General features: G+C 42.0%; 54 protein-coding genes (1 of these 54 running past the window's edge). 31 read left to right on the forward strand and 23 right to left on the reverse strand.

All coding sequences use genetic code 11. The features are described from left to right. The 3 genes from CLV94_RS14570 to CLV94_RS14585 all read left to right on the forward strand — a co-directional run. Positions 1 to 459, forward strand: a 459-nt coding sequence (locus tag CLV94_RS14570) for a T9SS sorting signal type C domain-containing protein (RefSeq protein ID WP_211331201.1), incomplete at its 5' end; no start/stop codon positions are given. 717 nt (positions 460 to 1176) lie between these two features. Continuing rightward, positions 1177 to 2775 (forward strand): ice-binding family protein, encoded by a 1599-nt coding sequence (locus tag CLV94_RS14580; RefSeq protein WP_121377246.1) that lies wholly within the window; start codon positions 1177 to 1179, stop codon positions 2773 to 2775. A gap of 395 nt (positions 2776 to 3170) precedes the next feature. Beyond that, the gene (locus CLV94_RS14585) at positions 3171 to 3998 is read left to right on the forward strand and encodes a toxin-antitoxin system YwqK family antitoxin (protein ID WP_121377247.1); all 828 of its coding nucleotides are present in this window, start codon (positions 3171 to 3173) and stop codon (positions 3996 to 3998) included. A gap of 453 nt (positions 3999 to 4451) precedes the next feature. On the opposite strand, the gene CLV94_RS14590 is transcribed toward CLV94_RS14585, so the two are convergent. Together CLV94_RS14590 and CLV94_RS14595 are read right to left on the reverse strand one after the other, a co-directional pair. Beyond that, the gene (locus CLV94_RS14590; RefSeq protein WP_121377248.1) at positions 4452 to 5054 is read right to left on the reverse strand and encodes a DNA alkylation repair protein; all 603 of its coding nucleotides are present in this window, start codon (positions 5052 to 5054) and stop codon (positions 4452 to 4454) included. A 100-nt stretch (positions 5055 to 5154) separates the two neighbouring features. Further along, positions 5155 to 5505 carry a winged helix-turn-helix transcriptional regulator gene (locus CLV94_RS14595; RefSeq protein ID WP_121377249.1) on the reverse strand — a complete coding sequence of 117 codons (351 nt, stop codon included), beginning with the start codon at positions 5503 to 5505 and terminating at the stop codon, positions 5155 to 5157. 88 nt (positions 5506 to 5593) lie between these two features. On the opposite strand from CLV94_RS14595, the gene CLV94_RS14600 reads away from it, so the two are divergent. Next, positions 5594 to 6352, forward strand: a complete 759-nt coding sequence (locus CLV94_RS14600; RefSeq protein ID WP_121377250.1) for an SDR family oxidoreductase — start codon at positions 5594 to 5596, stop codon at positions 6350 to 6352. On the opposite strand, the gene CLV94_RS14605 is transcribed toward CLV94_RS14600, so the two are convergent. Further along, positions 6261 to 6626, reverse strand: coding sequence for a winged helix-turn-helix transcriptional regulator (locus CLV94_RS14605; protein WP_121377251.1), 366 nt, complete (start codon positions 6624 to 6626; stop codon positions 6261 to 6263). The genes CLV94_RS14600 and CLV94_RS14605 overlap by 92 nt on opposite strands. Positions 6627 to 6777: 151 nt before the next feature. Here CLV94_RS14605 and CLV94_RS14610 point away from each other — a divergent pair, with 151 nt between their 5' ends. From CLV94_RS14610 to CLV94_RS14630, 5 genes are all read left to right on the forward strand, one after another. Further along, complete coding sequence (locus tag CLV94_RS14610; protein ID WP_121377252.1) at positions 6778 to 7569, forward strand: SDR family oxidoreductase; 792 nt, start codon at positions 6778 to 6780, stop codon at positions 7567 to 7569. A gap of 23 nt (positions 7570 to 7592) precedes the next feature. Next, a complete protein-coding gene (locus CLV94_RS14615; protein ID WP_170148811.1) occupies positions 7593 to 8006 on the forward strand; it encodes a DUF2147 domain-containing protein in 414 nt (137 codons plus the stop codon). Between the two features lie 5 nt (positions 8007 to 8011). Beyond that, on the forward strand, positions 8012 to 8212 hold the full coding sequence (locus tag CLV94_RS14620; RefSeq protein ID WP_121377254.1) for a hypothetical protein: 201 nt from the start codon (positions 8012 to 8014) through the stop codon (positions 8210 to 8212). 6 nt (positions 8213 to 8218) lie between these two features. Continuing rightward, positions 8219 to 8572 carry a hypothetical protein gene (locus tag CLV94_RS14625; RefSeq protein ID WP_121377255.1) on the forward strand — a complete coding sequence of 118 codons (354 nt, stop codon included), beginning with the start codon at positions 8219 to 8221 and terminating at the stop codon, positions 8570 to 8572. Between the two features lie 175 nt (positions 8573 to 8747). Beyond that, positions 8748 to 9494, forward strand: a complete 747-nt coding sequence (locus CLV94_RS14630) for a helix-turn-helix domain-containing protein (RefSeq protein WP_317125124.1) — start codon at positions 8748 to 8750, stop codon at positions 9492 to 9494. 50 nt (positions 9495 to 9544) lie between these two features. Here CLV94_RS14630 and CLV94_RS14635 read toward each other — a convergent pair whose 3' ends face one another. Both CLV94_RS14635 and CLV94_RS14640 read right to left on the reverse strand, forming a co-directional pair. Beyond that, positions 9545 to 11491, reverse strand: a complete 1947-nt coding sequence (locus tag CLV94_RS14635) for a sensor histidine kinase (RefSeq protein WP_170148812.1) — start codon at positions 11489 to 11491, stop codon at positions 9545 to 9547. A 411-nt stretch (positions 11492 to 11902) separates the two neighbouring features. Then, entirely contained in the window at positions 11903 to 12811 is a 909-nt protein-coding gene (locus tag CLV94_RS14640; RefSeq protein ID WP_121377258.1) for a helix-turn-helix transcriptional regulator, read from the reverse strand. Positions 12812 to 13076: 265 nt separating this feature from the next. Between CLV94_RS14640 and CLV94_RS14645 the strand changes: the two genes are divergently transcribed. Further along, positions 13077 to 14702: a helix-turn-helix transcriptional regulator gene (locus CLV94_RS14645; protein ID WP_170148813.1), complete on the forward strand. Its 1626-nt coding sequence runs from the start codon at positions 13077 to 13079 to the stop codon at positions 14700 to 14702. A 29-nt stretch (positions 14703 to 14731) separates the two neighbouring features. Here the strand turns inward: CLV94_RS14645 and CLV94_RS14650 are convergent, their stop codons facing one another. Beyond that, on the reverse strand, positions 14732 to 15826 hold the full coding sequence (locus CLV94_RS14650) for a sensor histidine kinase (protein WP_147406640.1): 1095 nt from the start codon (positions 15824 to 15826) through the stop codon (positions 14732 to 14734). Between the two features lie 202 nt (positions 15827 to 16028). After that, on the reverse strand, positions 16029 to 16451 hold the full coding sequence (locus tag CLV94_RS14655) for a hypothetical protein (RefSeq protein WP_121377261.1): 423 nt from the start codon (positions 16449 to 16451) through the stop codon (positions 16029 to 16031). A gap of 655 nt (positions 16452 to 17106) precedes the next feature. Between CLV94_RS14655 and CLV94_RS14660 the strand changes: the two genes are divergently transcribed. The 3 genes from CLV94_RS14660 to CLV94_RS14670 all read left to right on the forward strand — a co-directional run bounded on the left by CLV94_RS14660 (position 17107) and on the right by CLV94_RS14670 (position 20446). Next, on the forward strand, positions 17107 to 17292 hold the full coding sequence (locus tag CLV94_RS14660) for a hypothetical protein (RefSeq protein ID WP_121377262.1): 186 nt from the start codon (positions 17107 to 17109) through the stop codon (positions 17290 to 17292). A gap of 368 nt (positions 17293 to 17660) precedes the next feature. Continuing rightward, positions 17661 to 20027, forward strand: a complete 2367-nt coding sequence (locus CLV94_RS14665) for a PAS domain S-box protein (protein ID WP_121377263.1) — start codon at positions 17661 to 17663, stop codon at positions 20025 to 20027. Then, complete coding sequence (locus CLV94_RS14670; RefSeq protein ID WP_121377264.1) at positions 20024 to 20446, forward strand: response regulator; 423 nt, start codon at positions 20024 to 20026, stop codon at positions 20444 to 20446. Before CLV94_RS14665 ends, CLV94_RS14670 begins: the two co-directional genes overlap by 4 nt. A 54-nt stretch (positions 20447 to 20500) precedes the next feature. On the opposite strand, the gene CLV94_RS14675 is transcribed toward CLV94_RS14670, so the two are convergent. Further along, positions 20501 to 21916 carry an MFS transporter gene (locus tag CLV94_RS14675; RefSeq protein ID WP_121377265.1) on the reverse strand — a complete coding sequence of 472 codons (1416 nt, stop codon included), beginning with the start codon at positions 21914 to 21916 and terminating at the stop codon, positions 20501 to 20503. 285 nt (positions 21917 to 22201) lie between these two features. Between CLV94_RS14675 and CLV94_RS14680 the strand changes: the two genes are divergently transcribed. The 4 genes from CLV94_RS14680 (at position 22202) to CLV94_RS14695 (ending at position 25382) form a co-directional block, all read left to right on the forward strand. After that, positions 22202 to 22426 carry a hypothetical protein gene (locus CLV94_RS14680; protein ID WP_121377266.1) on the forward strand — a complete coding sequence of 75 codons (225 nt, stop codon included), beginning with the start codon at positions 22202 to 22204 and terminating at the stop codon, positions 22424 to 22426. A 199-nt stretch (positions 22427 to 22625) separates the two neighbouring features. Further along, positions 22626 to 23198, forward strand: a complete 573-nt coding sequence (locus CLV94_RS14685) for a hypothetical protein (protein ID WP_121377267.1) — start codon at positions 22626 to 22628, stop codon at positions 23196 to 23198. Positions 23199 to 23343: 145 nt separating this feature from the next. Further along, entirely contained in the window at positions 23344 to 23913 is a 570-nt protein-coding gene (locus tag CLV94_RS14690) for a dihydrofolate reductase family protein (RefSeq protein WP_121377268.1), read from the forward strand. 860 nt (positions 23914 to 24773) lie between these two features. Further along, positions 24774 to 25382 carry a fibronectin type III domain-containing protein gene (locus tag CLV94_RS14695; RefSeq protein WP_121377269.1) on the forward strand — a complete coding sequence of 203 codons (609 nt, stop codon included), beginning with the start codon at positions 24774 to 24776 and terminating at the stop codon, positions 25380 to 25382. Between the two features lie 369 nt (positions 25383 to 25751). Here CLV94_RS14695 and CLV94_RS14700 read toward each other — a convergent pair whose 3' ends face one another. From CLV94_RS14700 to CLV94_RS14710, 3 genes are all read right to left on the reverse strand, one after another. Beyond that, on the reverse strand, positions 25752 to 27917 hold the full coding sequence (locus tag CLV94_RS14700) for a catalase (protein ID WP_121377270.1): 2166 nt from the start codon (positions 27915 to 27917) through the stop codon (positions 25752 to 25754). Between the two features lie 102 nt (positions 27918 to 28019). Beyond that, a complete protein-coding gene (locus CLV94_RS14705) occupies positions 28020 to 28742 on the reverse strand; it encodes a DUF72 domain-containing protein (protein ID WP_121377271.1) in 723 nt (240 codons plus the stop codon). Next, positions 28739 to 29470 carry an endonuclease gene (locus CLV94_RS14710; protein ID WP_121377272.1) on the reverse strand — a complete coding sequence of 244 codons (732 nt, stop codon included), beginning with the start codon at positions 29468 to 29470 and terminating at the stop codon, positions 28739 to 28741. The genes CLV94_RS14705 and CLV94_RS14710 overlap by 4 nt, the downstream gene beginning before the upstream one ends. Before the next feature lie 199 nt (positions 29471 to 29669). Between CLV94_RS14710 and CLV94_RS14715 the strand changes: the two genes are divergently transcribed. Continuing rightward, a complete protein-coding gene (locus tag CLV94_RS14715; protein WP_121377273.1) occupies positions 29670 to 29969 on the forward strand; it encodes a SemiSWEET family sugar transporter in 300 nt (99 codons plus the stop codon). 2 nt (positions 29970 to 29971) lie between these two features. Here CLV94_RS14715 and CLV94_RS14720 read toward each other — a convergent pair whose 3' ends face one another. Both CLV94_RS14720 and CLV94_RS14725 read right to left on the reverse strand, forming a co-directional pair. Continuing rightward, entirely contained in the window at positions 29972 to 31183 is a 1212-nt protein-coding gene (locus CLV94_RS14720; protein ID WP_121377274.1) for an aspartyl protease family protein, read from the reverse strand. A gap of 285 nt (positions 31184 to 31468) precedes the next feature. Next, positions 31469 to 32689, reverse strand: coding sequence for a transglutaminase-like domain-containing protein (locus CLV94_RS14725; RefSeq protein WP_121377275.1), 1221 nt, complete (start codon positions 32687 to 32689; stop codon positions 31469 to 31471). A gap of 168 nt (positions 32690 to 32857) precedes the next feature. On the opposite strand from CLV94_RS14725, the gene CLV94_RS14730 reads away from it, so the two are divergent. From CLV94_RS14730 to CLV94_RS14770, 9 genes are all read left to right on the forward strand, one after another. Next, a complete protein-coding gene (locus tag CLV94_RS14730) occupies positions 32858 to 34690 on the forward strand; it encodes an ATP-binding protein (RefSeq protein ID WP_121377276.1) in 1833 nt (610 codons plus the stop codon). Positions 34691 to 34888: 198 nt separating this feature from the next. After that, positions 34889 to 35881 carry a PAS domain S-box protein gene (locus CLV94_RS14735; protein ID WP_121377277.1) on the forward strand — a complete coding sequence of 331 codons (993 nt, stop codon included), beginning with the start codon at positions 34889 to 34891 and terminating at the stop codon, positions 35879 to 35881. Positions 35882 to 35970: 89 nt separating this feature from the next. Next, entirely contained in the window at positions 35971 to 36741 is a 771-nt protein-coding gene (locus CLV94_RS14740; RefSeq protein ID WP_121377278.1) for a methyltransferase domain-containing protein, read from the forward strand. 71 nt (positions 36742 to 36812) lie between these two features. After that, positions 36813 to 37424 carry a TetR/AcrR family transcriptional regulator gene (locus CLV94_RS14745; RefSeq protein ID WP_121377279.1) on the forward strand — a complete coding sequence of 204 codons (612 nt, stop codon included), beginning with the start codon at positions 36813 to 36815 and terminating at the stop codon, positions 37422 to 37424. Between the two features lie 190 nt (positions 37425 to 37614). Then, on the forward strand, positions 37615 to 38964 hold the full coding sequence (locus CLV94_RS14750; RefSeq protein WP_121377280.1) for a TolC family protein: 1350 nt from the start codon (positions 37615 to 37617) through the stop codon (positions 38962 to 38964). 18 nt (positions 38965 to 38982) lie between these two features. Continuing rightward, on the forward strand, positions 38983 to 40026 hold the full coding sequence (locus CLV94_RS14755; RefSeq protein WP_121377281.1) for an efflux RND transporter periplasmic adaptor subunit: 1044 nt from the start codon (positions 38983 to 38985) through the stop codon (positions 40024 to 40026). Positions 40027 to 40050: 24 nt separating this feature from the next. Beyond that, positions 40051 to 43137 carry an efflux RND transporter permease subunit gene (locus CLV94_RS14760; protein WP_121377282.1) on the forward strand — a complete coding sequence of 1029 codons (3087 nt, stop codon included), beginning with the start codon at positions 40051 to 40053 and terminating at the stop codon, positions 43135 to 43137. 35 nt (positions 43138 to 43172) lie between these two features. Next, entirely contained in the window at positions 43173 to 44150 is a 978-nt protein-coding gene (locus tag CLV94_RS14765) for a DUF6268 family outer membrane beta-barrel protein (RefSeq protein ID WP_147406641.1), read from the forward strand. 244 nt (positions 44151 to 44394) lie between these two features. After that, positions 44395 to 45003 (forward strand): DNA-3-methyladenine glycosylase, encoded by a 609-nt coding sequence (locus CLV94_RS14770; RefSeq protein ID WP_121377480.1) that lies wholly within the window; start codon positions 44395 to 44397, stop codon positions 45001 to 45003. Positions 45004 to 45104: 101 nt separating this feature from the next. On the opposite strand, the gene CLV94_RS14775 is transcribed toward CLV94_RS14770, so the two are convergent. The 5 genes from CLV94_RS14775 to CLV94_RS14795 form a co-directional block, all read right to left on the reverse strand. Then, positions 45105 to 45557 (reverse strand): hypothetical protein, encoded by a 453-nt coding sequence (locus tag CLV94_RS14775; protein WP_121377284.1) that lies wholly within the window; start codon positions 45555 to 45557, stop codon positions 45105 to 45107. Between the two features lie 55 nt (positions 45558 to 45612). Beyond that, entirely contained in the window at positions 45613 to 46233 is a 621-nt protein-coding gene (locus tag CLV94_RS14780; RefSeq protein ID WP_121377285.1) for a hypothetical protein, read from the reverse strand. Between the two features lie 264 nt (positions 46234 to 46497). Further along, entirely contained in the window at positions 46498 to 47808 is a 1311-nt protein-coding gene (locus CLV94_RS14790; RefSeq protein WP_245982594.1) for a tetratricopeptide repeat-containing sensor histidine kinase, read from the reverse strand. 110 nt (positions 47809 to 47918) lie between these two features. Then, a complete protein-coding gene (locus tag CLV94_RS17205) occupies positions 47919 to 48233 on the reverse strand; it encodes a hypothetical protein (RefSeq protein ID WP_245982597.1) in 315 nt (104 codons plus the stop codon). A 25-nt stretch (positions 48234 to 48258) separates the two neighbouring features. Next, complete coding sequence (locus tag CLV94_RS14795; RefSeq protein WP_121377287.1) at positions 48259 to 48690, reverse strand: hypothetical protein; 432 nt, start codon at positions 48688 to 48690, stop codon at positions 48259 to 48261. A 544-nt stretch (positions 48691 to 49234) separates the two neighbouring features. Here CLV94_RS14795 and CLV94_RS14805 point away from each other — a divergent pair. Together CLV94_RS14805 and CLV94_RS14810 are read left to right on the forward strand one after the other, a co-directional pair. Continuing rightward, the gene (locus tag CLV94_RS14805; RefSeq protein WP_121377289.1) at positions 49235 to 50305 is read left to right on the forward strand and encodes a sensor histidine kinase; all 1071 of its coding nucleotides are present in this window, start codon (positions 49235 to 49237) and stop codon (positions 50303 to 50305) included. After that, the gene (locus CLV94_RS14810) at positions 50302 to 51018 is read left to right on the forward strand and encodes a LytR/AlgR family response regulator transcription factor (protein WP_121377290.1); all 717 of its coding nucleotides are present in this window, start codon (positions 50302 to 50304) and stop codon (positions 51016 to 51018) included. The genes CLV94_RS14805 and CLV94_RS14810 overlap by 4 nt, the downstream gene beginning before the upstream one ends. A 126-nt stretch (positions 51019 to 51144) precedes the next feature. On the opposite strand, the gene CLV94_RS14815 is transcribed toward CLV94_RS14810, so the two are convergent. The 4 genes from CLV94_RS14815 to CLV94_RS14830 form a co-directional block, all read right to left on the reverse strand. After that, a complete protein-coding gene (locus tag CLV94_RS14815) occupies positions 51145 to 51936 on the reverse strand; it encodes an alpha/beta hydrolase (protein WP_121377291.1) in 792 nt (263 codons plus the stop codon). Positions 51937 to 52112: 176 nt separating this feature from the next. Next, complete coding sequence (locus tag CLV94_RS14820) at positions 52113 to 53432, reverse strand: serine hydrolase domain-containing protein (RefSeq protein WP_121377292.1); 1320 nt, start codon at positions 53430 to 53432, stop codon at positions 52113 to 52115. A 6-nt stretch (positions 53433 to 53438) separates the two neighbouring features. Beyond that, positions 53439 to 54038: a hypothetical protein gene (locus CLV94_RS14825; protein ID WP_121377293.1), complete on the reverse strand. Its 600-nt coding sequence runs from the start codon at positions 54036 to 54038 to the stop codon at positions 53439 to 53441. Further along, positions 54035 to 54367: a PadR family transcriptional regulator gene (locus tag CLV94_RS14830; protein ID WP_121377294.1), complete on the reverse strand. Its 333-nt coding sequence runs from the start codon at positions 54365 to 54367 to the stop codon at positions 54035 to 54037. The genes CLV94_RS14825 and CLV94_RS14830 overlap by 4 nt, the downstream gene beginning before the upstream one ends. Before the next feature lie 237 nt (positions 54368 to 54604). On the opposite strand from CLV94_RS14830, the gene CLV94_RS14835 reads away from it, so the two are divergent. Beyond that, on the forward strand, positions 54605 to 55609 hold the full coding sequence (locus CLV94_RS14835) for an SDR family NAD(P)-dependent oxidoreductase (protein WP_121377295.1): 1005 nt from the start codon (positions 54605 to 54607) through the stop codon (positions 55607 to 55609). Between the two features lie 89 nt (positions 55610 to 55698). Next, positions 55699 to 56514, forward strand: a complete 816-nt coding sequence (locus CLV94_RS14840) for a helix-turn-helix domain-containing protein (protein WP_121377296.1) — start codon at positions 55699 to 55701, stop codon at positions 56512 to 56514. Positions 56515 to 56598: 84 nt separating this feature from the next. Here the strand turns inward: CLV94_RS14840 and bglX are convergent, their stop codons facing one another. Next, on the reverse strand, positions 56599 to 57671 hold the 3' end of the coding sequence (bglX, locus tag CLV94_RS14845) for a beta-glucosidase BglX (protein WP_121377297.1). It continues 1210 nt past the right edge of the window; only the last 1073 of its 2283 coding nucleotides appear in the window; its start codon lies off the right edge, out of view; the stop codon is at positions 56599 to 56601.

Genomic DNA, 57671 nt, shown 5'->3' on the forward strand with positions numbered 1-57671 from the left:
AACAACGCCTCGATAAAATTTTATGTGCCGGAAGTAACAAATTTTGATCCGACCCAAATGATCTATTTATACGATGGAGCCGACGATTCGTATCACGATATTAAAAACGGCAGCTATGAAGTGACACTTTCTACCGGAATCTACAACAGCAGATTTCAGATTACTTTTGTAAATACGGCTTTAGGCATCGGTGAAACGATTAAACATAATTTCGGAATCACGCAGGACAATGCATCGCAGACATTCACGGTACAAAATCCGAATCTAGCCAATCTTAAGTCGGTCCTATTGTTTGATATTACGGGCAAAAGCATTTTCAAAAAAGACAATCTGGGTACCAGTGAAAAGTATTCTTTTTCAACCAGCGGCTTGAGCAAAGGAGTCTATATAGTCGATCTTGTGGCTTCTGACAATCAGAAATTCAGCCAGAAAATAATCGTAAACAGTTCAGGGAATTAGTAAAAGTACCGGCAAGATTCACGTATTGCTGTAGCAGCTAACAGGAATGATGCTTAAATGCAGGGCCGTACTTGACAATTTCGACAATATGCACGAGCCTGGCTTACAGATGCAAGCCTAATAACACGCATCTTAAAATGGTTACATAAAGAGCAAATAAACATGAGTTATTCGATAAATCCTCCTGAGTATTTTATAGAGCCGAATGCGCTAGTACAAGGAGTACTTAAGACATATGGGGCATGGGAATTTAAACCCATGGCTCCCATATTACTTGCCATTCCCCACCTGGTGTGTATCGTAAGCCTCGTAATGCTTCCAAGACGATACTTCTACAGTTACATAGGGTATCACAAGAATATGATGGACTTCCTAAAGAGCGATATTGCGCAGAGGACAGCTTATTCATATATTTTTGTCGTCGCGCCCGGCGGCCCTAAGGAAGCAATGAAGATTATACGCGATATAAAGCGAAAACGCCCTAAGTTCCCTGAATCTCCAATAAAACACCCGTAGGACCTGACATTATTATTACGAACGCCATGTCAATAATACCGTTGCATAAGAAAGCCCCATAATTAACTGGGTTTTAAATATTTAAAATAAATCAAATTATTAATTATTAACAACACGAAAAGTTAAATAGGGTGAATACCAGTAATTTAAGCCTCACCTTTGATTAATGCGGTGATAAAACCGCGCCCTAAATCAAAAAAAATGAATATAACTCTACGGAAGGTAATTGCTATTGCCTTGATTTTTTTTCCGCTATTGGCAACTGCACAAGCACCGCCTTTAGGTACAACAGCTAATTTTGTGCTTTTTTCATCAAATGGAGCCGTGAGCAACACTGGCCTCTCCCATCTTACGGGACACGTAGGAACAAATAATGGATCGAGCACTAACTTTGGAAATGTCGATGGTGTGATGCATGATGCCGATGGAACGACAGCCATCGCCGCTGCCGACCTCACAATTGCCTACAATTTTCTAGATGCAGCAATTCCAGGGTTTTTTCCTGCTTCTCTATTGGGAAATGGACAGATCCTAAATGCGGGCACCTATTCTATTGGACAAAGTGCCACGCTAGACAATATCCTGACCCTAGATGGACAGGGAAACCCAAATGCTGTATTTATTATTCAGATAGAAGGAGCTTTCTCGTCTACTGCTGGATCGAAAGTGCTTTTGGCAAATGGCGCGCAGGCATGCAACGTATTTTGGAAGATCGAGGGACTTGTCAACTTGGCAACAAATACTTCTATAAAAGGGACCATAGTGGCAAATAATGCAGCTATTATTCTTAATACAGGTGTAGCTCTAGAAGGTCGCGTATTGTCAACAACTGGAGCTGTTACGGTTGCTGGGGTGACTGCAAGAAAACCGGTTGGCTGTGGTAGTCCTGAATTGACTGGTCCCGTGGCACCGCCTTTGGCAACTGTTGCCTGCTACACTATTTTCTCTGGCAACGGAGGAGTGGCAAACACAGGAATAACTTTTGTCACTGGAGATATAGGTACTAATGTAGGCCTTGTTACAGGTTTCCAAGCAGAGAACGTGACAGGAACGATTCATCCAAATCCTGACGTATCAACGGCCCAATGTGCTTTGGACTTAAATAATGCATATGCCTACCTGAATACCTTGCCTGTAGACATACAGTTGCTGTTTCCTGCCTCTTTTGGAAACGACCTTGTGTTGACTCCTCATACTTATTTTTTGGATGCAGCGACAATCTTGACAGGAAAAGTGACCTTCAATGCGCAGGGAAATCCAGATGCGGTATTCGTGCTCAAAATCAGTGGCGCATTTTCTACAAGCACTTATGCCGTCGTAGAACTTATCAACGGGGCAGAAGCAAAAAATATATTCTGGAAGATAGACGGAGCGACAAATCTGAATGACTACGCTGCCATTAAAGGAACGCTAATCGGAAACAATGGAGCGGTAATCTTGAATACTGGCGTAGAAATAGAAGGCAGAGTATTAAGCACTACAGGGGCTATAAGTACATTTGCAATCGATGCACAGATGACGCCTGGATGTGCAAGCTTGGGTACAGATGACTATGTGGTTCCTGTTGCTAAATTCTATCCAAATCCATTCAGTACAAACTTTACGGTTGCGATTGATTATGGTTTTCAGGATCACAGCAGCCAACTAATATTTTATAACGTATTGGGAGCCTTGGTGCTTGAAAAAACAGTGACAAAAACTGTAAGCGATATAAGCGTAAACCTTCCTTCTGGACTATACTTCTATAAGTTGCTTAGCGACACTGGAAAGATTCAGTCGGGAAAAATTATTTCAAAATAATAATTTTATGAAAGTCGCGGTGAAGGCGATATGTTAATCGACTTTTCACACTTACATTATTAAAAAAGGATGCTATACAGCATCCTTTTTTTATTGGTCGCTGGCAAGTAAGCATGCTGCTGGTGGAGTTGCTCCCTTTTTTTGCCAATTATTCTGGACGTATTCGAAGTAATTGTCCAAATGTTCATGAACAGATGAGGTATTCCTAAGTTGCACAGATTTGTTATGGCGCAGGGAGCTTTTGATTAAAATCAATACAAAACACAAAAATTTTGAACGTATGATTAACGCATTTATCATTAAATTCTTAATAGCTTCGTATTTTGTATTGTTGATTTGTATATATATCTTATTTAATTTTACATTCAGAAAAAGTTTAATAAGAATAAAGAACTATGAATAAAATATTTTTAGTCATTCTGACTGCAATAGTAGTTTTTACTACAAACGCACAAGACAATGTAAGAATAGTAATTAAAACGCCACAAAACGGACATAGTATTCATGGGTACAAAGGACCTAATGACAAAGTTTCGCTCGCTTATATTGACGATGAAAAGACTCCTTTTACGGGTAAATTTATAGAAAAGGGTTGGGATGATGAGTTATTGAGCGAACGAAATTATTTGAAGGGTCTTTTAAATGGTGATTTTATTGAATGGACCAAAAGAGGCGAAACGGAATACATTAAAACAAAAGGCACCTACAAAAACGACAAGCTATTTGGAGACTATACAGAATATTGGCGACCAAATCATAAAAAGAAAGAGTGTTTCTATGATGCAAAAGGAGAACTTCACGGAAAAATAGTTCACTATGAAGGTTTTTCAGTAGAAGAACCAACAACAATTCAATTTTACAATCATGGTGTTCGTGATAGCACATGGACTTGGTTTTATAACGGTGGAAAAATAAAAAGCGTTGAAAACTATAAAAATGGAAAAGAACATGGTGATAGACTTGAATACTATGAAAATGGCAAAAAGAAATATGAAGCAAAGTATGTAAATGATAAAAAAGTGGACTTGTTATCGGAATGGTACGAAGACGGACAATTAAGATATACTTGCGAATATGCTGATGATAAAAAAAATGGCAAGGAGATCTTCTATTATCAAAATGGAAAAATTGAAAAGGAAGGAGCTTTTGTAAACGGAAGTAAAAAAGGGCGTTTTGTTTGGTATAAAGAAGACGGAACAATATCTGAAGAAACAACTTTTTAATAAAATGGAGTTGCTACCATATTTGCTACAAAAAGTTAAGGTATTAGCTCCCCTCTCCATAAAGGCAAAAAGCTGCAGAATTGTCTGATTGGCATTACCTACATTTTTATTTCAAAATCTGATTTAAAACTTGTAAAAATTGGATTAAGAGTTCAAAGTAATTCTCGTTCTCACTAACTTGAGAAGTTTCTCTCTGGTAGTATTAAATCTTTTGCCAAAAGCTCTAAAATAGCCCTGAAAGCTTGAAAAAAAATTGTATTGAACACGGTACTTGTGTGGAATTATACACTTGAAAAAAGTAAAGCAATACGGTTTTTCTCATAAAATACCAATGAAGCTCTCCATTTATAAGAGAAAGAAAAAATCACTGTTGTAACAATATTTAAAGACACTGAAGTTGAGTTAAATAGTCGAATTGGTCAGGGTACTCAGGATCGTACACTCACTAATTATTCATTTTCCTTTTGCCAGCTTATGTGTGAATGCCGTCTTTTTATCCGCCAAGTCCCACCTTGAAATTTCGTCAAGCACTTCATCTTTATGCTTTTTGCCGATATCCCGTAGGGCGTTGCCCACCGATTTACGAAGGTATTCGCTCTCGTCTGATTTATTTTTACTTATAAGCTGAATGGCGGCTACTGGATTTTCCTTAAAATAAGGTCGGCTTGTCCAAATACGAAGCCCTTCCGTAACAGCTCTCCTTATATTTGGGTTTTCGTCTGCGATCCACCTCCTTATTGTGGCCAGACACTTTTCGTAGCCAATCGAATTGCAATAGTAGTCAAAAGCTTTGGCCAGCATTTCTTGCACGCGCCAGTTTTTGTCATCTGCAACTTTTGTTTCAAGAAGCGCGAGAGCTTGGGAATTGTCGGTTGAAAGCTTCCCCAAGAGATAAGTTGCCAGCATCCTTACCTGATAGCTCTCGTCAGATAGAAATTTTATCGCAAGATCAAAATGCTTTTCTGCCTTGTCGGCTAATATAATATCTCCGCATTTGACTATATGCTTGAATCCGTGTTCAATTTCTTTTATTTCTTCGATAAGTTCTTTCATCATTTATGTTGTTGAGCTTTTGGCCTTGGCGTTCTATGGAATCTACAGAATAATAGGTATCAGAAACTGCAGGACGTCGCAGTCTCATGTTTTTGCGGGATGGCTAGCAGCCCTTCTCTCGCAACTTTTTTCGATGATTCAGTCCCCAGTTACCCATAGCATTGGCTACCTCCTTCACGCTTAGCGCATATTCCGTGATTCTGTACTCTACAAGTATAGGAGACGAGTCATGGACCTTCCGCGTGATCAGTTTATTAGCCTCGAGCGTTTTTAATTCTGCAGAAAGCACCCTGTTTGTAATCTTTGGCACAAAATCTTTAATGTCCTTAAAGCGATGGTTTCCGTGCTTGATGGCGATGATTATCGGCAGCCTCCACTTCCCCCCTATTACATAGAGCGTATCCTGTACATGCAAGATGAGTTCCTTTATTTGTAATGCGACTTCTTCGGTCATATCGGTATCCTTTAGTATATCGGTTACAAATGTATACTAAAAACAGATAGCTTTGCAATAGTGATAATTATAATTAATAATAGAAAAAATGAAAACAGCGTTCATTACGGGAGCTAACAAAGGAATCGGCCTTGAGACTGCGAGACAATTTTTACAGAAAGGCTACAAGGTATTAATAGGCAGCCGGAATAAAGCAAAGGGTATAGAGGCAGTCGGCAAGCTGGTCTCCCTCGGATTTGCAAATGTAGAATTTATTCAGATCGATGTAACTGATTCCGAATCAGTAGAAGAGGCCCGCATAGCATTAGGTGAGAAAATAGATGCATTGGATGTGCTGATAAATAATTCGGGAATCAATGGTATCGAGTTCGATGGCGATACGCCTATCATGCATACTGCAACGAATACGGACATAAACAAATTCAAGGAAGTTTTTGAGGTAAATGTATTTGGTGCTATCAGGGTAACACAGGCATTACTGGATCTGCTCAAGAAATCGAAAGATCCCAGGATAGTAAACGTAAGCTCCAGCCAAGGTTCTCTTACCCTTCACAGCGACCCTGATTTCATACATTATAGGCATAAGGGAGCCGTCTATCAGTCGTCAAAAGCAGCACTGAACATGTATACGGTTGTGTTGGCATATGAGCTAAGGGATCTCCCGTTCAAGGTCAATGCGGTAAGTCCGGGTTCGACAAGGACAGATTTCAACCGTCAGCTCGGACAAGGTTCCGTAGAAGATGCTGCCAGAAGAATTATAAAATATGCGACGATAGGCAGTGATGGTCCGACAGGCAAGTTTTTTTCGGAAGACATGAATCCGGAAACTGGAGAAATTCCTTGGTAAAATAGGCAATATTTAACCGTTTCAAGATAAGGGCTCTTAAACGCTCCTCATGCTCATCTCCCCAATCTCCAATTGCTGCAATTAAGAAAATCAGCGCCTTTCCGAAATCCGTCAGGCTATATTCCGCTTTGGGAAGTACGACAGGAGAGATCACCTTTGAAACCAATTCATGGTCTTCCAGTTCTTTTAGCTGAATTGTCCATATCCTTCTTGAGGCATCAGGAATTTTACGCTGAAGCTCGCTGGGACGCTTATGTCTCTGTTGATAAACCACAGCAAACGCATTTTCTCGGTCAGTGGCAGCTAAGCCAGATCATGTCCCTATTATTTCACTGCCTAGCGAACTATGGCTACAACATTGCGACTTTCGGCTACAGCGCTCCATATGTAATGACAGAACTTTGTACCATCAAAATGTCATTACTATGGATTTAAAGAACAGTACTATCCTTATTACAGGAGGAACCAGCGGCATAGGCCTAGAACTTGTAAGGCAGCTGACTGAAAAGGGAGCTAAAATAATAGTCACGGGACGCAGGCTTGAGGCGCTGAATGAAACGAAGAAGCAATTTAGAGACATCCACACTTTTCAGAGCGATGCGGGCAGTCCGGAAGATACAAGACGGCTTTTTGAAGAAGTTACCCGACAATTTCCAGACCTTAACATCATTATCAATAATGCTGGTGAAATGCGGCTGATCGATATGCTGGACTCTTCCAAAAGCCTAGAAAACCTGATGCGTGAAATTGACATCAATCTTTCAGGGACAATCCGGATGGTACACCAGTTCCTGCCCCATCTGGCCAAAAAGCAATCTGCTGCCATTGTCAATGTCTCCTCTGCTATTGCATTTATGGCCTACTCTTCCGCGCCTGTCTACAGCGCATCAAAGGCCGGAGTCCACGCCTTCACAATGGCTTTGCGCCTGCAATTGAAGGAAACGAATGTAAAAGTGCTTGAATTTATCCCCCCGGGAGTCAATACCAATCTGCAAAATGAATGGATACTGCAGCCGAATCCACGCCAGATGATGGACGCGGACAAAGTAGTAAAGGTGGCGATCAAAGGACTGCAAAATGATACGCCTGAAATAATGCCTGCTCTGGTAAAGATCATCAAGTTTCTGGGGCACATCATCCCTAAAGCACTGATGAACTTCGGCCATAGGGAATTTCAAAGATTCAGACAGCTTAATAATCAACTAAAAAAAACATAAAAATGAAAAAAAATGCTTTTGCAGTGATACTACTACTTCTATCGATCGGGTCTTTTGCCCAGACATTGCCTGCTGATAAGATCGTAGGCGTCTGGCAGTGCGAAGATTATAAAATAGAAGTATTCAAATCGGGCAATACCTACTCGGCAAAGCTCTTGTGGTCCAAGGACATGTTCGAGACCGATGGCAAGACGCCCAAGAAAGACAGTAAAAACCCTGACGTAAAACTGAAAACCCGTCCGGTGCAGGGCCTCACCCATATTACGGGATTGGTATATGAAGATGGCGGATACGTAGACGGAAAGCTCTACAGCGTGCAGGATGGCAATACTTACAGCCTCAAAGGCAGGCTCAAGGCCGCCGACGAGCTTGAGACCCGGGGCTATAAGGGCGTGCCGATGCTTGGCAAAACTTTTAGATGGAAACGAATAAAATAAGCAAGATGGAAACAAAAGGTAACGACACGCTTTCAAGGTTCTGGCATATAGCTTCAAACGCAGTTCCCCCGATAGGCTTTTTTCTGTTTTTCAGGTACAGGAACCGCTATCCGAACAAGGCACGCAGGGCATTGACAAGCGCCGTAATCGGAGTGCCGATCGCAATCGCGATGGGCTACATAATGAATGCCTATATCCTTAAATAATACAATATGGCTAAAAATATTATCTCATTGCTGCTGCTGGTCATATCGGCAGCGCTTAATGCCAGGCATGCCTGGGATACGTTCAATTACAGGAGCAATCCTGAGTCTGCCAAAGCAATGGCCGATCTTGGGATCGGCGAATCTGCCATGCCTTTCCTTGGGTTACTTGCAATCCTGATTATGGCGCTCTTATTGATTCCACAGACATTTTTCCTGGGAAACCTGCTCAATGCTCTTGCAATTGTCCTTATAATGGCGTTGGCATTACGGACCGGCAACTACAAGATGGCAGTGTTTGAGATCCCGTTTCTGGCAATGCCATTAATTATGATCTGGCTGGGGTACCCTTTCAAGAAATAACTTAACTTGCGTTATGGTAAATTCCACACCCTACAGGATACAATCAGTATCGGAAATACACCGTTTGATGGGGCTTCCAAGCCCTCATCATCCGCTTATCAGTATTGTCGACCTTAAAGGCCTTAGAAATGATACCGGTATTGACGCCGTTGTATTCGATCTCTACGTAATCTCTATGAAAAGGGGCTGCGACGGCCTGCACTACGGGCAACAGAAGTATGATTTTGACGAAGGGCTTATGGCTTTTTTATCACCAGGACAGATTTTGCGGGGTGAGGACAGCGGCGTGCCCCCCAATCTTGAGGGCTGGATGCTTTTTGTACATCCTGATTTCCTATGGAATACCTCGCTCGCCAAAAAGATAAAGAAGTATGAATACTTCGGGTATTCGACCAGCGAAGCCCTGTTCCTCTCCGATAAAGAAGAGACGGTTATAAATGATATCATAAAGAATATCAGGGACGAATACCATTCCAACATCGACAAATTCAGCCAGGACATCATTATTTCCAACCTTGTAACGCTGCTGAATTATTCGGAGCGTTTTTACGAACGGCAGTTCATTACGCGTAAGGTCACAAACCATAAACTGCTGGAAGATGTTGAAAATCTTCTGGAAAATTATTTTGGCAGGAACGACCAAGTACTGCACGGCATTCCGTCTGTTGATTTCCTTGCCCGAAATCTTGCGATATCTCCAAAATACCTCAGCAGCATGCTCAAGCAGCTCACTGGGCTTACTGCCCAGCAGCACATACAGATGAAGATACTTGAACAGGCTAAAGAAAAGCTTTCAACATCTGGGCTTACCGTAAGCGAGATAGCGTTCGGCCTTGGGTTTGAGCATTCGCAGTCCTTCAGCAAGTTTTTTAAGAGCAAGACGAAGCTCTCCCCCTTGGAATTCAGAAAGTCATTCAATTAAACAGATATGAAACCAGGTGCCAAGAATAATGGTGAGCGACAAAATATACTTTAGTGTTTACTTGGCAGTAGAAAAGAAAACCTGACCTTGTTTTCTTTTCGATCGATGAGAAACGTACCGCCATTGTTTTTGATGTATTCTTTGCACAATAGAAGGCCAAGTCCCACGCCTTGTTCGTTTCTTGTGCCAGGGGTAGCAATCGCCATTTCATTCCCATTCATCCTTTCCATGTCTATATCAAGATGGCCCTCAGCCTCATTTTCCACGGAAAAGCGCACCCCTTCGGAGATAGCTTGCAGGGTAAACCAAATCCTTCCATCCGACGGGGTGAACTTGATGGCATTATCAATGAGATTTCGCAGCACAAGGCTTATCTGATTGCGATCGGCAGTAATTACGCCATTGTCCGTGACAAGCTGTTCAAGGTGAATGCCTTTCTGTTTAATCAGCGGAAGATAGAGCAGCAACAGTTCATCAAATACAGGCTTTAACTCAAAACTATCCTTTCTAGTTACCAGACCCTCCATCTGGCTTTGCGCCCAATACAGAAGGTTATCTAGGGTATTATTGACCGATTTGATCGTTTTTTTATTCTCTTCGAGCAGCTCCTGCAACTCCTGAGGAGTCAATAGCTGCATGTCGCTCAGCGACAATATACCTAGCAGACTGTTCAACGGGCTTCTGAGATCGTGTGCAATGATTGAAAATAGCCTGTTCTTGACGGCATTGGAACTCTCCATCTGCTTGATGGTGCTGTTCAGCTGCAATGTACGTTCGTCCACCTTTTCTTCCAACCGCTGGTTCTGCGTTCTTACCAAAAACAGGTTCTCGTCCCTCACCTTCTGTTCAGCCCTGATGATCGTCTTGTACCGATCGCCCAATGCGAAGGAGAGCAATAGCAGTTCAAGTGTAGAGCCGATGGGCACCAGTTGGATGGTGAATTCGCTCGACGGGATCACCCCACCCAAGCTTAATGTTACGATCGCTACGGTCACCCAGATAAAAAACCAAGCCAGGATATAATATTTTGCAGGACGGTGTCCGTTCTTATAGGCTATTACCCCTGCAATCCATGCCACTACTGCAACCGTGACGGTCAGCATCTGAGCAATTACCGTTGCTGTATGCTTGAATCCCAAGGCACTGACAAAGAAAAGAATTATTCCCGCACCGCCGATTACATAGAAGATTCCGAGCATCTTAGGTGCCCTCCGCTTCAGGTGGAGGAACCTGTTGCAGAACACCAAGGAGGCTATTACCGAAAAGCTCAAGAGTACATGTGGATACTGGTTTAAAAAGATCCTCAGTTCATCACCGAAGATAAATCCATAGCCTCTGATGTAGATCAGCAGGTAGCTCGATAGCGTCAGCACATATAATACGTAATAAAGATAGGTGATGTCCCTAACGCTGACAAACAGGAAAAGGTTGAATAGCAGGAGCCCTATCAGCAGGCCGATGTAGATATATTCGATGCCGTGCTTGAACTCCTGTCCGTTTATCACGCTTTCTGCGGTGGCAAGCTTTATCGGTGCCAGCAAGATATTGTTGGTCTTTAACCTTAAATAGATAGTTTTCTTCTCAATTTTTGAGTCGACCGGAAGATCTATCATAAAGTTGTTTCGGACAAACACATCGGGCTGCGTAGTCCTGAAGCATCCCGTTTTGAAAACGACCGCACGACCTTTATTGTCGGTTGCATATGCGTCAATATATTCGATATTGGGCGCATCAATAATGAGATATAGGGGCAGGTCCTGTTGGGCAGTGTAACTGAGCTTTATCCACCAAGCTGAAGCAGTGTTGCCGAAATTCAGGATATCATGGCTACCTCGTGTAAATGAGGCATCAGAAAGATTTTTCACATCGTCCAGCGACATCGTCGCAGTTTTATCCTCCAGATAATGAAGTTCTTTACCGATGTTTTGATAGCTGAAATCATTGGCCGACTGCCCTCTGCAGCATACGGCGAAAAATAGCAAGAATAAGGTTGTCACAATAGTAAAAAGGATGTTTGGCCTGAAGCTAATTCTATTCGGTAAACAGCTTATCAAAAAAATTCGTTGTAACATAATCGTGAAAAACTAAAATTAGCAAATAACAAAAATAGTACTAAAAACTCTATTTGAACTGCAGATTATTCTAAAACTAGCCACTAAAGGTAATTAGTATAGGCAAGGAACATTTTTTTACAAAAGGTAGTCAATCAGTGAAGTGGCCTTTGAATCGGGCTTTAAATATTCGCACTGCTTTACGAATCTACTTGCTTAGAATTTACATCATTTTTTTTAGCCGTTCAAAAAAGGACAAAGTGATATAAGGGGTTTATCTGAGCTCCCTTCGTCTCCACCGTACCCTGAAAAACTAATGTTTTTCAGGGTACTTGTATACTTAAAATATTCAGCGCTTTATAAATTAGCGGCCCATATATAGATATCAACCTTTTCGCTAATATTATACTTTCTTCTAATCCTATATTTTTTTCCTTCAATGCTTCTAACGCTAGAATTTGTGAACTTAGCTATTTCCTTTGTTGTAAAGCCTAATTTTATATAGGCACAAAACTCCTGTTCGCTTGCCACAACATTAGGTTGTATCTCAACCAACCTTTGGCAAAAGTAAGGGTACAGTTTTTTAAATTTCGGAAAAAAATGACTGTTGTTTTGTACGGCCATATCGATAACTTCCTTTAATTTATCCACATCAATCTCTGCTTCCCTTACCCACATTTCAGCCTTCTTTTTATAAAATTTAATCGATATCGCTTGCTTTCTTATTATAAAATAGACAAGCCAAAATGTAAGTGCAAGTGACCCTAATAATGATTCCAGAAAAATCATGTCCTTTTTCGGATGCTCAAAGAAATTTGTTTTAACATCTAAAAACACCACAAAAAAAAGAAAAAAGCCTATTAATGCTATTGTCTTTTTATTTGTACTGACCTTAAAAAAATAAGGCAAAGAAAAAATCAAGGGAATGTAATAGAAATGAATTCCTGAACCTAGCCCTGTATGAGAGGATATGTAGAAAAAAATAAAACTTAATAATAGATAGGCAAAAGTCTGTGCAAGGGCATTAAATTTTAAATCTGTGAATATGACATAAAAGAAAAGAATTGACAGAAGGAAGAAGCAATACGAGATTAAAGAGGATATCCAGATAAAATCACATACAGCAATAGCAAAAAATAAAAACGAAAGCGAAAGAAAGCTTTTATTCCATAGCTTAATATGCTCTGCTTCCATTTTATGTGTATACTTTTCAGTCCCGTCTTCAATTAATTTGCAATAAAAATCTGAAATATTTTTTAAAACCATAGTAATTTGTGATTAACAAAGAATGCATGAAATTCGATGCAATTTTAAGCCAAAAAACTACGCAAGTAAATGCATGTATGTAATCATTTCGGAATATATCACACTAAAAACAATAAATAAATCACTGATTTTAAAACAATTAAATCATAAAAATAAAATTAAGGGTTTTAAACATATGCCTTTTGAATAAATGATAAAAACAGCCATAACAGTAAGACGTATACTACAAATACTTAAATTTGTAATACCCTATTTAAAAAAAATTATGAAAAGAATATTTTCAGTTTTAATCCTTCTCTGTTCGTTTACTACCCTACTCAGTGCCCAATCAAATAAAAAAGATATAGACAAATTAGTACAGGATGGCAAGCACTATTTAAAATTTACGAGTGATACCGTAAAAGGTTTTAAGCTCTTGTCTGAGGCAAAAGAAGCTTCTAAACGTATCGGGTACAAAGAAGGAATTGTAGCGAGTGAAGTGGCATTAAGCTTTTTTCATGTAGGCAGAGGTAATTATGGTAAAGTAATTGAGATTGGCTACGAAATAGAGCCACTGGCATTAGAAGCTGAAAATTACACCTTCCTTTCTGATCTTTATAGGCTTAGAGCTTTTTCACATGCGCGATTGGGAATAAGCGAAAAAAGCTATAAAGAATTTCAAACTTCTTTAAAGTATGCAAAAAAAATACCGAAAAAAAACCTTCGCCATCACAGAACAGCTTTTGTTTATGAAAACATGACGCTCTATTTTCAGCGGACAAACAAATCCCAGGACAGTATTTTATATTACTATGAGAAAAGTTTGGAAGAGGCAAAAAAAATAGAGGACAATAACCCTGATATTACATTAGACGCTAAATATGATATCATTGCTAACACAAACGGAAGCCTTGGCCGGCTATATATGTTTTATCCGGACGGGCCAAGAATGGATCTTGCAGAAAAATATTTTCTGGATGCCCTAGAAATACACAAAAACGAAAAATACAAGATTCCCATCCAAAGCAAAATGCTGTTATTGGTTTATTTAAGCAACTTTTATAATCACAATGGCAATCAGGATAAAACAATAGAATATGCGACTAATGTCCTAGAATTAGAAAAAAAGGTGAATTCGCCTTATGATAGGGTGGATGCTTATGACCTATTGTCGGCAGCTTATGTAGAAAAAGGCGATAAGAAGCTTGCATCAAAATATTTACAACTATATGATCAACTGAATGATAGTATTCGCTTAGCAGAAATAACAAGCATTGATGCGCCTGTAAATCATATCATTACACAGGAGAAAAACAAACATACTAGCAGGATAGCAATAATTGCCGGAGGCATTCTCGTTGTTATAGCCTTTGCTGTAATACTATTCTGGAGAAGAAAGAACAGGATTTTACACAAAAACTATGAACACTTAATTGAAAAACTAAAGACGGAAAAAAAGTCCCTTACTGAAGAAGAAAGCTATAGTAAGCCTTCACTAGATAAGCCGTTGAATATTACAGAGGAAACAACTGATGCGCTGCTTTTGAAACTGGAGAAGTTTGAAAGATCTAAAAACATCACTAAAAAAGAAGTCAGCCTGACTTGGCTGGCAAATCACCTGAATACCAATACACGGTATCTTTCTGAAGTTATAAAAAAACATAAAGGAAAATCATTTACTAACTACATCAATGGCTTACGGATAAACTATATCGTAGAATTGCTTTATGAAGAACCCAAACACAGAGAATATAAAATAAGTTATCTTGCCGAGTTATGCGGTTTTTCCTCGAGAGAAGTATTTACAACCATATTTAAAAAAGAAACAGGCATATCCCCTTCCTATTTTATCGATCATTTAAAAAGCGACATCAACATACATCACGACCAGGAAGCAGATAAAGTTGTTTAGAATAATACGATGCTTGTCCTTTCTAATGATTAAGCTACAATCTTTGAAAGGGATCGGGATGGAACACCATAACTGAAAATGGTACCGCCTGTATTGCGGTTTTCAGCCCAAATCCGTCCGCCAAGTTGTACGATAAAATCTTTACTAAATGAAAGCGCGATACCTGCGCCTTGATGTGTTGGACCTCCTTTATTGCTTATAGAAAATAGTTTTTTTATTTGATTGTCCGATAATCCCGGTCCTTCATCTTTTACAGAAATGATAATCTCCTTCCCTGTCTTGAAGGCATCTATAGCAATAGTTTTGCCTTTTGGAGAAAATTTTAATGCATTCGACAACAGGTTTCTGTTGACGAATTGCAGCATTTCTCTGTCAGATGTCGCTACAATGCCATCAGGTATGTTATTAATAACCGTAATCCCTTTTTCATTGAGTTGCGTATTGTAGCCGCTAATAGCTTCGTCAAGCAGCGAACGGATGTTTACGGTTTCCAAATTGATTTTGAATTCTCCAAGCTGGCGTTTGATCCATTGCAGCGTAGCATCAAAATTTTCCAACGTTACTGAGATATCGTTGCTTATGTTTAGGTAAAACGATTCTCTTTCTGATTGCGTAAGCAGTTCCGTATTGCGTTCTAGCAATCGCATCATATAAAGCGTTGAAATAAGAGGCGAACGGAAATCATGTGCCAGTATAGAAACCAGGTTCGATTTAATTGCATCCGCTTTCGATAAGGAAATATTTTTAGTTTCGATGCTCTCATATAATGCCGCTTTCTTTTTATAATCACTTCTGATTTTTCTATACGCACGAAACAGAAGCACTAGCAGGACACAACAGATTACCGAAAATGAGATCAATATGATAATGACCTGTCCTGATGCTTTCTGCGATTGTTCGAGATTTCTATTGTTTTCCTGTAACTGGTTATAATGTGCGTAATAATCGGGTTCGGCATCCGAAATAGTCGCTATGTCAAATACCGATAGGCTGTTAGCTGTTATGGCTATTATACTGGCAAGAGGCACCTCCAGCTGAGTAAAGCCATCAAACATTCCTTTTGCAGTCGCAACCTGTCCATAAGCTCCTATAACAAATAATAAGATTAGAAATTTGCTGTTCATCTTTTTTAGGTTAAGTTGGTTCGATTTGATACCGAGGATTATTCTATTGAATCCTATATCCACGGAGTAGTACAACAGTCAAGGATGAGATTATCTAATTTCAAATTATAAAAAGAGCATCTCAAACAAAACATGATAAGGCTGATGGGGTAAGTATAAATTAAGAGGCGTACCAAAAAATAAAGACCTGGGGGAACAGGAATTAAATAGTAGTTGTCCAAAAAGCTCTAAGTTTCATTAGCGCATCCTCAATTTGTAACATTTCTGCAGTTGTGTGCCCAATTTTGCGGCAGGCAGCAACCGCTTTAAGTTCCAATATCGTTATAGGCGAAATATTGATATATATGGCACGTGAATTAGTCTCAAGGTAAGGTCTTTCTGCTCGTGCAGTCTGTTTAGGTTCCGCTACAGAAAGCGTATAACCATACTCTTCGAATATTTTGAATACATCCGTAACGCTAGCCTTAAAATCAAAACAAGTAGCGAATACGCTATTAAGCAATCTAGTCATGCAAGTAAGCTCAATGGCGTGATCTTGAATCAAACGGTCGTTTTTTTCGACTAGGAATTGTTTTATGAAGCTCTTCAATATCCTATGTTCATATGCTGTTAGATTATGTGCCATATACAAATTGATTCATTAATTTATTAGCTACATATACAGTTCTCATTAGGCAAACCTTGTCAACTTCCTGCTGATTTTCTACAAATTCTAAATAGATGTGCTTTGATGGCAGGCATACTAAGTCTTACCCCACAAAGAAAGAAAACAAGAAGAATAAAAAACAAAAACAACAAACGCAGATATACACGTGTATTGTCTTTTTTTCATAGAAAACTGACTATAAAGCTTTTAAATAAAACCATATAGGCAGAAAAACTATTCAAACCAACTGCTATTCAGAAGTAAAAAACCTTTTTTTAAGTAGGCACGTGTAGCTTAAAATCTACTTTTTAACTCTAGTTGGGCAAATGAGTAAAAAAGCAGACAGGATAATGCATCAGAAGTAGCAACGATACATTATCGGTAGTGCTTGTATTCAAGCGATAGCCAACTTTATCGTTTTTTTGCCGTGTGGGTCGAATTTTATCGCTACTTTAGTAAAGGAAACAAAAGGGAATACAATAATCGTGTATTATGATGTTTCCTTTTTGTTACAGGCTAGTGCGTGGTCGCACAAAATTTTAGCCTATTCCTTTCAATATCCCGTCATCTTTTATTCTTAAGATCGTATAAAATCCAGGACATTGCATTGCTATAATTTATAAAAATAAAGACTATGAATGTTAAACGTGTATTCGGCGCAGTACTTACCTTATTAGGTATCGGGAGTTTAATTTATACAGCATATCAGCTAATCAATAAAAGTACAGCCTATACGACTGTAATTGTCATAGGCGTTATCGGACTGATCTTTTTCTTCTCTGGCATAGGCTTGGTAAAAAACACGAAAGATGAGGCTTAAAGATTTAAGCAGCCTCTAGGTTCTTCTGCTAGTCGTAGCTATTTCGTTCCAAAAGCACTTCCCGTTTTTTTGTAATAAGAAACGGATATACTCCTTCTGGTAGTGAGGAGGCCCTATCTATAAAAAGTATTGCTAGACCGCGAGGGAAATGCCTATGAGCTTTTTCTCCGTAGATTAATCCTTGTTTCGCCGCATTCGACATTTCCTTCTCAAAGTGCGAATAAGTAACTATTAATCACTACCTTGCAGTGAATACTTTCCGTCAGCACATACTTTCTGTATTTATCTTTTCCCCGTTTTCCACTGACCCAAACATTCTTGCCAGCAACTACCCATCTGTAACTAGCTGGATAAAAATATTTTCATATATGGAACAATACACTAACAATATAAGCAGGCGCCAGATCCGTCACACTCTTGATTCGTTAATGGAAGGAATACAGGTTATAGATTTTAACTGGCGATACCTGTATGTGAATACTGTGATGGCACAGGCAATTGGCCCGGAGGATAATTTTAGGATATTGACCATGATGGATAAATATCCAGGCATAGAAAACACCGATATCTTCAAAGTTCTTCAAGACTGCATGATTAATCGAACGCCAGATCGGCTAGAAATCGAGTTTGTATATCTGGATCATTCCGTCCGTTGGTTTGACGTTAGCATTATAGCCGTTGAAGAAGGCATATGCATCATGTCACTAGATATCACCGCCCATAAACTGGCAGAAGAAAAAAGCGAAAAGGCCGCCCGCCTCTATGCTTTTATCAGCCAAGTAAATCAGCATATCGTCAGAGTAAAGGATGAGGCCGCACTCTTCCATAACTCGTGCCATATAGCCGTCGAATTCGGCAAATTTAAGATAGCATGGATAGGACTCTTCAACCATTCTGAGAAAAACATAAGCATCGTTGACCATAGCGGAATCCCTGACGAAAACCTCAGCATATTTACCAATCTACCGTACCTGTTAGACGATTCGCAACACATCGTACTGAGAACAGGCACCCATTATATCTGTAATGATATTGAAACAGCCCCTTGCCTGCCAGCATGGAAGTCCTTTGCCAAAGAAATGGCTATCGAGTCTTATGTGGTGCTGCCGGTAAAGAAATTAGGAATTATCATCGGCACATTCAACCTGTATTCGACAATACCGAACTTTTTTAACAGCGACGAGCTGCGGCTGCTGACCGAAATGATGGACGACATTTCATTCGCACTTGATGCATTTGAGAAAGCAAAAAGGCATGACATCGCAGAAGAACTGATTATCAAAAATGAAAAGCGGTTTCGGGCCTTAATTGAGAAAAGCACCGACATCAAAACTTTATCCACAATCGAAGGAAAGATCATTTACGCCAGCCCATCGATAAAAAAAATACTTGGATACACTTCTAAAGAATTTATAAGCTTGCCATTTCTGGCCATCTTCCATCCAGAAGATACCAAAGCTATTATAAATTTGAGAGAACGGCTGCTAAAGTCTCGAGGTAAATCGTTCAGCAAGCAGCTCAGGCTGTTGCACAAGAACGGACACTGGATCTGGTGCGACGGCACCATTACCAATATGCTCCATGAAGAAGGCATTGGAGCGCTGGTTTCAAATTTTTCGGATATATCCGAAAAAAAATCAGCAGCAGGACAGCGCGAATTTGATCGCAATAACTTGCATGCGTTGATAAATAACACAAACGACCTGATGTGGAGCGTAGATACGAATTATAACCTGATTACCTCCAATCAGCCTTTCGATAACTTAGTACGCCAAGCTTCTGGAAAACAGGCCGTAAAAGAAACCAGTACGCTTCATCTGGAAGGCTTTCCAGAAGAGCAATTGCGCCGCTTCAAAAAATTTTATGACCGTGCGCTAAAAGGCGAGACTTTTACAGAAATAGAATACGACAGCTCGCCTGTCGAGATCTGGTCCGAATTTTCATTCTATCCCATCCGAAAAAACAAAGAGATCATCGGTACCGCTTGCTATTCTCATGATATTACCAACAGGATGATTGCCGAACTGAAATTAGAAAGGCAGAACAGGGAATTGACCAAGACAAATCATGAGCTCGACCGCTTTGTATATAGCGTTTCACACGACCTACGTTCGCCTCTGACTTCAATCCTCGGGCTGATATCTTTTATAGAAGAAGACAGCATGGAGAAAGAAACCCTAGAGCATATAAAACTGATCCGGAATAATATAGAAAGGCTGGACGGTTCCATAAAGAATATCCTAAGCTATTCCCAGAATAACCGCTCGGGCCTCGAGATCCAAAGAATAGACGTAAAAAAAACGATTGCCCAAGTTATAGATCTGCTCAGGAACGGAAAGAACTCCAGAGATATCGATTTTCAGGTAGAAATTCAGCAAGAAATCGATTTTTATTCCGATTTCCGAAGGTTTACAATCATCCTTGAAAACCTGATTTCCAACGCTATAAAACATCACTCCGATGCCAGCTCAGAAAGATTCATAAAAGTTTCGTGCTGTTCTAGCGAAAACACACTTGAGCTAATCGTCGAAGACAACGGTATCGGCATAGCCGATGATAACCACGAAAAGATATTTGAAATGTTTTTTCGCATTTCAGGAAATACCGATGGCTCAGGAATAGGCCTTTACATCCTAAAGGAAGCAGTCGAAAAATTACAGGGTTCCGTCAAGCTGATATCAAAAGAAGGCATCGGAACCACATTTATTGTCACACTAAAAAATCTAACCCCATGATTGAAGCTTCCCCAGTTTTTGAAAATATGATGATTATCGATGATAACAACATAGACCTTTATATAACTACCCAGACTATTAAACGAAATAATATCGGAAAAACGGTAATGCCATACAGTATAGCCGAAGATGCTCTAAAGTTCTTGCAGCTCAACGCTCTTGACCTGTCTGCTCTGCCAAGAATAATTTTAGTAGACATCTATATGCCCGTAATGTCGGGCTTTGAATTTATGGAAGCCTATGACAAGCTTCCTACTAACCTGAAAGAATTCTGCAAAGTATTCATCGTTTCTTCCTCAATTGACAGCGTAGATCTAGACAGGGCCAACAAAGACCCGAATGTCAACGCTTTTCGTGAAAAGCCAATATCGGTGGAGTTTTTGCAAGAAATATCCAAATTGTATTCTATAGAGAAGTAGCCACATATCCAAGCAAGAGCTTTGAAATTTGATACATCCTGATTTAGAAAACCATCATACATACCCGCTCCCATCCGTCTTGCTTAGTCTTGAAAAGGTAAGGCTCGAAAGGATCGTGAATATAGAAAGTACTATAAACGTATAATGAAAAGGCTGCGTACGGTTCATATCAAAAGCATCCGACTGGAAAAAGGAAAGCACCAGACTGGCTACCGAAACTCCAAAGCTGACCGACAGCTGCTGCATGATGACCAGCATCGTATTGCCTCCGCTTTTGGTATTCTCATCCAGATCGACAAGCGTGATGGTATTCATGGCCGACATCTGTATAGAGGTAAAGAAGCCGTAGAACACCATCAGCAGTATGTAATACCCTAACGGAGTATCTCGTTCTACAAACCCCAAGATTACTAGCACTACTCCCAATAAGATCGTATTGCTGATAAGCACGGTTCGGTATCCCAGCGCCTTGATGATACGCACCATAAAAGGCTTTATGGCTACGTTGGCCAATGCCGAAGGCAGCAGCAGCAGTCCCGCCGTCGAAGCAGAATAGCCGAAACCCGTCTGGAGCATGAGCGGCAACAATAGCGGAAGTCCGCCAATGCCGAGCCGGGTAATCAGGCTGCCCGTAAGCCCTATCCTTAACGTCTTTATATTTAAAAGCCTGAGGTCGATGATCGGCTTTTCAGTCCTCTTGTAATGGATGTAGTAGAACACTGCCAGCAGGTTGAATAGCAGCAAGCCGCCCAAGATATACATCCAGTGCGTCAGTCCCGTACTTATGATTTCCAGAACCATCGTGATTGCGATAAGCGCCAGACTAAAATACATCAGCCCCCTGAAGTCAAATCGTCCTACTGCCTTTTTAAAGTTCGGCATCGTACGTTTCGCCATAAAAATACCGAGAATCCCTATCGGGACATTGACAAGGAAAATCCAATGCCAGCTAAAGTTATCCGAAATGAATCCGCCAAGGCTCGGACCAACCACCATGCCCAACAGGCCGAATACGGTAATAAAGTTCATGGTTTTTAAAAGCCTGCTCTTGGGGTACTGGTACAGTATGGCAAGACGCGCTACAGGCACCATCATCGAGGCGCCAATCGCCTGTAGCACCCTAGAAAGGTTAAACGTAAGCAGGCTAACAGAAAGCGCACAGCACAACGATCCGGCAACAAACAGCCCGACGGCGATCCTGAACATGGTTCTCGTGCCAAACTTATCGGCCAGCCAGCCCGAAAGCGGAATAAACAACGCCAGCGTCAAGGCATAGGTAACAATAACCGAATGCATTTGTGTCGGAGAGTACTGCATGTCGCGCGCTATGACAGGCAGCGACGTGTTTAGGATGGTACCGTCGAGCGACTGTATAAACATAGCCACAGCCGTTACCCAAGGCAGCAGATGCGTGGCGATGCGTTCTTTCTTTCTCTTTCTTATTTTTTCTTCTTGCTTGGCGGTAACCATAGTGCTGTGCTTAGTATCGTAATGCTTATAAACAAGTCTTTTACAAAATTAGTGATTTCCTATCGCATGGAAGCCCCTTTTCTCCTTCCCGACAGAAAAATACGCGCCTATAGCACTAAATCCCCTATTGAAAACATCTTTTTTATTTTATCTGCAATCAAAACGTAGCTTTATATAGCGCAAAGTTGTTGTCGACATAGTGAATCTGTTCGCATTCAGGAAATAATGCGAGGTACAACCCGAAATGCCTCAATAGTAGGGACTAACAACTTAAAATAAAACAATATGGCTTTTTATACAATTGAATTTGATTATACGGGCAATGCTCCTACGGCATCTAAAACCTATAATTTTTGTATTGATGACTTAGGCTATGATGCCGAAAATGTGCAGCAAGTAGGTCCTATCAAGGTTAAGATTGACGGCTCTTCAAAGGCCAACATCGTAAATGCAATTAATGCTGATTTGCCTAAAACACGTTCTGGAACTACATATACAGAAGCATCATAAGGCTTGCCTGCCTTATAATGAGTTCTTCTAGCTCCGCAAAAACCTGCAACTGTTACTAGTGGCAGGTTTTTTTATGCCACTACGAACCGCTCTTTTCCCCACAATTTTTTTTTAATGACCTAAAAGACATTTTCTTATCTTTGAAATAAAGAAGTATAACACTGCCTGGTAAACGGCACTCTCTTAATACTATCTAACTATGAATAACTATTATGAATCTTCTTACCTGACTTGGGAACTAACGCCAAATAAAAACCTTGAATTTATTACAGCGGTTTTTGAACATTTAGAATATCTCGAAGAGAATGAGGTCAATACATGGAAACACGCTGAAACAAGCGACTACTATTTTCAGCAGCGCCCAATCGGCGGCGACAGGCCTTTTCCTATTTTGGATGCCACTCTTTTAGCTACCGACTTGCAAGCCATCCTGTCAAGCCACGACCTAGCTCCTGAAGGAGAAATTGTATTTGTAAAAGACCAGCAGCTGGATAACTACCGGCACCAGATTCAAGAGGCCAGCTGTTTCAGCAATCCATCCTATGCTATTTTCTTTAGTTCAGAAAACAACATAGTAAAACGCATCTGGTTTGATTATGATGAAGGGCATTCCGTAGAAAGCAACAGGTTGGCTATGGCTGGGCTATTGCATCATCTGGGCGAAAAGTACGCGCTTGTTTTGGTAGATTGGTATGAGAAACGGGCGATTGACTTATCCAACAAAGAAGCGACGCTTCAGTACCTAAAAGATACTTCGCCCAAAACGGTATAGCATCGCTGGTTCGTAGATTGCGAAAGAACTTCATCGTATGCCACAGCAGTTGGTCTAAAAGCACCCTAATAATGTCCCGATTGCACCTCCCGCGGGAGTAACTATCTCGCTACCTTTGGATTGTAATCAACTAATACAGACAACAATGAGAAAGATCCGAATTTTTGAACACATCTCGCTAGATGGTGTCATAGAACATGATGGAGATTATGCGTATGGTGCCTGGACGACGCCGTATCGGAGTCCTGCCGGAGCAACGATGCTCTTTGAAGCCTACGGCCCAAACTTTGACCTGCTGCTTGGCCGCCATACCTACGATATATTTAGCGGCTTTTGGCCGAATGCTGGAGATTTCCCTATGGCAAATGCCATAAACGCGGCAACCAAGTACGTCGCCACGCATAGGCCCGACGGCTTAGAATGGGGCCCTGTAAAGAGTCTAGGCGAAAACCTTGTAGGAGCGATTCGCGACCTCAAGGCAACGAGCGGTCCCGACTTTATTGTCGTAGGAAGCTCAACGCTTACGTCGATGCTGCTTGACAACGGACTGGCAGACGAGGTGGTGCTTATTACCTACCCTGTCTTGCTTGGCAACGGCAAACGCTTGCTGTCTGACAGCATTAATGCCCAAGAACTTGCTTTTGTAGACTCAAAAGCGACACCTACGGGCTTGCTAATCAATACCTACAAACATCTGGGGCCGTTAAAAAAATAATCTTCTGCCAGACCCAAAAGCACTGCCATATCGATTGCAAAAGCGGCTTTGATCGATAGTGATGTAGAAATGATGTAAACTATATTGCCTAAAATATAAAGACAACCCGTACCGAATCCCCTAATTTTGTTTCACCGGATGGGGGTCCGGGGATGAGGGAGAATTGTTTTAAAGTTAAAAAAGGATAGCGTCTTGCTATCCTTTTTTTATTGGTGTCGTAGCAAGCCTGCCTAAAAATCAAAAAAATACGTCTTTACATTCCCTTTTTCGTCCTTTTTTTGCCCCTTTTGAGCCAAGGCAAAAAAACAGTTACACCGTAAAACTGACCAGTTACGCCCGTATTTGACCACTTATTACTTTTCGGTTGCGTTTTTACCATCGAACTTTTAGTATTGTATCCAGAAAACAGAAGCTTCTAGCTGCTGCTTTGCTGTCGAAAGACCGTATAGAAAGGGTTCGGTATAATGAGCAGGAGGTTCGGCCCTATAGCCCGTCGGTTTAGGGCTGCATCGGTCGGATGCAGGAACGCATCAGGCGCTTGTGGTACAACATCGGTCAGGTGCTATACTATATCCCGCCCGTTCCAGACGGTATCTGATGGAATGCTGTACAGCATCGAGCCGGTTTCATACCGCATCGAGCTCCTATCAGACAGTATCTGCCACAAGGCGATACAGCACCGGGCAGATACGATAGCGCACCGAGCAGATGCAGGATAGGTTTCTGGCAAATGCAGACAGCATCTTTAGGGATGCTATAGCACTCGGGGCGGCTGCAATAAAGCATTTCTGTGGATTTTTTATGGAGTTTCAGGCTTTTTATGCCTATCTCAATAATGTCTAATTTTAAATTTAATCTTTATGTCAAGAATCAAGATTATTACCTCGTTCGGCAGGTATAATGATGCCAACCTGGAGCAAAAAGCAGAGCTTATTGCAGACAGCATGACCAACAATCCTCATTTTGAAGATCCGGTGCCGGCTATTGCCGAACTTAAGGAAGCGACTATTGCTTTTGATGAAGCCATTATCAAGGCAAAAGAAGGCGGAAAGAGAGAACAGCTCAGGCGAGACGACAAACGAAAAGAATTGATCGTTCTCCTCGACAAGCTGGCGCTGTATGTGCACATGAAAGCCGACGGAGACAACTCGGCTTTGGCAAGCTCGGGCTTTACGCTCAGCAAGATACCCGAAGCGATAGGCATCTTATCGAAGCCGCAAAACTTTATGGTGCGTGCCGAAAACGCCGGTTCTATAAAACTGAGCATCAAGACCATTCGCGGTGCCAAAAGCTACCAGTACGAATACCGCAAAAAAGGAGAAACAATCTGGCAAATCTGGGTACATACCAAAACCACGCTCCTCCTTACAAACCTCGAAAGCGGCCAGCAGTACGAATTTAGGATAGCCGCTATAGGCGCTGCAATGCAGCGGGTTTATAGTGATGTGATAAGCAGCTATGTACTGTAGTTAGTTGATAGTGGAAAGTTATTAGTTATTAGTTTTTAGGGGAAAGTGGATAGTTGGATTTGATATTTAGGATTTTTGATTTTAGATTTATGAGTTATGATGTATGATTTTAGATTTATGATTTTGGATTTATGAGTTGTGACTGCGGATAAATAAATTTGTTTATTTAAAGCTTTCCACTTTTCCACTTTCTAACTTTACAACTTTCCATCATCAAACAAAAATCTAAAATCAAAAATCCCAAATATCAAATCCAACTATCCACTTTCCCCTAAAAACTAATAACTAATAACTTTCCACTATAAACTAAAAACTAAAAACTATCAACTATAAACTATCAACTAATAACTATCAACTAAAAACTATCCCCTATAAACTATTTTCCCTCTTCCACACACGATGATTCCCCATCGCTTCAATAAAGTCCTGCGGGAGGTTGCTTTTTGGTACTTCGTTCGTGAATACGCCATTTTCTTTGCTGTTTTCGTCGGACAGCTTTAGTATAAAGTTGGTATGGTTTAGAAGCGTTATCCCTTCCTTATCGGCAGCTATGGCCTTGCAGTGCTTGTAGGCGTCGTTTAGGAACTCGATGGCTTTTTCTTCTTTGCCCAGTGCCTCTGCGCTTGCTTTTCCGGCCGGTATGAATACGGCATCAAACAATACGGATGAGACGGTGAGCAGGTTATGGTCTACTTTTATCTTTTTAGTATCGCTGCCTGTAATGGCCGTGGCATTGGTGCCTATGATTTTAACGACTGCTTTTTCTTTTTCTAAGGCGGCTTTCATGGCGTTTATCGATTGCGAATCGACACCGTCGGAACATAAAAAGGCTACCACGCGCGACTCGATTGTTTTGGAATTGGTCTTATTGTTAATCATGCTCAAGGCATCAGACTTTTGGACAGCTGCCTTTACGGCTTTAGGTTCGTGCTTGTTTTGGTCGGCATCGGCGCCGATACCTTTGTTCATCGGTTTTTCTGGCTTGTCCGGAACGGCAATTCCTAGGTTTGCTGCCACTTTTTGCGCCAGCCCTTTATCTACCTGCGAAAGCAACCCAAGCATTCGGGTACGAATTTCTGGGGTTTCTACCTTGCTCAGCTCAAAGCGAAAGGCATTGATGATATGCTGCTGTTCTACCTCGGTCTGGCTCTCAAAAAACAGCTTCGCCTGGCTGAAATGATCGGAAAAGCTCTCGCTCCTCTCTCTTACCTTGCGGGCATCGATCCTTTCGTTAAAGCTTGCAAAGCCGCCTTCGGCAATCTTTGCCTGATAGGGACAGCCTCCTCCTAGCGAGTTTGGAAAATAACTTACCCTGCCCGTATTGATTTCTTGTCGCATGTGTCCGTCGCGCTGGTTGTTGTGCATCGGAGCAATCGTCCTGTTGATAGGAATCTCGTGGAAGTTAGGGCTTCCTAGTCTGGACAGCTGCGTATCGGTATACGAAAACAGCCTGCCCTGAAGCAAAGGATCGTTTGTGAAATCGATTCCAGGAACGACGTGCCCTGGGTGGAAAGCCACCTGTTCGGTTTCTGCAAAGAAATTATCAGGGTTCCTGTTGAGCACCATTTTTCCGATAATGGTAACGGGAACCAGTTCTTCTGGAACTAGCTTGGTAGGGTCTAACAGATCAAAATCATACTTGTGCTCGTCGGCTTCAGGTATAACCTGCACTCCCAGCTCCCATTCCGGAAAGCTTCCGTTTTCGATAGCTTCCCATAGGTCGCGGCGGTGAAAGTCAGGATCATTGCCTGAAATCTTTACGGCCTCATCCCAGACAACGGCATGCGTCCCTAATTTCGGTTTCCAATGGAACTTGACGAAATTCGATTTGTTGTTCTTATCGATCAATCGGAAGGTATGGACTCCGAAGCCTTCCATCATTCGATAGCTTCTCGGAATCGCCCTGTCTGACATTGCCCACATGACCATGTGCATCGATTCTGGCATCAGCGAGATAAAATCCCAAAAGGTATCGTGTGCTGAGGCGGCCTGCGGAATTTCGTTATGAGGTTCTGGCTTTACGGCATGGATAAGGTCTGGAAACTTCGAGGCGTCTTGAATAAAAAAGACGGGTATGTTGTTTCCGACCAAATCGAAATTGCCTTCTTCGGTATAAAACTTGACGGCAAAGCCTCTTACGTCTCTTGCCAAATCTGTAGAGCCGCGAAAGCCGGCTACTGTCGAAAAGCGCACAAAAACAGGCGTGATGGCATTGGGGTCTTGCAGGAATCCTGCTTTAGAATAGGTACTGGCATCTGCATTGGGCTGAAAGTAGCCGTGTGCGGCAGAACCTCTGGCGTGAACGATGCGTTCTGGTATGCGCTCATGGTCAAAATGCGTGATTTTTTCCCTAAGGATAAAGTCTTCCAAGAGCGAAGGTCCGCGCTCCCCTGCTTTAAGGCTGTTGTTGTCGTCGTTGATCTTGACTCCCTGGTCTGTGGTCATGAATTGATCGGTGCCATCTGATTTATTTTTGGCTAAATCGTGCTGCTTCTTATTTTCTGCACCGTCCGAATTGGCGTCATTTTTTTTCATAATCCTGGTTTATTTAGTTTTGTTTGCTCTTACTATAAAGTTGGGGTTTTTAACTGTCTCTTTCTTTATAGCATTCTCGACAAAAATTGCAGGATTTGGTAGCTATTGCAATCGCTTCATTTCTAATGCATTTAGTATTCCGGCCGAACTCGCCGTATTATTAAAATAAACAAAGAAGGTCTCGACACCGCTCTTTTTGATTTCATCATGCACTTTCTCGAGTTCTTCTTTGCTGTAGCTGGAATAAAACAATTTCTGGCTGCCGTGGAATCGCAGGTATCCGACACTCGAAGTCTTGATAATACCTTCCGGCAGTTTCGGATAGCGAACGTTGCAAAAGACGGCCTTGCTTTTTGAAAAGGCATCGAAGACTTGGCTGTTCCACCAGCTTTCGTTGCGAAACTCTATCACGTTCTTGAATTCGGGCTTTAGGTATCCTAAAATCAGTTGAAGCCTTTCTTCGGTATAGGTGAAACTTGGCGGCAGTTGGAATAATACGCAACCTAATTTGTCTTTTAATCCAGCACTGCAGACGGCATAGAAATCTTCAATGAGCGCTTCGCAGTCGGCAAACTTTTGGATGTGGGTAATCTGTTTGGGAGCCTTTACGGAGAATGTGAATTCTTCTGGACTCTTTTCGTACCACGATTGGAGGCTCTTGACGGTCGGAAACCTATAAAATGTAGCATTGAGCTCATAGGTAGCGAAATGCTGGCAGTAGAATTGAAACCATTTGCTTTTGGGCAGGTCTTCTGGATAGAATAGGCCTTTCCATTCTGCCGTGTTGTAGCTTGAACAGCCTATTATTATCTTTTCTTTTTTCATTGGTGCAGTATCTGACAGTTCTCGCAGAAAAAGCTCCTGCGCTTTTTGACTCCGGTATGTTTCTTGAGTATCGGAAGGTCGCACCGTAGGCATTGGGTTTTGGTATGTGCCAGCCAGTGCTTCTTGAGCTCGTAGTTTTTTTTCCAGTCTAGGAATTGAAAGCTATAGTTGCGGGCTTCCTCAACAAGCTCATTGATTTTTTTCTTGGGAATCTTTCCCACCAGCGATTCGGGATGGATGCGGACTCTATATAAGACCTCATTCTTGATTATGTTTCCCACGCCTGCAAAGATCTCTTGTTCGAGCAAGGCATCGCAGATTAGCTTATTGGGAATTTCTTTCAGTTTTTCTTTCGCTTTTTTCGGATCCCAGCTTTCATTCATCACATCGGCGCTCCAATCGTAATGGGAATTGATGTCGCCCTCCAGAAACTTTATCGAACAGGAATACAAATTGATTTCGCCGTTCGGGAAGGTAAGATTCAACCGTACGGGCGACTCTTTGGTTTCATTGATGCGGTAGGTTCCGAATAGCAGGAAATGGATGCGCAGCGTAAAGTCTTCGAAGCAGACCAGAAAATGTTTTCCCCAGCTCCGAAAAGAGATTACTTTTTGGTGCAGCAGCCGGGATTGGTCGATTTTGCTGTTTCCAAAAACAGCAATGATCTCTTTCCCCTCAAACTGCTGGACTTCTTCTTTTAGTATGACTATGCTTGGACCTTCTGGCATTATTTCTCGGTATTGCTTTAATGACGTACGCTACTTAAAAGTAAGCCCCTTCCCACAATATACTCTTATATGATTATATCATTTGTTTGTATGTTGTCTGAGGAGGACAAGAAACGGCAATCATGAAACATTTTGAAGGATAAGTATAAGCCCAATCATTTTTTTAGGCAGAAATTAGCTTGCGCCTAATGCAAACACTATGGAAACAACATCAATCATCGGGATATTGGCGGCTTTCTTTACCACAATCGCGAATTTCCCGCAGGCTTATAAAATTATTAAGGAGAAAACAAGCAAGGGCGTGTCGGCAAATACGTATCTCGTATTGCTGACGGGTACTTCTTTATGGGTTATTTATGGAATACTGCAGTCGGATTGGCCGTTGATCATTGCAAATGCCATATCGTCTCTGATAAGCATGATTATCCTCTTCCTGTCTTGGATTTCAGACAAAAAAATAAAGGGTATTCACAAGGCTTTAAAAGTAGATGATAAATAGGGCTAAAGTTTCAGCAGTTCAAAACGGTTGAGCTGCAAGGAGGTTTTGCTGCCATCTGCTTTCTGGAATTCTACGGTTACAGACTCTTTGTCTTTGGTCATGCCTAGAAATTCGCACCAAAGTTCTGGGCTCATTGCCGTCATGTTTACCTCATTGACTTTTAGAATGACGTCGTTTATTGCCATTCCTTTATTTTTAGCTTCAGAACCTTCCCAAATTTCTACCACAACCAATTTGCCGTCTTCTATGAATGGCGTAAATCCAAACGCAAATTCTTTTTCAAGCGGCAGCGTCTGTTTTGGAACGTAGATTTTCGATTTGTCCCAAGAAATGATGATTTCTTTAAATTGCTTCAGGAATTTGTTTCCTATAAGAATCTGGGAGCTTGGACTGACACCTAGCCGCTGGTTTGTCAGCGCTATTTCCCCAAAGTAAAGCGAATCTGCCAAGACAGCTATTTCTTCTTGGTTGTTATTGCCGCTCAGTGAAAAAGAGGCCCTGCCATGGCTCTTTCTTGAAATAGCGGTTTTTGGCAATCTTGACTGCTTGTATACGGTATCTGGAAGATCGATATACTTATTATTTCCGGTGTCAATCAAGGCAGGAAACCGGATGCCTCCTGTAATAAGATGTACTATAGGGCTGCCGGAAAAATTGGGCTCGAAGTCTACTGTATTATACTCAAAGCCTGGCTTTATCTTATCGGTAGAAAAATCGATGGTATGGCTGTCGTAGTTAATCTTCCAGTTGCCAAGCCTCATCATGTTGGTGCCAAAAACGCCATGTATCTTGCTGCAAAATACGGTAGAAAAGGAATCAAGGCTCATTGAGGCACACCCCACCTTTGAAAACGTAACGCCCGATACGCTTAGATTGTCAAGCATAAAAATCGGTGCTTCTGTTTGCACTCCAGCAGCATCAATTAACTTATTTGAGGTCACAGGCTTTAATCCCAACTCTGCGACAAGCTCGGGAGACAGAATGGTTACGGCACCGGTATCGAAAAGAAAATTGTACGTCTTTCCGTTTATCGTAACTGGAATCAGCAATTCGTCATACACGTAATCAAACTTGACAGTAGCATTGAATTTTTTCGGATTGGCTTCGACTGTAAAAAGGTATTTGTCGCGTCTTATCTTTCCTTCTTTGATTTCTTGCTTGGATTGGGCAAAAGCAATTGTGGTAAACAGAAATAATGCTAATCGTTTCATCATCTTAAAAGTGAGTTTACACAAAAATAGGAATCGAAAATTGATTATGAGGGATTCAAGAAAAAATATTTAGGTAGTTGGTAGTGGATAGTTTATAGTTGTTAGTGGATAGTGGATAGTTGGGTTTGGAAATGTTTTTGGTTTTATAGGAATGCTTGCCTTTGCTTGTAGGTTGCTGCCCTACTACCCCTACTTTCAACTTTACGACTTTATGACTTTACAACTTTATGACTTTACAACTTTCAACTATAAACTATCCACTACCAACTATCCACTATCCACTAACAACTATCTACTCGCTGGAAGTTGCCAAAAATAATCCGGATTATGCGTAATGATATTGCCCTTCAAATAACGGTTATCTTCATCATAGCCGGAAGGAGTCAAAGAGATATATTGCAGGTCTTTATCGTTGTTTCGGTACCTGCTCTCGGTATTAAACTGGCTCTTGTTGGTGCATTGAATCCAATACAAGTTTTTCGCCATATAATAGTCAAGATACCATTCTTTAGTTCGTTCGGTTTCTTTATTCAGCTTGAGCGGCTGGTTGTTCTTTAGGCGTTCTCTAACTTCTTCAATGCTTAGCAGGGTACCTTTATCATCGGTGACATAAATACCGTGCGACGGATCCATCCAAAGCCATTTGTTCAAGGTTTCGGAATAGACGCAATTGATAACATGGCAGTCTTGATCGTTTTGGTCTTTTGGCATACAGGTTACGTAGCGGGACTTGAATCCCATGGCCAGATACATTTCGTTAAGCGTCATGGCTTTATGCCTGCAGTTAATGCCTTTACCGGTAGCTTTGTGGTAGTTATAAAAGTCAATGGCATCAAACTCGCACAAGGCCCAATTAGAGCCGTCATATTTGATGCTTTTGGTAGCATACAGCATGATGTTGATTATCTTCGATACTTCGTTGCCATTGCCTGCTATAGAATCTAGGTTGAAATACTGTCGTACTTCTTTTAGATTATGGTGTGCTGTATCCTGGTACCAAAAATCAGGCAAGGAATCCTTACGTTCCGTACGATAATTGCCCGACTGTTGAAGAATATAAAGCATGTCATACTGCTTTATCTGGTTTAAAAAGGCAATAAACTTTTTGTCTGTCCTGATGTTGTCTAAATCACTGTCTGTTTTTACATGCTGGTATTCGGTATAGCCCCATTCGATAGCTTTTCCAAAATCAGCTATTGCCTGCTGCTTCTGATGGAGCAAGGAACGCGTACAGGCCAGATTGTAATAGACATTGGCTTTGATTCTTTTGATAGTGGGCTGAAATTCTTTCTTTTCATTCTCTGATAGTTTTAGGTTATCAGTAGCTGCAATCATTTCTTTTAATAACGATTCCGTCTGCTTGTAATCTTTAGCTTGGTACTGCTTCTGGTATTCGTTTTCTAGTAGCTGAAACCTGGCGGTAAATTCGTTCCATACTTTTGAATTTGCTTGTCCGAATGCTGTTACTGAAGAAAATAAAACGGCTAAAAAAATAAAGGTTATTCTCATATTCCCACTTTTAGAGTTGTTGATGAAGTTTCTATCAAGACGAGATTTTATTTGTTTTGTTACACGCGGTTATGTAAGTTTTCTTTTATATCATATAAATGCTTAAATTAGCAGGTGCTTCGGGCATTCCCATCTACCAAACATCAATCTAGAATAAACTTTTAGGCTATGGAAAAAAGACTACTGTTTTTCTGTCTGTTGCTACTATCGTGCTATTTAGGCTGGGGGCAATCCTCTGAGCTAAAAAACATTCAGGCCTCTCTTCCTAAAATCAAGGATAGCCTGCGTTATGTAGATGCGCTCAACCGAATGGCCACGCTGCTGTATGAAAAGAATGCAGACAGTACTTTTTATTATACCCGAATGGCTCGCGACATTGCCGAGCGCCACCATTACGAACGCGGCAAGGCCGATGCGATGAACAACCTGGGTATCTTTTTTGATATCAAGGGCAACTTTCAGCTGGCTTTAAAGTATTATAACGAAGGATACACGGGCTATAAGAAAATGGTAGATTCCGTCAATTCGGTTCAAGCCTTAATGAACATTGCCATGGTCTATCAAGAAATGGGCAAAGACGATAAGGCAATCCAACGCTACGAACAGGCTTTTAGGCAGGCAAGACAGCTCCGCACGGATTCCATCCGATCTTTGGTTATTTATAACTATTTGCTGTCGTATCCTGCCCGTTTCAGTAGAGATTCGACCCGATATTATATCAATGTTGCCAAACAAATTGCCGCAAAATACAAAGACAAGCGAACGTTGGTAGCTATAGATCAGCTCATAGCCGATGACCTTATCAGCCATGGCAAGCGCGCCGAAGGCTTGGCGTTGCTAGAGCAAACTATTGCGACAGCCATCGATCAAAAGTTATACTATGTGTCAATGGACATGCACATAGATATAGCACAGCAGTTAGAAAAGACCGATCCAGAAAAAAGCGTAACCTATTACAGCCAAGCCTTAGCCATTGCCGAGCACAACGATTACTTATTCTATAGCGAGATCTTAACCCGCAAGCTCTTCGAGTTCTACGATAACCGCGGAGATCATGCCATGGCAGGAAACTACAGCAAAAAGCTCATCGACATCCACGACAAAGAGGCAAAACTAAGCAACCAATCGGGTATCGATTATATCGACTATGCGCTCAAAGACGAACAGGTGAAGGCTTTAGAAGGCCGCTATATGTATCAAGTGGCGTTGACTATATTATCCTGCATTGCTTTTTTGTTGGCTGTTTTTATGATTATTTCCATCCGCAAGCATTTACGCCGCAGCAAACAGCAAAACAACCAGATGAAGGAAGCGTTGTCTGCACTCGAGCAAAGCCAAGCCGACAATACGCGCATGTTGCGCATTGTAGCACACGACCTCCGCAATCCTATGGGAGGCATCTATTCGGTCACTTCTATGATGCTGGAGGAAACCGACAGGCCCGAGGAAGACCAAATCATGCTTGACTTGATCAAGACATCGAGCCAGCATTCGCTTGAGCTGGTGGATAATCTTCTGCAATTGCAGTTTAGCAGCGAAGAACTAAAGAAAGAACCGGTAGATATAGCCGAAATGCTACGATACTGCGTGTCGCTCTTAAACAGCAAGGCAGCAGCCAAAGAACAGCAGCTTAGTTTAGAAGTTATTCCCGCAGTAGTTGCGGCAAGCCGTGAAAAGCTCTGGCGGGTGATCAGCAATCTAATTGCTAATGCTATCAAGTTTAGTCCTAGCGGCACCAGAATCAACGTCAAAATGATACAGAAAGATCACGACATCCGCATATTAGTAAAAGACGAAGGCATTGGCATACCGCCCGAGATGAGCGAAAAGATATTTGATCTTTTCACCGAAGCCAAAAGACCCGGTACTGCAGGCGAGCAGCCTTTTGGTATGGGACTCGCGATTTCAAAGCAGATCGTAGAAGCCCACAAAGGCAGAATTTGGTTTGAAAATAACGAAGCCCGCGGTACTACTTTTATTGTGGATTTGCCTTTCTCTTAAAAAAGAGAAATAGTATACAATTATGAAGGCAGTTCTAAGAGACATACTATAAACAGCTAAATATTCGCATTTTGTCCATGAATATATAATAAAACACCTTTATTCTATAACATACGCCCTGTACTTCTGACGTAAATTAGTAACAAGGCTACCCGCCAGTCTCCCCAGACTACCGTTTCAACTTTTAAATACTAATGTATGGCAAAAGATCAATCCCCCTATAAGATCCTACTCATTCAGGATAACGCCGAAGATTTTCAAATCATGCAAAAAATGTTGCATAAGCGAATCTCTTCCCCGATAATTGTCCATGCAACAGATTTTGAGCAGGCCAAAAACGAATTAGCTCATTCCTCTTTCGATATCACATTTCTCGACTTGGACCTACAAGAAAACAAAGAGCAGGACCTAATCTCAGAAATAGGAAAGGTTATCGACCTCTGCAAAGTCATCGTCCTTTTAGATGAAAAATATAGAGATTATGCCCATGAACTCTTGTCGCTGAATATCTCCGACTACATCATAAAAGGAGAGATGAATTCATGGCTCGTCTACAAAAGCATCGTGCATGCCATAGAAAAAAACAAAATACTCCTTACTTTAAAGGAATCGCGGAAACGATATACCGACCTCTTCCAGCTCAGCCCTATGCCTATGTGGATTTATAATGTAGAGACACTAAAATTCCGTACCGTCAATAATGCCGCAATACGGAAATATGGCTATTCTAAAGAAGAATTCGAAGAGATGACGTTAAAAGACATTCGGCCGGCAGAAGACGTACAAAAACTCGATGAAGCCATCGATTTTTTAAGAAACCACGACAAGCTATTTTCAAGCGGTCTCTACCGCCATCAGAAAAAAGATGGAGAAATCATCTACGTCGAATTAGTCAGCAATATCATCTATATAAGCCATGAAAAACATGTGCTTGTAGCCGCTAATGATATTACAGAACGCGTTCGCTATATCCAAGACATCGAAGAAAAAAACAAAAAACTGCAAGACATTGCCTTCACCCAGTCGCATATTGTCAGGGCGCCGCTTGCCAATATGATGGGCATACTGCATCTCGCCAAGGATATCGATATGAAGTCTCCAGAAGGGACGCAGCTGCTCGAGCATTTCATAACCTGCGGCAACCAGCTCGACAAGAGCATACGCGAAATTGTAGAAAAAGCCAACCAATAGCAAGTTGCCTAGTCGATTGATTGTACCTCTGCATTGCAAAATTTTGTATCTTTCGTCTGCCTCCCTCGGGCCTATCAAAATACATTATCATGCCTTGGAATCCGGAAACATATAATAAATTCAAAGACATACGCTACCGACCTTTCTTTGACCTTGCAGACCTCATAGAGCCCCTTGAAGCAATGAACGCGATTGATATCGGCTGCGGCACAGGCGAACAGACTTCTTTGCTCACACAACGATTTAAAAATTCTAATTTTATTGGAGTAGATTCATCAGCCGAAATGCTTGCAAAATCAAGTCAATATAAGACTGATCGGCTTCATTTCTGCATTGCTACCATAGAAGAAACCGCAGAGCTAGATAAAAGATGGGACCTGCTCTTCAGCAATGCTGCCCTGCAATGGTCAGACCACCATCATCAGCTATTCCCGAAACTAATTGCAATGCTCAATCCAGGCGGACAGATTGCAATCCAAATGCCCGTTCAAAAAGAAAACACGCTCAATCAGATACTGCTTGATCTCGTCGACCAAGAACCTTTTAGGACAGCACTCGGCGGATGGAAAAGGATATCGCCTCTAGTAAGCATAGACGATTACGCACAACTATTCTTTGAAGGCGGCCTGACGAATATCAACATTATGCAAAAAGTATATCCGATCATTACAGAGGATCATGATACGCTCTATGATTTTATTTCAGGTTCCGCCCTGATTCCGTACCTCGAACGTCTCGAAGGCGCCGACCAAGAACTTTTTATCGAAACCTTTAAAAAGAAGATTGCAGCGCATTTTCAAAAACTACCGGCTCTTTATGCCTTCAAGCGAATCCTTCTTTACGGCAAGAAACCCTTATAAATACAAATTATCTTCAAAAAAGTTTTTTTATTGAACACCGTTCATTATATTTGCAATTATAAAAACAGATCATGGGAATCAAAGAGAGAAAAGAAAGAGAAAAGCTTGAAATGAAGGAGATTATCTTGAAAGCCGCCACTGAAATGTTTCTGACGCAAGGCTATGAAAAGACATCCATCCGAGCCATTGCCAGCAAAATCGAATACAGCGTAGGAACCATATACCTTTATTTTCAAGACAAGACCGAGATACTGCACTATATCATGCAGCAAGGTTTTGCCCAGATGAACAAGGATTTTGAAAAGCTGGATACCAATGACGATATTATCTTCTATCTAAAAAGGCTTGGACACATCTATATCGAATTTGCTTTTGACAATCAAGAGTATTATGACCTGATGTTCATTATCAAGAAGCCATTAGAGCTTATCAACAGAAAAAAAGAACAGTGGGGAAGCGGATTGATTGCTTATGATTTCCTGCTGTCTGTAATGAAAAGATGCGTCGAACAAAAAAGAATACGATACGAAGACCCGGAACTCGCTTCACTCGCTATATGGGGCTACCTGCACGGAATAATAGCCTTGCATATTAGAGACCGTTGCAAAATGTTTGAAGAAGTCAACATGAAAGACTTTTTTATACGATCTTTCGACACCTTCGTAGACAGTATTGCAACATAATTTTTAAACAGCCACAATATGCAATAATTTTCTGCGTTAAAATCATGCCGTACCAACGGTATTTTTTTGGCATCATCAATAAACACTGTTCATTTAATAATATGAGTATACTAATAGTTATCATAGTCGCTCGTTGTCTAAAAAAATTTAAACACAAACTAAACACCGCTCATAAAATAAAACCATTTCAATGAAAGCAACTACCACCATCCTAGCCGTAGCAATTTTGGCCATAAGCCCTACCTATGCCCAAAACAATACCGTTGACAGCTACATCCAAAAAGGGCTGAAAGAAAACCTCGCCCTCAAGCAGCAAAATTTCGACCTGCAAAAAGCCTCCTATGCGCTAAAAGAAGCCCGCGGACTCTTCTATCCTACGCTCTCTTTCAGGAGCGACTACTTCTATTCCAGCGGAGGGCGTACCGTTGACTTGCCTCTTGGAGATTTAATGAATCCGGTTTACAGTACTTTAAATCAGCTGACAGGAACCAACAATTTCCAAAACATCGCCAACCAGAAATTCAACCTCAATGCGAATGATTTTTATGACCATAGGTTATCGGTAACTCTTCCTTTGGTCAATGCCGAAATCTACATCAGTAACAAGATCAGGAAAGAAGCCATCAACCAAAAACAAGCTGAAGTCATGGTCTATAAAAGAAGTCTCGTAAAAGACATCAAGACTGCCTACTACAACAGCATCATGGCAAGCAACCAGATCGAAATATTTAAAAACGCGGCAAAGCTGTTGCAGGAAAACTATAAGCTGACCGAATCAAGAGTCAAAAACGGAAAAGCTTTAAAAGGCAATGCGTTGAGAATTCTTTCCGATATCAACGACAATCAGGCAAAATTAGCCGAGGCTGAAAACAACCTGAAAACAGCCAATGCCTATCTTAATTTTTTGACAAATACCGCCCTTACCGACAAGGTAGCGATAGACACGACAGGCTTCCGTTTCTATAAAACACAAATGAAAACGCCATCTTTTGAAACATCCGGCAGAGAAGAAATAACTGCCTTAAAAAGCGCCCTTACGCAAGCAGAATACAATATCAGCCTAGAAAAAGCCTCCTATTTCCCCACTATAAATACGTCCCTAAATCTAGGATACCAAAACAACTACCTCAAGTTCGACCCAGACGACCGCTACCTGACGGGAATCGTTTCGCTCAAATGGGATCTCTTCACAGGCTTCCAGACCCGTAACAGAGTGAAAATTGCCAAAACAGAAGCCACATCGCTAAACACACAGCTTGATGAAACCGAAAAACAATTCCAGCTCCAGCTTACTACCGCCACAAACGAGCTCGATACCGCCGAAGCACAATTCAAGAGCGCGAAAGAAAACCTGCAATCCCTCGAAGAATACTACCGCGAAACCAAGGCAAGATACGACCAAGGACTTGTGCTGTTGGTCGAACTGAACGATGCCTTCACGCAGCTCATCAACGGACAACTGGCATTTGAGCAGTCCAACACCAACGTACTCATCAAACTGGCAGAAGTAGAACGCACCGCTGCCTCTTATCAATTTTAAAACTCAAAAAATAAAAGTATGAAACGATACAAACTTATCCCGTTCATGGCATTCGCCCTAATCGTTGCCTGTGGCAAAAAAGAAACAGCGGCCGTTCAAGACGATGCCATCACAATCAAGACGGCAAAAATCATTACAGAAGAATACGCACGTCCCATTATTTCAAGCGGTATCATTACCTCTGATGTCGAAGCCAACCTATCTTTCAAAGTAGGCGGCATTATAGAAAAGCTATATGTGCAAGAAGGCGACAGAGTTGCAAAAGGACAATTAATCGCCACCCTCAACACGACCGAAATTGCCGCACAGCTGCAGCAGTCCAAAAACGACTACGAAAAAGCACAGCGAAACTATAAGAGAATGGAAAATCTCTACAAAGACAATGCCGCCACTACCGAAGAATTTGAAAACAGCAATACCGCGCTCAGTACTGCACTGCAAGCCTACCAGATTGCAAAATTCAATAAGCAGCATGCTGCCATCTATGCCAACCAATCCGGAAGCGTCATCAAAAAACTGATGAACGAAGGCGAAATTGCCAACGCAGGAACAGCCGTCTATACCATCAATTCCACCAACAACAACGATTGGGTAATCCGACTAGGATTGTCTGACAAAGATTGGGTAAAGCTAAAAAAAGGAGACAAAGCCACCATCTCCGCCGATGCTTATGGCGAAAAGGAATTTGAAGCCGTAGTTTCAGAAATAGGCGTAGGTGCCAATCCAGAAACCGGAACCTTCTCTGTCAAGCTGAAAATCAATCCGCAAGATGCTAAATTCGCCAACGGATTAGCAGCAAAAGTCAAGATTCATCCCTCAAATAAAGAACTCCTGCAATTCATTCCAAGTGCGGCCATAGTTGAAGCGAACGAAAATTCAGGAACAGTCTACTCCCTTGAGCCAGACGGAAAGACCATAAAACAGCACAAGATAAAAATTGCCTTCACAGAAAACGACCGCATAGCCGTGAGCTCCGGATTAGAAAACACGACAACTGTCATTACCGACGGTTCTGCCTATCTCCTGCCCGACTCCAAAATCAAACTCTCAGGAACCAAATAATATGACACCCCTAAACCCGATACAATGAAAATAGTAAACTTTTCAGTCAAGAATTACCAATTTACAATAGTGGTGTTTCTGCTCGCGCTTGCGCTTGGGCTCAATTCCTTTTTGAACATGCCGAGAGGTGAAGACCCGGTCGTTCATGCGCCTAATTTCCCGATTGTGGCCGTCTATCCCGGAACCAGCCCTGAAGACATGGAAAAACTTATCGTAAAGCCGATAGAAGACAAAATCAACGAACTCAATGATGTCAAAAGAATAAAAACCGAAATCAACGATGGCGTTTCTGTCACTACCGTAGAATTCGACTATGGCGTCAACGTAGACGACAAACACAATGAGGTCGTACGCGAAATCAACAGCCTGAGAGGCATATTGCCCAGCAACCTCCAAAGCCTTGAAGTCGAGCAGATCGATCCTTCCGACGTAAATACTTACCAGATTGCTCTGTTGAGCAACACCGCAACGTACAAACAACTTTATGACAGTGCCGACGAACTAAAAAAACAAATCGAAAAAGTAGGCGCTGTCAAAAAAGTAGAAATCCTCGCCTATCCTGCACAGCAGATTAAGGTCAATGTAGACCTCGAAAAAATCGCCAACAACCACATCGCCCTCGATGCCATAATGAACACCATCCAGGGAGAAGCCGAAAACATTCCGGCCGGAAGCGTAGATGCAGGCGATAAAAAATACAATGTCAAAACCAGCGGCGATTACAAAGACCTCGAAGAAATAAGAAATACAGTCATCAAGACCTCAGGAGAAAGTATCGTTTACCTCAAAGACGTTGCCGATGTCACCATGAGCTACGAAGACGAAACCTACATAGCCCGCTACAACGGAAAACGTGCTATTTTCATAGCCGTAAGCGAGAAAAAAGAAACCAACATTATCAAGAACAATGAAAACATCGCCCCAATAATTGAAAAATTCTCGCACAAGCTTCCTGCCAACATTAAACTAGAAAACACTTTTATCCAAGCCGAAGATGTGGGCCACAGGCTTAACCATTTCTTCAGGGATTTCGGCATCGCCATACTGCTCGTTATTTTCACCCTCACCCCGCTCGGGCTTCGTGCGGCAACCGTCGTGATGATTTCCATTCCGCTTTCCATCGCCATCGGATTGTTCCTCTTAGATTCTATGGGCTATACCATCAACCAGCTTACCATTGTCGGACTCGTGGTAGCATTAGGACTTTTAGTGGATGACAGTATCGTAGTCATCGAAAACATTGAGCGCTACCTCCGAAACGGACATTCTCCCTATCGAGCCGCCATCGATGCCACGCACCAGATAGGTGTCGCTATTATCGGCTGTACCGCCATCCTGATTGTGTCCTTTCTTCCGATAGTATTCCTGCCTGAAGTGTCAGGAGACTTTATCCGAAGCATGCCGATGGCCGTAATCACGACTGTATTGGCTTCCTTATTGGTTTCCCTAACCGTCGTTCCATTTTTAGCGAGCCTTATCCTAAAAAGACACAGCCACGAAGAAGGAAACATCGTATTGCGAAAATTACAAAAAGGAATCAACAAAGTCTACAAACCCGTATTGCACCAAGCCTTGGCAAGACCCTATCTTACGATTGGAATTGCCGTTGCTCTGTTCATCGGAAGCATTGCCCTGACAAACGTCGTAGGCTTCAGCCTTTTCCCTAGGTCCGAAAAGCCGATGTTTTTAGTCAATATCGAAACTCCTTTGGGAACCAACCTTTACAAGACTAATGAGATTGCCCGATATGTCGAAAAGACAATCATGCAAGACAAAAGAGCCAAAGCCGTCTATACGAATGTCGGACAAGGAAATCCACGTATCTACTACAATGTCAATCCGCACAAAGATGCCGCGAATTATGCACAGATCTTCATACGACTGCATGAAATGGATATCGAAGAATTAGAAGGTATCATAGAAAAATTCCGTGCCAAGTTTGAGAACTATTCCGGAGCAAAAATCGAAGTAAAACAGTTCGAGCAAGGACCGCCTATCGAAGCACCCATCGCCATACGAGTCTTTGGAGACAACCTCGATACCCTGCGCTCTTTGGCCGCAAAAGTAGAAACCGAAATTAAAAATACTGAGGGCGTTATCTATCCCAACAACCTGTTGCAGACTTACAAAACAGACATAAAAGTAAACATCAACAAAGACAGGGCCGCATTAATCGGATTGCCCTCAAGCACTATCGACCAGACCATCCGTATGGGCATCAGCGGCCTGAATGTTGCCGATTATAAAGACGAAAAAGGAGACAATTATAAAATAAACGTATCCGTTAGCCGAGACAGGCATCCAAAGCCCGAAATATTCCAAAAGCTATATATCACGTCGCAAAACGGCAATCTAATTCCGATACAGCAAGTCGCCGACCTGAAATATGAAACCTCAGTACCGCTCATCAAGCACTATGACAAAAACAGATATGCCCTGATTACAAGCGATGTAAAAAACGGATACAATACCCAAGAAACCACCCAGAAGATTCTAGAAAAAATAAATAAGATTCAGTTCCCCGAAGGCTATTCCTATGTAGCCGCTGGAGAACTCGAAAGCAGCCAGGAAAGCTTCGGCGGTCTCGGAACCATTATCCTCATCACCGTTTTCGGATTTATGGGCATCCTGTTGTTAGAGTTCAGGACATTCAAGAGCTCGCTGATCGTCCTGTCTGTTATTCCATTGGGAATTGTGGGTGCTGTGGTCATCCTATTTTTGACAGGAAACACGCTATCCTTTATGGCAAGCATCGGTATCATTGCCCTGGCAGGAATAGAAGTCAAGAATTCCATTCTTCTCGTTGATTTCACTAATCAGCTCCGCGAAGAAGGTATGGACATTGACCAAGCCATTGAAGTGGCCGGAGAGACCCGTTTCTTACCCATCATCCTCACTTCGATGACCGCAATTCTGGGATTGGTGCCGTTAGTGCTCGAAAACTCCCCATTCTATTCACCATTGGCATGGGTAATCATTGGCGGACTCATAAGTTCTACCGTCTTGACAAGGTTGGTGACCCCAGTAGTCTACAAGCTGATAGCGCCAAGCATTGCCGTAAAATCATCAGAAGAAACAGTACCGGTCACAAACCACCCTCCTGCAAAATAAACAACGCGTATTATTAACCCCTAAAATTATAAACTATGAAAAATGTTTTTGTGCTTCTCCTCTTGCCCGTCATGTCTGTTTCGGCGCAAACCCAATCCGATTCTATCAAGAAAAGAGCCGGCAAGGCAATTACCAACAAGTTTCCGACCACGCGATTCCTCGACCTCCAGTACGAGCAGTTTTCAGAAACGGACTATGATTCTGAATACAAAAGAAAAGACCTTGAAGAAGGTACCATCAAAAGCCAAAGAAGATTCAAGGCCGCAATGAACGTACAGCTGATTAAAAAACCAACCTGGTCGATAACCGCATCGGCAAGATACAAGCTGGAATCATTCGACATAGAAAAAGTCAGGAATGTATCAGAAGACTTCCAAGACTTTCCGCTGACCAAAAGCGAAGACTACCACTTTTTCTCTACCTCGCTCAGCTATACCAAGTTCTCGATGCTCTTTAAGAAGCCCGTGATGTTCAATGCCACGGTCACTGCAGACGGCTCAGACGAAGGCTATGAACGAATTACAGGTATGATTCTCACCACCCTCATCCTAAAGAAAAACGAAAGGACTACCATCGGGGCAGGTTTTGTCGCCTTTGTCGATCCCGCCTCCCAATTTCCGGCCCTGCCTGTTTTCACCTACGAACACAAGTTTGCAGGATCCGCTTGGACACTCGACCTCATCGTTCCAAGATATATCTACATGAGAAGGCCGCTGCTTGAAAACGGCAGGCTGTCGTTAGGAAGTGCTTTCGAAAGCGAAGGTTTTTACACCTACACCAGCCAATCCGGTTTTGCCAACGTAAACAGCTTTAGCCGAAACGAAGTCAAGACAGGCTTTATTTATGAATACCACCTCAACAAAAGCTTGATCGCAACCTTTAGAGGCGGCGTTGCCAACATCTTTGGAGGTCAGTTATCTGAACGAGGCGAAAGGCGCGACAAAGACAATCTTGAAGTAAAGCAAGATATGAACGGCTATTTTAATATTGGTTTTTCGTATAATCCATTTTAGGACTGTTTGCTTACTATAGTTGAAAAAGCCACTCTTTTGAGTGGCTTTTTCTTTTACTAATGTAGACAAAGAAAAGTGAGATTTGAAAACAGAAGCACCTTTAGTTCAGAATAACTTTTTACCTTCATCCGTTAGAAATGTCTCCGAGGTTGCGATACCTTTGTGTCGATAGTAGTTCTTGACCCTTCCGATGGGAATTTTATATCAACTATCCTCTATTTACGAAACAATAAATAAATTGATTTTGAAGCTACAACTCTCCTATTATCTCAATCAAGATGTAATCTTTTTAGCCAAAGACCTTTTGGGAAAAGTACTTTTTACTCAAATTGATGGAAAGGTAACGGCAGGCATAATCGTAGAAACCGAAGCCTATTTTGGCGTACAGGACAAGGCATCGCATGCCTATGGTGGCCGGCGTACCAATCGAACAGAGACACTCTATAGCGAAGGCGGCGTTTCCTATGTCTATCTGTGTTACGGCATACACCATCTCTTCAATGTTGTGAGTTCTGGTCTGGGAGAGCCCCATGCGGTACTGATAAGAGCTATCGAACCGCTCATCGGCATAGAAACCATAGAGCTCAGACGGACGATGCCCGCGACAAAAGCAGCTATTTCCTCCGGCCCTGGCTCTGCCGCTAAAGCTTTGGGTATTGACCATTCTTTTAATAAAAAAGAATTAACTGGAGAAGAAATTTGGATTGAAGACCATGGTATTCGCTATACGGCCGATGAAATTGCAGCAGCACCTCGTGTAGGCGTTGCCTATGCACAAGAGCACGCGCTTTTGCCTTGGCGGTTTTTTGTGATAGGCAATAAATATGTGAGCAAGCCGAACAAAGTTCTTTAAACAAGCGCTGTACTCTTAGCTTTATACAAACCCTTATACTAAAAAAGCCCATCTATAATGGGCTTTTTGGCTTGCGGAAAACAGAAAGGTTATCCTTCTACTTAAATAGTGTCGTCCTGATTCGGAAACCTCATGATATAGCCGATTTCTTCTCTTTTCCTACTCGTTGGCCCATAACTAAATTGGATGTTGACGAAACTACCTCTTGGCGTGTCGTCTAACCTTATATGGCCTAGCAGATTGCCGCCTACACCGACCACCGTAAACTGCATATTGGGTTCTGGCGGCGATACTGTAGTATCTGGTGGTATCGGAATAGCATACCATACAGCCGATTTAGTCAGTTGCAAGGAACTCGATACCCCATTCGGATTGTAGGTGTAGTCTACTACCTCCAAGTCTACAGAAACTAATTTTCTTGCAGTTGGCGGATTGGTTTTTTCGCTATAATTTGCTGTTGCCACAATTTTCAGTCCATTATAAGGGGCTTGGGGATTGTTGCCATCAGGTCGCCAGTCGCCCGTATACCAAGTGCTTTCTTCTATATTTTCCATTGTATGTATTTTTAAGTTCCTTAGTAATTGTGTATCGGTTATGATTGTATCGAAATTATTTGTTGATATTTTCCAATGTAAAGCTAAATGCCGGAGACGATTTGCCAGGACCGCCTCCTGTCATTACGATATCCGCACTTATGATGCCGAACAAGTTGATTTCCGAGTTGATTTGAGAGATAATAGCCGAATTCATCACCTCACCTTCTCGAATCTGAGAAACAACTCCTATATAAATCCTAGGTTGGAATTCAAACACTGCTTTTTGCCCTGGCGCCAATCTTGTTTTGGTAGCCAGCAATTTGCCGTCTTTGTAGCAGTTGGCATTAATAGCGCCTTGTATTAACTGGTTTCTTACTTCAACTTCTGTCGGACTTGTCGCAGGAGTCGAAGACAGTTGGAGGATATCTCCTGAAGTGCTTTTTATCATATCAAAAGCCTGTCCATCATAAGCCGTAAGCAGCGGCGTATAATTTCCATAAGAATCGCTTGCCGATACGCTGAAAAGTAACGGGAAGACAAAAGGATGGTTGTCAAGCCGTCCGCAATTTTCGATTACTTTCCACGCTATGGCAAGTTCTCCGAAATCTTCTGCCACATTTTGTTGAAAAATCACGACACTGCTATTATTGGTATCATTTGATCTGTTGATAAAGTTTAATCTAATCCTGTCCATGTGATTATATTTTAGGGGTTAAAAAATAGTTGTAAGATTGTTTGTTCTGTTTTGTTTTCAATTTTTCTGTTTTGAAGAAAAGATATTTGGGCATGCTGGATTCTATTCTGTAACGCAATACTACTCTCAAAAATAAAGCAAGAAGAATAGAATGTAACAAAATGCCTATTCATTGCTATAAGGCCTGCCAAACACAGCATGAATAGCAGGCGCTTTTACAAAATGATTGTCTTCTGCCAAAATACTTTCAATGGATGACTTCCATCATTTTGCTGTTTTGGGTAATTGAATTATAATTTTGGTTCCTATATTCTCTTGGCTTTCTATCAACAACAGCCCGTTATTTTTCTTCACCATTTCTTTGCACAGCTGCAGCCCTAATCCCGTACCTACAATCTCGTTTTGCCCTTTTTTCTTGTTGAGCAGTATCGACTCCCGTAGCAGTTCTTCTCGGGTTTCTTCCGGCATGCCTACTCCCAAATCTTCTACGACCAGATGACAAGAATCTGCTGCCCCAGCCTCGCAATATACTTTTATTATGCCCTTTTCTTTAGAAAACTTGATGGCATTGTCCAACAAATTCCTCAAGATAATCTTGACCGAATCCAGATCGGCCTGTACATACATACCAGTCGGAATAGCATATTCAAACGCAATGTTTTTATAGGCCATCAACGGCTTATAATTATAAGCTACCTGCTGTACGACCGATGGCAGGTGTATAGCCTCTATATTAAAATACAGCTGCTTGGTCTGCAGCATCGACCAGTTCAGCAAGTTATCCAGCAAATTATAGATGCTGTTGGTGATCGAGCTGTTGCTTTGCAAGAGCTTATCCAGTTGGGCCCAGCTCTTTGCTTCCAATTGCTCAAACAACTGCTTATTGCTCGTTTTCAGGGCATTTACAGACGACCTCAAGTCGTGGCTTACGATCGAAAATAACTTATCCTTCGTCAGGTTCAACAGGTCGAGATTCTTCTTCTGCGATAGTATGATTCGGTTGCTTTTTATCTTTTGCCTAAAGAAATAAGTCCCCGCACCAAACAGCACCATCAAGAAAACAGACGAAAGCAGCAAGGCATTGCGCTCGGCAATCTTCAGTTTGTTCTCCGTTCTCAGCACCTTGATTTCCTTTTCCTTTTCGGTTACCGCATACTCCTTTTCCAGTTCCGCCAGCGCCCATATCTTGTTTTGGTTGTTTAGCGAATCCCTCCAGCTCTCATACTCCTTGCGGTATTCCAATGACCTAGAAAACTGCTTCCGGTTCTCCTCCATCACTGCCATATTTAAGGCCGAGTTCTGTTTCAGTTCAAAGTCTTTGGTTTTTTTAGACAGTTGGTAGGCCTTCTCAAAATACGGTATTGCCTCATTGTCCTTATACTGCGCATAATACAAATTCGCAATGTCCATATACGAACTGACCATCCTAACAGTATCTTTATCCCTTTCCTGCAGTTCCAAGCTGCGGAAGAGGTATTTCTCTGCTTCGGCATACTGCTCCATATGGAAATAAGAAATTCCCAAGTTATGATACAGCGCGCTTGCCTTGAAATCATAACGCTCCTTGTTAGGCAATTCCTCTACTTCCTTGAAATAGTCAATCGCCTTAGAATAGTTTTCCTGTTCCAGAAAGATTTCTCCCAGGTGCGTCTTGACTTTATAGTAAAACGGAAAGGATTTCGAGATCAGATAGAACTCTTTCTTGGCTCCGTCAAAAAGCTTTTTTTTTTAAAACTCACGCCCCTGAAGAAATGGCAATAATCATCCAATTCGGCCACAGGTGCAGCATCCAGCTGTTTCATAGAATAAAACAAGGTCGAGTCCCATTCTTTCGTAAGAAAAAAAGATTGTGCTTTTCTAAAATTAATCGCGTCCTTATGGGCTTGCGATTTCTTTTTCATCTCTCCGACAAACGTCTTCATTTCCGATTCTTCTTGGGACAGCATAGAAGAACAGAACAGCATAAAAAAGAAGCAGTAAAAAATAGTAGGTTTTAGCATGGGTAGGTTGTTTTTTTCAAAAACCTTAGGCTTCCTGCACGGTCGTCACAGTACCCCTTGATGTTTTTGGGTCAATGTTTCTAAGACGGGTAAGAATATAATCTACAGAAGCCATACCTCTCAGGCTGTATTCTACAACAATACTCCACAGCGTAAATTGCTGTTCGGGCGTGCTGGTAGAATCATCATACTCTATAATAAAGCTGCGAGCCGAGACCGTCTGCCCTCCGGCAATGCTCACTTTGACCGGATTGCCGTCCTCCTCTACCAAAAAGGTAGGCGGCAACGTGATATCAGAAGGAATACAAGCAATAATCCGCAATCGGAAAGTGTCTTGCTCTGCCGTATTTTCGGCAAATACCAACGGCGCGATAGGATAGTCAGAATCTCTAAGGTCAATTTCAAAAGGAACCGTATTCGTTTGGCTCAAGGCCAGTTTCGATATAATAATACCCATAGTGTATGTTGTTTAGATTTGGTATACCAAATGTAACATTTTTTACATAAAAATCTTACTTAATTATGTTAAAACAATATCATCAAAAAAGGCTATACAAAATAATATCAACAAGTTAGCTACAAAACAACAAAAACACCTATCTTTATGCTTCTTTCCTATACAATTGCCTTCCTACTTGAGGCCAATTCCAACTCCTGTATTACCCCGTCATGTACATCGGCTATTCCGCAGCCAAAGCGTAGCCATACCGTAGCTATACCGTATCCATACCGTATGTTCTGGCAGTTTTCTCCCAGTTTTCTCCCAGTCTCCTTCCGATCCTCCTTCCGATCCTCCTTTGGTTTATATGCCAAAAACAGGGCTAAACCCGAACAAGAGTGCAACGAAACTGCTACATAGCTACTACTTACTAAAACGCTAGGACATATACTACTCCGCTTTCATCCCAAAAACAGGCCGGGTTGGTAGAGAAAACCATAAGGTTGGTATAGAAACTACAAACAAGCCTGCTTTTTTAGTTCCTTTACAAAAAAATAGACTGATGGCAAAAGAACTATCCTCCCAGCCGAGCCCGATGGTTAATTTTTTAATAGAAAAGCGCTACCGCATCTACAGACACCTGGTGATATGGCTGTATCTTATCCTGACCGAATTCAGCCAGCCCATGGGACCGATAGAGCTTACGGGCAATTATGCCTTTTATCTCAGGGTAGCAAATACATTGTCGTTTGCACTGCTGGTCTACCTGAACATGTACGTACTGGTACCCAGGCTCCTCTTTAAAGAAAAATACCTGCAGTATCTGCTGGTACTCATTTCTATGATCATCCTGTTTTATGTAGGCATCGAAGGCACCTTGCAGTACAAGTTCGAAGGATACAGAAGTTTCAAAGAACAGGAAAATTCAAGCCTGTTTATGGCTATCATAGACCATACAAACCTATGGATTATTGTCATGCTAGCTTCCACCAGCATAAAGCTGTTCCAGCGTGGCCGCAGGGATGCCGTGCGCATGAGCGACTTGAAAAAAAGCTCGCTAGAGGCAGAACTGGGCGAGCTAAAAAACCAGCTCAATCCGCACTTCCTATTCAACATGCTCAATAACGTAAATACGCTTGTTTTTACGGAACCTAAAATTGCTTCGGTAATCATCATGAAGCTATCCGGATTCCTGCGTTATCTGCTCTATGACAACAATAAGAACACGGTATCCTTGCAATCGGAGATCAAGTTCCTTACGAATTTCTTGGAACTGGAAAACATCCGAAGAGACGATTTCAGCTTTTCGATTGAAAACCATTCACCCGAAGAAACCGCCTTGATGTCGATTCCGCCTAACCTCTTCCTTATTTTTGTAGAAAATGCGGCCAAGCACAGCAAGACAGCGAATGCCCCTTCGAATGTCAGCCTATCGTTTGAATCGAGCAAGGACAAGCTGGTCTTTACCTGTCAGAATACCAAATCCAAAGTTATCTCGCCTCGGCAGGAAGCAGGCGGGCTCGGATTAGCCAACATCCGAAGAAGGCTCGACCTTTTGTACGAAGGCAGGCATGACCTGGAATTATATGAAACCAAAGAATTGTATAAAGTCACCTTAACCATACCGTTATGAAATGCATTATAGTAGATGATGAGCCTTTGGCACGCAAGGGCCTCCTGCTCCACTTGCAAGCCATTGGAGGCATCGAGATAAGCGAAGTATTCAACAGCGCCGACAAGGCATTGGAATACTTGACAGGCAACCACACCGATCTTATTTTCCTCGACATCGAAATGCCGGGACTGACGGGCTTGGAGTTTGCCGCAAAAGTCCCAAAAGAGACATTGATTATTTTCACGACGGCCTTTCCGCAGTATGCTTTCGACAGCTATTCTGTAGATGCCATCGATTACCTGCTGAAGCCGATATCTCAAGAACGCCTGGAAAAAGCGTTGCAGAAAGCGACCGCCTATCACCAATTTCTCAACGGCAGCCAGCCGGCTCCCGAAAAAATGGAAAAGGAGTTTATGATTATCAAGGCAGACCGACGCTACCATAAGATTACCTATAAGAATATACTGTACCTCGAGGGACTCAAAGATTTTGCCGTGATCCATCTCGAAAACAACAAGATTATTGCCGGAATGAACCTCAAGACTGTGCACGAGCTGATTGCTTCCGACCATTTTATGAGGGTCAGCAAATCGTTTGTGGTCAATACCGAGCATATCACTTCTTTTGATACGCATACCATCTATATCAATACTATCGAAATACCGATAGGCGAAGTCTACAAAAAGGATTTTGTCGAGTCATATCTGGGCAAGAACCTTCCGCCTATTTAACGAGCAAGTATGGCTTTCAATGGCGGTCTTATGGGCTGCATAAAAAAAGAAGAACGGGTCTATACAGGCCCGTTCTTCTTTTTTAGATTTATAAGGCAAGACTCCTGAAGCCTTGCGTTAGCTTTATTATTTTTTTACTTCTTTTGATGCCTTGATGATGACATCAGCAACGGCCTGCGGCTGCGATATAAACACGACGTGGCTTCCTTTTATTTCGGTGATTTTGGCATTCGATCTTTTATACATAGTACGCTGTATTTCTGGCAATATGCTTTTATCTTGAGTAGCTACTATTCCGTAAGAAGGTTTTGTTTTCCATGCGGCGTCGGTTATCTTGGCAGCAATCGCTTGAGCAAAGAACCTTCCTTGTGAAGCATACATAAAATCGGCTTTCTCTTTAGGAATGTCGGCACAAAAGCCAGCATGGTATTTTGCCTTGTCATAATAAAGCACGCCTTTTTCATCTGGAGGCAAGATTCCGTTTTCTGGCGCAGGTGGCAGTTTTTGTGCCCAATCCAACGCAGACTCTCCATTATCCGGCTGAAAGGCGGCGATATAAACCAATGCGGCTACATTTTTATGAGAACCCGCTTGCGTGATGACCGAGCCACCATAAGAGTGCCCTGCCAAGATCGTTGGTCCGTCTTGTCTGTCTAATGCGGCAAGCGTAGCCTCAACATCGGCAGCCAGCGAGCTTAGCGGATTTTGCACGACTGTAACGTTATATCCTCTTTTCGTAAGAATATCGTACAGCGCATTATAGCCTGAACCGTCTGCAAAAGCCCCATGGACCAATACAACGTTTTTAACCGTTTGTCCTGTCTGTGCCATTGCTTTTGGAGCATAGCCGAACAAGCTCATAATGACAGCCGTAAAAAATACAGCTTTGATTTTTTGGAAGGAAAGTCTTGTTTTCATTTTTTTAAAGATTTAAGATAGATACATTTATTTGTTTGTATTTGAAATACAGGGCAAAATTACCTGCTATCTGCTCATAAGTCAAATTAATAATATTTTACAGTTATAAAAATTATTAATAATTAAGGCTTATTCCTCTTAAAAATACGAAAAAAAACAGCTCTATGCGAATGCCTTTATTCCTTCACAAATGCAAATTCTCCGCCGCCTTGTTTTAGCACCATGGCCTTTTCTGCTGGATTGAATTCCAAAATGATTCCTGCCTTTTCAAAAGCAAACTTGTCCTTTTCAATGCCTTCTAACTGTAACGGGGCTTGTCCAGAAGCCTGTGCTACAAGCATCTTGCCTTCTTTTGATACGGTTAATTTGAACGGGAGCTGACTCGACGCATAGGTCCCGACATATTTTTCAAGGTCTTCAGGATTGTTTTGGAAGGTCTTGAATTCCGGAATATCAAACGGCTTTCCATAGACTGCGCTCAGCACGACAACAGGAATTTCATTACCGTTGTAGTTGGATCCGTTCGAGGTCAGGGCAAAGGAGAGCTTTTTATCGGAAGAATACGAAAAGACAGAAGTAAATTTATCAATCCCTCCACGATGTCCGTAAGCTATGTCTTCATAAAACGGAAGCTGTAAAAGTCCCATGCCGTAAGTATCCTTGATGGTCTTCATCAGTTCCAAGGTTTCCTTTTTTAGCAATTTCCCAGTAAAAAGCGCATCGCTGAAGTGTACGAGGTCGCTCGGCGTAGAAACAATTCCTCCAGAGCCTAAAGGTATCGAGCTATCTGTTTCTGATTCTAACTTCCAGCCATCGGCAAACGTATACGATACGGCTTCATTGTTCTTCGTATTGATCTTCCCACCAAAATAGGTATTTTTCAGTCCGGCAGGCTTTGCAATATACGTTTTCAGCAACTCAGAATATGGCTTTTTATACGTCTTCTCCAAAATATACGTCAGCAATACATAATTTGAATTGCTGTAGGCAGCTTGTGTATCCGGCTCAAAATCGCTTCCTCCTTTTGCGATAATCGCTACCATTTCTTTTTCGGTCTTAGCTTGCGTTTTCCATATCTTAAACTCTTCATCATCCGTAAAATTATAGATACCGCTTCGGTGCCTAAGCAGCTGGCGTATCGTAATCTTGTTGGCGTTTTTGATGGACGGAAAAAACGTTTCTATCGTGGTATCCAAGTCCAGCTTTTTATCTTCAAAGGCCTTCAAGACCAAAACCGACGTAAAGGTCTTCGAGATAGAACCGATCCTGTATTTGGTAGCCGTATTGGCTTTCGTATTGTTTTCAAGATCAGAAAAACCGATGGCCTTGGCATAGATGATCTTGCCATCTTGCGAAACGGCAACGCTGCCCATAAATTTGTTGTTTTCTTCCAACGCGTTAAAATAACGGTCGAGTTGCTGCGTGTCTATCTTTTGCGCAGATGCAAGGCATGAGATAAAGCAGCACAATAGTCCTGCTATGTTTTTTTTAGTCATTGTATATTATTTCAAGGTTCTTTTTAATCGTAGTAGTAGCGTGATAAGCAGGTAAAAGAAGACAGCGAGCGCTAGCATCAAGGGTATAAACCAGTTGCCCAGCTGTTCGTAGGCAGTATAGCTGATTCCATTTTTGCTGTAATAGCCGAGAATAAAAACTTGGTTCGGACGGTAAAACAGTCCTACGTTTTGCGGGTCGGCAATCTTGGCTATAATCAGGAAAAGAAAGCCAAACAGTAACAGATAGAGTACCGCAAAAACGGCATACGAAATACCATTTCCGATATTCAACGCCAGTGCTTTGACAATCTTGACGGGATTAAAGGTTTTTGTGGCTTCATCTAATTTCTTCTCTGCCACCAAAGGCTTTAGGAAAACCTCTGGCTGCCCTAGCTTGTCAAGACTGTCCAGCAATCTTTCGACCTCCCCTTTTCCGTTTTCAGGATAATCGCTAAGGCTTTCATAAATATGGCTGTTGATTTCCAACAGTACTTCCTGCTGGTTTTCTTTGTTCAGCACTTTTGTGGCGTGCTGGACTCTTGACACATAATCGAGGTAGATTCTTTTTGCGCTTTGGTCCTTAAATTCTATTTCTTTGAATTTCATATCAGATTGATTGTTGCATTGAGGTTGTCCCAATAATTTTTCATTTCGGTAACGGTAGCCAGTCCCAGCGGAGTAATCTTATAATATTTCCGGGGAATTCCGGACTCCTGCTCGACCCATTGCGAGGCCACTAAATCTTCCTTTTTTAGTCGGTTCATCAAGGGATAAAGCGTGCCTTCGGCAATGTCGATGCTCGTTTTTTTCTTTATCTCGTTGATGAGGTCGTATCCGTAGTATTCCTTCTCGTCTTTCAAAATACTAAGCACCAAGAAGGACAGAGTGCCTTTCTTGAGCTGCGATATCCATTTGGTTGTAAAGTTTTCTTCCATGAGACAAACATACAACCAAATACATTGTTATACAATGTATTTGGTTTAAAATTTAAAAACTTTACGCAAACACCCCAAAATCAACCCTCTAAAATCAAAAATTTCCCAAGGCAAGTAGATATAACACCATAATCCTCCATCCAGATGACATTCTAAACAAACTAAATTGACTTTTAAAACAAAGTCATAAGACTGTCGTGTATCTAATTTTGCCTCATAACAGTAATACAATTAAAAATGAGACACGACAAGTATCAAGGAACATTACAAAAGCCGATAGGTTCTGGCTACAATGCAGCATCGACGGCAAGCGATGTTATTAAAGGCATTGACCTTACAGGAAAAATCGCAATTGTGACAGGAGGAAACACGGGCATTGGCTTGGAAACCACAAAAACGCTGGCTGCTGCCGGAGCCACGGTAATCGTGCCGGCAAGAGATATCGAAAAAGCCAAAAGAAACTTGCTAGGTATTAATAATATAGAAGTCGAAGCGCTCGATGTCATAGACCCTGCTTCTATTGATGCCTTTGTTGCAAAATTCTTGACGTCGGGCAGGCCTTTGCATCTGCTGATCAACAATGCAGGCATCATGTGGGTACCGCTTCGTAGGGACAGCCGCGGCTTCGAGTCGCAATTGGCTACTAATTATCTAGGTACTTTCCACCTTACGGCAAGACTGTTTCCTGCCCTAAAAAAAGCAAACGGAGCAAGAGTAGTCAATGTATCGTCTTTGGGACACCACATAGCTCCTTTTGATTTTGACGACCCTAATTTCCTTTATAGGGAATACGAAACGCTGCAGGCGTACGGACAGTCAAAAACAGCGACCAACTTGTTTTCTCTTGAATTAGACAGCCGAGCGCAAAAATTCGGCATACGAGCCTATTCATTACACCCCGGCTCCATAGGTGGAACGGAATTAGGAAGGGAAGCGCCTTTAGAGCTATTCCAAAAGATGGGCTTCTGCGATGCCGACGGCAATATTTTTCCAGAAGTAGCGGCAAGCCTGAAAACGATTCCGCAGGGCGCGGCTACCACTGTCTGGTGTGCGACAAGTCCGTTACTTGAGTCTATCGGAGGCGTTTATTGCGAAGATGTGGAAGTTGCCGAATTGCTTGACGACAGTGCCGCTGCAGGAACTTCAAATGGCGTACGTTTGTATTCGCTCGATAAAAGCAACGCTGCAAGATTGTGGGAAGCAAGTGAGGAAATGACGGGAGTATCTTTTAAAATCGACTAATACAGGAATGTATTCTTACCGCCAATCCATCGGATTAATTTTTGGGTTTAGTATCTTTGGGTTGGCGAAATTCCTGAACTTGCTTATTTATGGATCCTATATCTAAATACCTGACGCGCGATATCAAGCTCTCCTGCTATGAGGACAAGCTTTTTAAATCGGACTTGATTTTTGAGGACCACATGCTCATCTGGTTTATTTCGGGAGAAACTAAAATCATACAGGCGGATGCGGTTTTCCACTTTAAGGAAGGCGACATTTTCCTGATTCCGAGAAACGTATTGGCTACGGTCATCAATTATCCAAAAAACGGACAGCCGCATAAGACAGTGGTCATGCACCTTTCGACAGAACGATTAAAGAAGTTCTATGAAAAGATCGAGATCGACAGCAGGATAAAACCTTCGCAGAAAATATATAGCTTTAAGAACCATCCGCTACTGGAAAGCTGCCTTGCTTCTGTGATTCCTTATTTTGATATGGAAGGAACATTTCCTGAAAACATCGCTTCTCTAAAAATTACGGAAGCCATCAGTATCCTAAGAGCGATTGATAGCGACGTAGACAGCGTACTCGCTAATTTTGACGAGCCTGGCAAAATTGACTTGGTCGATTTTATGCAGCGCCATTTCATGTTCAACATGCCTATGGAGAAACTAGGCTACCTGACCGGACGGAGCTTGTCTACTTTCAACAGGGATTTTAAAAAGCATTTCAAGGCAACGCCTCAAAAGTGGCTGACGGAAAAAAGGCTCGAGCTGGCCTATTATCAGCTGGTCGAAAAAAAGAAAAAACCGACCGAAGTCTATCTCGAAGTCGGTTTTGAAGACTTATCGCATTTTTCTTTCGCTTTTAAAAAGAAATATGGCGTATCGCCTGCCCGAGTACCCGCGCACTTTAGCTAGACCGCGCTTATAGCATACAACAAAATAGCCTGTAAGCAATTACAGGCTATTTCCATCACAAAAAAATAACTATAATGAAAACGGTTATTTTAGATTAAATCGGGCCGTTTTGACGTCTTGGCTGTTGGTGCCAATCATGACTTCAAATTCTCCCGGCTCTGCTACATATTCGATATTGGAATTGTAGAATTTTAATAATTCGGTGTTTATGGTAAAGCTGACAGTTTTTGACTCGCCTGCCTTCAGCTTGATCTTTTCAAAGCCTTTTAATTCCTTTAAGGGTCTTGAAATACTGCCGACCAAGTCTCTTATGTACAGCTGCACGACTTCGGCACCTTCTGTCTTTCCTGTATTCTTTACCGTAACGGTTGCAGTTATCGTTCCGCTCGCATCTAGGTCTGTTTTGTTGAGCTTGATGTCGCTGTATTCAAATTGCGTATAGCTTAATCCGAATCCGAACGGATACAGCGGCCCATTTTTCTCGTCCATATAATTGCTTCGGAATTTCTCAAACCCTTTATCAGAGGCTGGCCTTCCTGTATTCAGATGGTTGTAGTACAATGGAATCTGCGCCACGCTTCTTGGGAAAGTAGAAACCAATTTGCCGCTCGGGTTGGTATTTCCAAATACGACATCGCCAATAGCCTGTGCTGCTTCGGTTCCGCCAAACCATACGTTTAGGATGGCCGGAACGTTTTCTTGTTCCCAGACCAAAGTCATCGGACGTCCGGCAAAAAGCACCAAGACAACGGGCTTGCCTGTTTCTAATAATTTGGCCAGCAATCTTTTCTGTACCTCTGGAATACCAATATCGGTACGGCTGCTGGATTCGCCGCTCATTTCAGAAGCTTCTCCCATGGCCGCAATGATAACGTCGGCTTTTGCGGCAATAGCCAACGCTTCTTTCGTCAGTTCTTCTTCTGTTCGGTTATCGCGCGGTATGTCGCGTCCGAACATCGTGGCATCTTGCTGCATCTTAGGGTCGCTAAGCAGGTTCGAGCCTTTGGCATAGAGGATGGTCGTACGGCTGCCTCCTACTTCTTTTAATCCTTCGATTAATGAAGACGGCTTGTCTAGCTTGGCGGCAACGCTCCAGGTTCCGACCATATTCGATCGGCTGTCGGCCAGCGGACCGATTACTGCTATCGTCTTGTTTT

Source organism: Flavobacterium endophyticum, assembly GCF_003634455.1.
Lineage (GTDB): Bacteria > Bacteroidota > Bacteroidia > Flavobacteriales > Flavobacteriaceae > Flavobacterium > Flavobacterium endophyticum.

What these genes read in the sequence shown, in the direction of transcription:
- CLV94_RS14730 (WP_121377276.1), top strand. Translation starts at nt 32,858, where the DNA reads ATGGAAAAAAGACTACTGTTTTTCTGTCTGTTGCTACTATCGTGCTAT.
- CLV94_RS14720 (WP_121377274.1), bottom strand. Translation starts at nt 31,183, where the DNA reads ATGATGAAACGATTAGCATTATTTCTGTTTACCACAATTGCTTTTGCC.
- CLV94_RS14840 (WP_121377296.1), top strand. Translation starts at nt 55,699, where the DNA reads ATGGATCCTATATCTAAATACCTGACGCGCGATATCAAGCTCTCCTGC.
- CLV94_RS14835 (WP_121377295.1), top strand. Translation starts at nt 54,605, where the DNA reads ATGAGACACGACAAGTATCAAGGAACATTACAAAAGCCGATAGGTTCT.
- CLV94_RS14705 (WP_121377271.1), bottom strand. Translation starts at nt 28,742, where the DNA reads ATGAAAAAAGAAAAGATAATAATAGGCTGTTCAAGCTACAACACGGCA.
- CLV94_RS14610 (WP_121377252.1), top strand. Translation starts at nt 6,778, where the DNA reads ATGGATTTAAAGAACAGTACTATCCTTATTACAGGAGGAACCAGCGGC.
- CLV94_RS14650 (WP_147406640.1), bottom strand. Translation starts at nt 15,826, where the DNA reads ATGAACAGCAAATTTCTAATCTTATTATTTGTTATAGGAGCTTATGGA.
- CLV94_RS14690 (WP_121377268.1), top strand. Translation starts at nt 23,344, where the DNA reads ATGAGAAAGATCCGAATTTTTGAACACATCTCGCTAGATGGTGTCATA.
- CLV94_RS14685 (WP_121377267.1), top strand. Translation starts at nt 22,626, where the DNA reads ATGAATAACTATTATGAATCTTCTTACCTGACTTGGGAACTAACGCCA.
- CLV94_RS14680 (WP_121377266.1), top strand. Translation starts at nt 22,202, where the DNA reads ATGGCTTTTTATACAATTGAATTTGATTATACGGGCAATGCTCCTACG.
- CLV94_RS14775 (WP_121377284.1), bottom strand. Translation starts at nt 45,557, where the DNA reads ATGGAAAATATAGAAGAAAGCACTTGGTATACGGGCGACTGGCGACCT.
- CLV94_RS14695 (WP_121377269.1), top strand. Translation starts at nt 24,774, where the DNA reads ATGTCAAGAATCAAGATTATTACCTCGTTCGGCAGGTATAATGATGCC.
- CLV94_RS14595 (WP_121377249.1), bottom strand. Translation starts at nt 5,505, where the DNA reads ATGACCGAAGAAGTCGCATTACAAATAAAGGAACTCATCTTGCATGTA.
- CLV94_RS14830 (WP_121377294.1), bottom strand. Translation starts at nt 54,367, where the DNA reads ATGGAAGAAAACTTTACAACCAAATGGATATCGCAGCTCAAGAAAGGC.
- CLV94_RS17205 (WP_245982597.1), bottom strand. Translation starts at nt 48,233, where the DNA reads ATGCTAAAACCTACTATTTTTTACTGCTTCTTTTTTATGCTGTTCTGT.
- CLV94_RS14815 (WP_121377291.1), bottom strand. Translation starts at nt 51,936, where the DNA reads ATGAAAACAAGACTTTCCTTCCAAAAAATCAAAGCTGTATTTTTTACG.
- CLV94_RS14655 (WP_121377261.1), bottom strand. Translation starts at nt 16,451, where the DNA reads ATGGCACATAATCTAACAGCATATGAACATAGGATATTGAAGAGCTTC.
- CLV94_RS14760 (WP_121377282.1), top strand. Translation starts at nt 40,051, where the DNA reads ATGAAAATAGTAAACTTTTCAGTCAAGAATTACCAATTTACAATAGTG.
- CLV94_RS14740 (WP_121377278.1), top strand. Translation starts at nt 35,971, where the DNA reads ATGCCTTGGAATCCGGAAACATATAATAAATTCAAAGACATACGCTAC.
- CLV94_RS14755 (WP_121377281.1), top strand. Translation starts at nt 38,983, where the DNA reads ATGAAACGATACAAACTTATCCCGTTCATGGCATTCGCCCTAATCGTT.
- CLV94_RS14750 (WP_121377280.1), top strand. Translation starts at nt 37,615, where the DNA reads ATGAAAGCAACTACCACCATCCTAGCCGTAGCAATTTTGGCCATAAGC.
- CLV94_RS14600 (WP_121377250.1), top strand. Translation starts at nt 5,594, where the DNA reads ATGAAAACAGCGTTCATTACGGGAGCTAACAAAGGAATCGGCCTTGAG.
- CLV94_RS14630 (WP_317125124.1), top strand. Translation starts at nt 8,748, where the DNA reads ATGAAAAGGGGCTGCGACGGCCTGCACTACGGGCAACAGAAGTATGAT.
- CLV94_RS14625 (WP_121377255.1), top strand. Translation starts at nt 8,219, where the DNA reads ATGGCTAAAAATATTATCTCATTGCTGCTGCTGGTCATATCGGCAGCG.
- CLV94_RS14745 (WP_121377279.1), top strand. Translation starts at nt 36,813, where the DNA reads ATGGGAATCAAAGAGAGAAAAGAAAGAGAAAAGCTTGAAATGAAGGAG.
- CLV94_RS14795 (WP_121377287.1), bottom strand. Translation starts at nt 48,690, where the DNA reads ATGGGTATTATTATATCGAAACTGGCCTTGAGCCAAACGAATACGGTT.
- CLV94_RS14580 (WP_121377246.1), top strand. Translation starts at nt 1,177, where the DNA reads ATGAATATAACTCTACGGAAGGTAATTGCTATTGCCTTGATTTTTTTT.
- CLV94_RS14665 (WP_121377263.1), top strand. Translation starts at nt 17,661, where the DNA reads ATGGAACAATACACTAACAATATAAGCAGGCGCCAGATCCGTCACACT.
- CLV94_RS14805 (WP_121377289.1), top strand. Translation starts at nt 49,235, where the DNA reads ATGGCAAAAGAACTATCCTCCCAGCCGAGCCCGATGGTTAATTTTTTA.
- CLV94_RS14710 (WP_121377272.1), bottom strand. Translation starts at nt 29,470, where the DNA reads ATGCCAGAAGGTCCAAGCATAGTCATACTAAAAGAAGAAGTCCAGCAG.
- CLV94_RS14780 (WP_121377285.1), bottom strand. Translation starts at nt 46,233, where the DNA reads ATGGACAGGATTAGATTAAACTTTATCAACAGATCAAATGATACCAAT.
- CLV94_RS14700 (WP_121377270.1), bottom strand. Translation starts at nt 27,917, where the DNA reads ATGAAAAAAAATGACGCCAATTCGGACGGTGCAGAAAATAAGAAGCAG.
- CLV94_RS14585 (WP_121377247.1), top strand. Translation starts at nt 3,171, where the DNA reads ATGAATAAAATATTTTTAGTCATTCTGACTGCAATAGTAGTTTTTACT.
- CLV94_RS14825 (WP_121377293.1), bottom strand. Translation starts at nt 54,038, where the DNA reads ATGAAATTCAAAGAAATAGAATTTAAGGACCAAAGCGCAAAAAGAATC.
- CLV94_RS14810 (WP_121377290.1), top strand. Translation starts at nt 50,302, where the DNA reads ATGAAATGCATTATAGTAGATGATGAGCCTTTGGCACGCAAGGGCCTC.
- CLV94_RS14715 (WP_121377273.1), top strand. Translation starts at nt 29,670, where the DNA reads ATGGAAACAACATCAATCATCGGGATATTGGCGGCTTTCTTTACCACA.
- CLV94_RS14640 (WP_121377258.1), bottom strand. Translation starts at nt 12,811, where the DNA reads ATGGTTTTAAAAAATATTTCAGATTTTTATTGCAAATTAATTGAAGAC.
- CLV94_RS14675 (WP_121377265.1), bottom strand. Translation starts at nt 21,916, where the DNA reads ATGGTTACCGCCAAGCAAGAAGAAAAAATAAGAAAGAGAAAGAAAGAA.
- CLV94_RS14765 (WP_147406641.1), top strand. Translation starts at nt 43,173, where the DNA reads ATGAAAAATGTTTTTGTGCTTCTCCTCTTGCCCGTCATGTCTGTTTCG.
- CLV94_RS14725 (WP_121377275.1), bottom strand. Translation starts at nt 32,689, where the DNA reads ATGAGAATAACCTTTATTTTTTTAGCCGTTTTATTTTCTTCAGTAACA.
- CLV94_RS14620 (WP_121377254.1), top strand. Translation starts at nt 8,012, where the DNA reads ATGGAAACAAAAGGTAACGACACGCTTTCAAGGTTCTGGCATATAGCT.
- CLV94_RS14820 (WP_121377292.1), bottom strand. Translation starts at nt 53,432, where the DNA reads ATGACTAAAAAAAACATAGCAGGACTATTGTGCTGCTTTATCTCATGC.
- CLV94_RS14645 (WP_170148813.1), top strand. Translation starts at nt 13,077, where the DNA reads ATGAAAAGAATATTTTCAGTTTTAATCCTTCTCTGTTCGTTTACTACC.
- CLV94_RS14660 (WP_121377262.1), top strand. Translation starts at nt 17,107, where the DNA reads ATGAATGTTAAACGTGTATTCGGCGCAGTACTTACCTTATTAGGTATC.
- CLV94_RS14735 (WP_121377277.1), top strand. Translation starts at nt 34,889, where the DNA reads ATGGCAAAAGATCAATCCCCCTATAAGATCCTACTCATTCAGGATAAC.
- CLV94_RS14590 (WP_121377248.1), bottom strand. Translation starts at nt 5,054, where the DNA reads ATGATGAAAGAACTTATCGAAGAAATAAAAGAAATTGAACACGGATTC.
- CLV94_RS14670 (WP_121377264.1), top strand. Translation starts at nt 20,024, where the DNA reads ATGATTGAAGCTTCCCCAGTTTTTGAAAATATGATGATTATCGATGAT.